The organism is Ruegeria sp. CDSB114, from assembly GCF_059611025.1.
The window spans coordinates 286,873-344,543 of sequence record NZ_JBXWOT010000003.1; the positions used below are offsets into that span (position 1 = coordinate 286,873).

Consider the following 57,671-nt stretch of genomic DNA (forward strand, 5'->3'; position numbering starts at 1 on the left):
GCTATGATCTGTTGAAAGAGCTTGCTGAACGCGCAGACGTACTTGCTTGCGCACCGGAAAATGATGCGACGACCGAAGCAGCCCTTGCCGAGATTGGCGTAACATTTCGGCAAATCCCCATGGCGCGCGCGGGGTTAAATCCATTTCAGGATCTGTCCACCCTGTTCACGCTGATCGGGATCTGCCGGGAAATACGGCCCGATATCGTCTTTGCCTATACGATGAAGCCGATCATCTTCAGCGGCCTTGCGGCGCGGTTGACCGGCGTTCGGCGGCGGTTCGCGATGTGTACCGGGTTAGGTTATGTATTTGCGGATGCCGAACTGACCCTGCGCCGAAAAGTGCTGAGAGCGGTGGCGACAGGCCTTTACCGGATCGGATTGAAAGGTGCCGACGAGGTGCTGGTTTACAACTCGGTCGACGCCGAAGAGTTTCGCAGCAGACGGTTGATGGCGAAAAAGGCCGCGCTGTCGATTGTGCCCGGTTCTGGCGTCAACCTCGCCAGATACGCAAAATCCAACCCGCCCACAGATCCGCCTGTTTTCCTGATGATCGCGCGCCTGCTGCGTGACAAGGGCGTGTTCGAATATGCCGAGGCCGCCCGGCAACTTAGGGAACAATTCCCTGATGTTCGTTGTCAGCTTTTGGGTCCGCTGGATGACAATCCGGACTCGGTCAATGCACTGCAGCTCGAAGAATGGGGTCAGCAGGGGCATATCGAGTATCTGGGCGAAACCAAGGATGTTCGGCCATTTCTCAAGGAATGTTCGGTCTTCGTATTGCCCACCGTCTATCGTGAGGGCATCCCCCGCGCCATTCTTGAGGCGATGTCGACAGGGCGCGCCGTCATTACGACCGATGCCCCGGGATGCGCCGATGCGGTCAGCGACGGGGAAAACGGGTTTATCGTCCCCAAACGCAATCCAGAGGGGCTGGCGGATGCGATGAGAAAATTCGTTGAAGACCGCAGCCTGATCGAATCCATGGGTCAGGCCGCGCGGGCGCGTGCCGAGCAAGAGTTCGACGTCGCCCGGATCAACACGATCCTGCTGCGGAAAATGGGGCTGATCGACAGCGATACCACCCTGCCCTCGACTGCCACCGACTGATCCGCGCCCATTCTAAGCCGACGTCTGATCCGAGAAACTGCGCCATCCACGGCTGAGACCCGGATCAATCGCATCAAGCTCGGCAACGTCAGGCCTATAGAAATCGGCCATTTTCTGCGCCAAAGCATCGGGCAATTCAGGGTATTCCACCTGCCGCGCCACCGCTTTGCGAATGGCCTTTAACGGCCCCGTATGCCGGATCGGGTCAAGCAACGGTCGAAGCGGCGCCAGAACCCGCCTCAGAGGCAAGGGCACGATTGGCGTATTTTTGTTTTTGACCCGCTCTTCTAGTGGCGGCTCCACGACGCCGGAATAACCGATGTGTTCGGCGACACGGCGTAAGGTTTCAACCGGTTGTGAGATCGTGTTTTCGTAGGCCAGCAACAGAATCTGATCGGTCGGAAACAGATCGTAGAAACGGCGCAGGTGATAGGCATATCTACCATTGTGCAGGAACCTTTCATCACCAGCCTTGTCAGGGTCCAGATACCGATGAATGTCGTCCCCAACAGTGCCTCTGCGAAACAGCATGCAGTAGTCGGAATAGGCCCTTCGAACCGGATCGCGCATCTGCAGGATCAACCTGACATCAGGATAGTCACGGGCAATCCTTTTGGCCGCCTCTGGATGTGTCAGATAGGTATTGCATTTTTCGCCTACGATACTCTGGTCTGAATAACCCTCGTATTGATCGCGATACCAGACCGCCCCCCGGTCATAATGATCCGAGAAATAGTGCAGCTCGGGATCCGGCATGAAAATTTGCGGTGTAGCCGTCAATGAATTCTGCAACCAAGTGGTCGCACATTTCGCAGCACCGAAAATCAGGAAATCTATTTTTCGTTCGTTCGGCAAACCCATTTTACCCCCAAAACCTTACATTTCGCATCCGGATTACGAAACCAATTCTCGGTACACGTCAGACACTTCGGCCACGTGTTTATCCAACCCAAAATTATCCTGCACATATTGGTATGCAGCCTGTGTTACCTGCTGCCTCAGGCTCGGGTCCCCAATCAGAGAGATGACCGGCTCAACAAAGGCCTCGGGGTCCTGCGGGTCTACCAGAAAACCGGTTTTGCCATGATCGATAGCCTCGACATTGCCGCCGTGCCGTGTGGCCACAACAGGCAGCTCAAGGTGCATTGCCTCGATCAAGGTGCGTCCAAATGGCTCGTTCAAGGCCGGCACAAGGGTGGCATCCATTGCGACCATACACTTTTCAACATCCTGCCGAAAACCCATCATATGAATCTGCGCGCCCATCCCCTGTTCTCGGGCCACGTCCATGGAGCCTGAGTCCAACCCGTCATCGGGATTGAGTACTTTGCCAAACAGCAGGCCATGTACCGGCCTGTCCGCAAGCTGTTTCTGAATGGCCACAAGGCTTTGGACAAAATGAACCGGCCGTTTTCGCGGTTCCAAATGGCCAAAATATCCCAGAAGAACTGCATTTTCCGGCGCACCGATTTCGTTCAGGATCATCCGACGCGCCGCGTCTGGATCCGGGCGCTGAATGCTCAGGTCGAAGGGGCTGCGGATGACCTGAAACTTTTTGTCAACCGAGCGTATCGGACGCGAGGGTTTCGAAAAATACGACACGCTTAGGATACGGTTCGAAAACACCGGCGCGACATAGTTAACGCCTACCGCGCGCGGATCCTGCCTGTGGTGCCAGATATGCTTGATCCCCAACCGTCTGGCCGGAAACACCCAATTCACATGCAATCGACCCTCATTTGTGTGGACGATATCTGGCTTTTTGCCCCGCAAAAACCGGACGAGCTGGCCGTAGGTCCGGGTCCAGTATTCCGGAAAGCCAACATCCGCATCCGTTTTATTGTTTGGAGGGCCCATAAGCCTGGGGCCCTGCAATACTTCGATATTCAGACCCAGCGATTGAGCATACTGCCCGACCGACCCGGCTTCGTTGTGGCAAAGGACCAATGGTTCAAACTGATCCCGGTCCAGACAGGACGCAAGTTTGAGCGCGGAAACATGACTGCCGCCCAGATCTGCCCAACCTGCAAAGGGAAATAAAACGCGTATCTTTTTCATTCTGGCCTGCCGCCTTTTTGGCTCAGCGCCGGACATCAGAACCGCGCGCTGAACCATAAATCATTGAACTGAAATCTATTGTGTTTGCGTGACGAAGGTTCGAGAAACCGAAAGCGTATCCCCGGGGGACAAGACAGTGTCACCCGAAATCGCCGTTGCGGCTCCTCCGGCCGCGCGGGTGACCGAGTATACGATCACGATCTCTTCGACCGCATCAACCTCTTCAACAACGCCAAGCGCTGCCAGCTCGGCCTGCAGGATTTTCGCGGTGCCCAGCCGGGTCTGCAAATCCTCGAGTTCGATCTGCACCAGATTCAGCCGCACCAGCGCATTCGAGCGCGCGGTATCAAGCAACTCCAGCTCATCGCGTTGCGCGCGGTTCAGCTGTTGCCGGGCCAAGCCCAGAGCGATCTCGATATCCACGCTTTTGCTTTCCAGGTCGTTCAGCGAGTTGGACAGAGATGACACGCGGGAACTGACCGTAAGGCCCTTTTTCTGTAGTGCCAGAGCATCATCCAGATCTTTGCGCGTGATCCCGATCTGATTTGCGCGCAATTCCAGCTGCCGTTCGAGGCTATCGATCTGATCTTTGAGGGTTTCCTGTAGTTGGATGATGCGTTCACCCTGCCCTTCCCGGGCCTGTTGATCCGCTTGCAGAATCTCCCCCTGCAGACCTTGCGGGGGTTCAATTTTGGCATCACCACCGTCCGGGGTTAGTGTTGACAGATCAGCCAGCAGTCGGCGTTGTTCGGCTTGCAGAGCTTCGATCTGTTCATTGTACAGCTGAACCTCACCCTGAACCCGCAGCCCGGTAAAGTTCGTTCCTACGTCATTTTGCAACGGCAACCGGTATTCCCCGCCCGCAAGCGCCATCGCCTGCTGCGCAGTCAGTTGGGGCCGATAGGGGTACGAGCCTGGAATCTGGACATCCCCCAGAATGTATACGGGCAGATGGCCGATGACTTCGATCGCCAGATGAGGCGGTTCTGCCATCCCCACGCGAGTGCGCATCTGAGTTTCCAGCAGCAGTACCAATTCTTCGGTCGTTCGCCCTTCAGCATGAACCTGACCGGCCAGAGGCACCATCAGCATTCCTCCCGAAGAAAGCGCATATTCACCGGAAACGCCTTGCCAGTTCACAAAAGACGCGCCCACCGGATCCCAGCGCATCGCACGCAAATTGATCTTGTCCTGCGGTGCCAGAACATATTCCTCGGCCTGAAGCGCACCGATAAAACAAGCCGAAGCCGCGATCACAGAAAGCATCAGTTTTTGCAATAATTTCACGACATTCTCCTAAGTGTATTCGTTGGTCCAAACACCGGCAGGCGCGACACGCTAAGCGCAATGGCTAGGACAAAGGGTACGTTCCAGAACCGGGCATAAAAGGTCGTCGCTCCGGCAAGCAGCACGACATACATCAGCATGGCAACGATGGTCAGTGCCCCGACCGATGGCGAGCGGCCGACAGAAATGGCCATCCAGGCCAAGTATATGCTGGCCAAAATAAAGCCGACCATACCGAGCAGAGAAATCAAGCCACCTTCGGACAGAGTCAGCAAATAGGCCGAATGAACCACGATTCCCTGTTCGCTGGCCAGGCTGTACTGGTTTGCACCCAGCCCGATCAACAAAGTGCCACGTGATACCTCGAAGGCCTCTTGCAGCAGGAATAGCCGGTCAGAGAACGTGCCCGCCTGGCTAATGTCACCTGCAAGAACGGCATTCAGCACTCGTTCGCGAAAGACCTCGGGCAAGAAAAGCTCACCAAAGTTCAGGACTACCAAAACCGCAATCAACGTGCCGACGATCAGGGTCACAACATGACGCGGGGACCCGCTGCTGAGGATAATGGCGACAGTCCCCACTATGGTCACGATCAGACCAGAATTCGAACCGGTCAGGATGACGCCGTAAAACAGGATTGGCAGCCCGATCAGCCCCCAGATGCGGCTGCTTTGCTTCTGCAGGATCAGGCTAAGCAGGAAAACGATGGCCATCGCCAGCATAAGCGCGCATTCATTTGCCCGCTCGACCAGCGAAAGCATGCGACCATTGGCGGATACAAACCGGTGTAGCGGGTCTTCCATGAAGTTGATTGCATAGATGCCAAACAGCACAACAATGCCCATACCAATAATAAATGCCTTCATCAGAAGGACGATCTGATCAAAGCTTCGATTGCCGATCAGAACTGGCAGCACGATCAACGAAAAGAAGTACTGAACAAACACAGTCAGCAGCTCGGTCGGGTCACCGTTGATCAACGAACCTATGGTCAGGCCCCCTGTGAAAAACAGGAACGAACTGTACCAGAACCCGCTTGCTGGCCCGAATATCTTAACCGGCAGCTGGCCGGTTGCCAGCATGACAAACCCAGCCAGCACAAAGAAGAAATCCGAGAGGGTGAAATAGACGAAATCCACTCTGAGATAGTTCATCGGCGCCAGGGCTACAGCCGCCATCAGGAAATAGAGAGCTGCCATGTCTACGCTTGGCAAATAGCCGATTCCATTGGTCGGCTTGCCAAAGGAAACAGATTGGGCCGATGCAGGTCTCATGGGCGCACCTGCTCCTTTCCGTGTAATGCAGGGTTCAGCAATGTACGCCGCAAGTGTAACACACACAGCCCTAGCCAGACGGAATTACACAGCACATGCGCCACAGCGGCACCGACCACACCCAAAACAGAAACCATCGGTGCGATGAGGATCAGAAACAAAATGGTGTTCAACAAACCGATCCGAACCAAGGCCCGGTCTTGCCCCAGGCTCAGCAGTGCAGGGTTCAGCAGTATCCCACCAAGATAAATACCTACCGCGATTGCCTGCACGCGCACGACCGGTACTGCGGGGGCATAATCCACGCCAAAAATCGCAGTAACGATCGGTTCCAGCATCAAGATCACTGGAATCAAGACAAGGGCAATTACCCCCCAGAACCCGGCGCTGAGACCCGTTAGCATTTTTTGCAAACGGTCAAATTCATTTCGGGAGGCAAACCGGGTGAACTCGGGATAGATCGCCTGGCTTAGCGGTCGTCCAAGACGCAGTGCAGCTTCGCCGCACCGTTTCGCGATATGGTAATATCCCACCATCGTCGGTGAAATCAGAACACCCAATATGATCACGTCCAGGCGCTGCGTGGTCTGACGCAAGATGACAGAGAGATTGCTGTTCCAAACAAAGCGCAGAAACCCGGAATTTTCACCCAGAGTTTGCTTTATTCCAAGCATCGGACGGCCATAGCCATTCCGCGACATTTCTCGCAGCCCCGCGGCAAAGGCCAGAACGCCGTCTAAAAGGCTGACAGCAACAAATATCGCGACAAAGCCAGGCAGCCCAAACCCCAGTTGCCAGGCAATCACCCCCAGCACCATCCGCACAGACGCTGCGAAAATATCCAGTTTGGCCAACAGATCGAACCGGTCGAAGGACCGCAACAAAGCCAACCCGGTTGGCCTCAGCGAAACCAGAATTCCCAGCGATGCGACCGGCAGCACCCATGCAAGATCCTGATCCAGCCCCAGCCATCCGGCAATGATCGGTGCGAATGCGATCGCCGCGCCGGCGGCCAATACGCCCCCAACCACGTCAATCAGGACCGACAGCCCGACAAGTCGGCGAAATCGTTCGCGGTCTTCTTCCTCCAGCGCAGTGCTTCCATATCTAATCACCGCCTGCCAGGGCTCAAGATGAAGGAACCGGGAAACGATCCGCGCATAGGCCTCGCCTATTGCCATTACCCCCAAGCCTGCAGCCCCAAGTGCGCGAGCGGCCACCGGCAGAAACACAAGGCCCAGCAAAGCGACTGCTATCTGAGAGGAAAAGATCCATTTCAGATTGCGCAGTAAACGCCGAAGCACAGCAGTCGGGATTGAGGTTGCGCCGGGCTGAGAGGTCATGTCTGATCCACCCGCCCGCCGCACAAACGACCGGCCAATTCCACCCCTTGGCGGCTGCCGGTCATTGGACCACGCCGCAAAAGCGTCGCGGGCGCTGTGCCCTCATATTCGCAAATAAAAACCAATACCCAATCACCAATCTAACAAATCCTACAAGGGTCTGCGAACCGTAATCAGCTGCTTTTCCCAGGCTCATCCGAGTAATGATATGTATAGGCACCATACCCATATTGCCTTTGCTTCCGCATGTTCACACCATTCATGATCGTACCGGAAATCTTGATATTGCTCATCCGCAGCTTTTCGATTGCATCCTTGAGAATTTTTTCGGTGGTCTGCCCCCAGCGCACCACCAGGAACGTACCATCGACAAGCGGCCCAAGTCGGATCGTGTCATCAATGACCAATGTCGGCGGCGTATCGACCAACACAAGATCGTACTGATTGCGCAACATGCGCCCGTATTCGCCAAGCTGCTGCATCAACTGTTTGCGGGATATTTTCGGACGCAGGTTCAGACTGATCGACGAAACCCCCGGTACCCTTTCACCATCGACATAAATCTGGCTGGGTTGCACGGCACCGCTCAGCGCGTCATCGATCTCGACCGGAGCCGCCCCGGTAAGACCCAGTGTTTTTGAGGCACGGCAACGGTGGTTGTCCATATCCAATAATAGAACGCGCATCCCATCTGTACCCGCCACTAGGGCCAGCGAAACCGCAACCACGGTCTTGCCTTCTCCAGGAACACCAGAGGTAACCATGACGATGCTGCCGTCATCATTTGTGTTAAACCACATGGTCAAAACACTGCGCAGCGCCTCGACATAAGGCGAGCGGCCCTGATCACGGATAAAGCGCAACAACTCCTGCTGACCATCCGTGTCCGAATCCATCACCGTATCCGGCAGGAAACCCAGATTGGTCAGATCGGTTTGCTGTTCGATCTGGTTTTCATTGACGATCCGCGTGTTGCTGCCCTCCATCAACAGGGCGATCACAAAGGCCAGAGAGAACCCGACAATCGCGCTGACTGCGACGGCGACTTTGGTATTCGGCCAGAATGCCGAAGTCGGCGCATGAGCAACCGAAACCTGCTGAACCGCCTGGCCAAGAAACTGTTGCTGGGTTTCGAAATCATTCAGCTTTTCAATCGTCGTCTGATACCGGATCCGAAGAAGCTCTAGCGCGCGTTCCATCCGCAGCAATGCAATTTCCGAACCGGTCCGGCTGCGCAATGCCTGTTCAACAACGGCAATCTGGTCAGCAATTTTGTTGACCTCTTCGCTGCTGGCTCCGTTGATCTCATGCACATCTTTTTGCGAGTTGAGCCGCGCAAGTTCCGACCGAAGCCTGCCCGGCACGGATTCATCCGCCAGATTTTCTTCAAGAATAAAGGCCGCCATCTGAAGTTCGTCACGGGTCAGTTCGTCACCCAGCTCATTTACGCGGTCCTTAAGAAAAGAAATGGAAGATGAAAGACCCTGCTGCCGCCGCTGCTGCAGGCGAAGGATAAAAGTTTCTGCAACTGTATTGGCAATATCGGCTGCCAGCTGCGGGTCTTCGGCTGTTGAGATGATCTCAATCGCAAGGCTCTCTCCTTGCCGAAGTACGTTATATGTCGACAGTGTATTGTCGATTACACGATTGCGGATAACGGATGTGGATTGCGGATTTGCGGGGTTTTGCGCCCCGGCAAAAGCCTCATTCTCGAACAGGTCCAGCGCCAGGGCGACCTCTGCCGCAAACTCCCGTGACCGCAGGATGTCGATTTCGGTTTCAATCAAAGTGCGGGTCAGCTCGTAGGATTCAAGTTCGACACTGTCGGCGCGGACGCGCATATCCAGAGATGTGAGAACGATTTCGGCGCGGGATTTGTATCTTGGGTCCAGTTGATTGACGACCATAAACGTGCCGACGATCACAGCTGCGGTCACTCCGAGGATCAACTTCAGATGACGGTAAATCATCCGCCATATGCCATCCAGACGCTGTTGGCCAAATTGGTTTGCGATATGGTTTTGATCCATTCTCTATCGTCCCTTGTAGCGACCAAGATCACCGTCGCCTGAAATACAAATCTTTGATGCTGCGCCCATGTTCGAACGAATTCTTATCCTAATGATTGGACAGCTTGGCCATTTTTCCGAGTTTTCTTGTCGTTATTTGCTCAATGTTTCCACACAAGAGACAATAGGCCGAAATCCTTGCTGTTGCAGAAGCTAAGAGGCGGCGTCTTTCAAAGTTTTGCAGACCTGATTCATACGACAAAGTACTTAACCTCCAAAAGTGCGGCGACACCGCAAGCGCGCCAATATTACTAGTTAAACCTGTAGAACGTGTTTCCTGCGACAAAGCCGTCCAGCTTTGCCGATCTTGCATAGTGATGCAGATCACTGGTTTTGTTTATGAACCCCGCTCCGCGAAAGTTCAGTGACGTATTGCACAATACACCCGTGCCCGAAGCCGACTTGAATGCGTTCAGCAGGTCGTAAAAGAAAGCATTCTGATCCCGGCGGACTGTTTGGACCCTTGCTGTCCCGTCTACATGCGTGATCGCGGCCAGGTTCTGATTGGTCACCTTCTGCAGATGCAACATATAAGGCGCGGAGTTTTCCCACTCAAAATGCTGGCTGACATCTTCCTCAAGGCAGGATGGGGCCACGGGGCTTGTATCCGGGCGGTTTTTAGCCCGGTTCAGGCGCACGCGGGTTTCGGCCCAGAACGGGGCCGCCAGAATCGAGCGGTTGCCCAATGCGCGCGGACCGATTTCACAGTTCCCTCTGGCCCAACCGATGAGCTCACCGGACATTAACGCATCCGCGACATCGTTCAGACGCAGCTCGCTGACCCGCATGCCGCTACTGTCGATTTTATCATCCACAAAGGACTGTCCGGAATAAACCGTCCAATCCAGCTTTGCCTGGCCCGTATAGTGGCGCATGGCATCAACCGCAGTTCCTATGGCGCAGCCGGAATCACTGCTGCAAGGTGGTACAAATACATCTCGGAACAAGCCGCAATTCTGCCACTTGGTGTTCCAATCGCAGTTCAATCCACATCCGCCGGCAATCACCAGCGGATAGCCCTCTGTCAGGTTCTGTTCGGCAAAGGCAAGGAACCGTGAAAAAATCGCATCCGAGAGTTTCTGTGCAAGATTACTGAACTGCTGGCTGTGCATTCCGACATTGAAAAACGGGGAATCGGTCAACCGATCCTTGCGCAGAATTTCGGCCAATGGCTGATCTGACAAAAGATAGTCTATCAGCGCATGTTCATCCGCGTCATGTGAACCGGGCTCTGCATAGGCACATGCCGCCATCATCCTCCCGGGGTCCTCGCGCCGTTGTTCACGCGAAAGCACGGGATAATCGGGATCAACCAGTGCGCTCAGGAATGAATATCGGGCACCTGGCCCGGTCATTACCCGACCGACATGAGACAGCTTTAGATCTTCATCAATCTTGTAGAAATCGCCAAGCGTGTCTTCCCAAACCAACACATAACAAGGTTCACCCTGACGAAACGGAGACATCCCATAAGCGCCCCAAATATGTGCCCTTTCATGGGTCGATGAGAAAAAGTCGATCTCCTTGCCAAAAAACGTTCGTTTCCCCACGGTCTGAGCATCTTCGCCAATGCCGAAATACCCTGCCCCCGAGGTCGTCACATGTTGTGTTCCGGTCGTTGACCAGCCGCTAAGGGCCAGGATATCAGGCAAGTCCCGGAACCACAGGCCAGAGTCGATAAATGTATCCGGTGTGACTGACGTATTGCGGGGAAAACTGTCTTTCTCGGATTCATAGGAAAACAGCAGGTTACCGTTTTGGGCATCAATACCCGCAACCGTACCGTCATGCCCCGACTTGAATGACAAAATCTTCATTTCACACCTCAATACCGCGCTTGTTGCGCGGTCCTGGCAAAACACACCAATTCGTTACTGTTCTATCAAATTGCGTTGACGCAGCCCCTCTGTAATTGCCCGAGCGGCCAGTTCTGCGCCTGCTTCGTTGAAATGAGAATCCGGCGCATAATACGATGCCGGATCCTCTTGCATTTCGATAACATCCGTTAAGTCTATCACGTCCAGCCCGGCCTGCGCAGCCGCATCTTTCACCAATACTCGCAGCGGGTCGTGGATAAAAGGCTGGGCGACCAGACCCATATAGCGGCTGACCGTCGGCACATACACGATGACGATCTCACCATCCCATTGTGATGTTATCTGCTTTGCCCGGATCAGAACATCCGCAAATACCGGGTTCTCATCGGTCGCTTTGGGATAGTGAATCCCAAGAATCTCGGCCGTTTTCTGCAATGCCAGAAAGTTCCTGAACACCCTTTGCGCCCGCAGGTAGTCGATCCAGGACAACGTCGTCTCAGACCACCATCCAGAAATAATTGGAGCGGATATTTCCGACTGATCCGGATGCTCGATCGGGCCAAAATCTGCAGCCGGGTCGAGTGCTTCACGCAGCCACGGCTTCTCAAGCTCTCGTTCCAGATTGCGCCAGTCATTGCCCGCAAAGAAAGAAAAGATCGTAAGATCAGGCTGGAACTCTGGCCCGTATCGGCCCAAAACCGCCAGTTGATACAGCGGGCCAATGCCTCTGTGACCGGTGTTAAGCAAGCTCGGCATATCCTGACGCAGCTTATCCGCCAGATGCTCACCCTCTCTCAGGCAGAACCCTTCGGAAAACGAGTCGCCCAGCAGCATCACATTCAAATCGTTTTCAAAGACCGAAGGTGGATTGCGAAACCCCAAACGATCAGGCGTATAGGTCACCGGCTCGCCCAGCACCGAGCACAGCAGCATCTTGTCACCCGGCATGGGCGCCAGATACGCGGATTCGAGCAGCTGTGTATCCAGCGCATCGTTCACATGCTTCATTGTCCGGCCCGGCGGCAAATTTTCCTTGTATTCTTCGACGCTGACGTCTTCGCCGACAAACCCGACCAGCCCCAGACGCCCGGGGATTATCTTGATTGTCAGATAGGCCTCGAATGCGAACAGAGCCGCCAACAGGGAAACAGCGCTCACGCCAACTGTCAGCCTGCCTTCGTCTGATAAAAAGACCGCGCATAAGGCCAGCACCAGCCCAATCGCGCCCGGGGCCAGAATGTACCGAATCAGCCGCGCGGTTCCATTGGCAAATTCCGCTGAATTCATCAGCGCGTATGCGACGACCCCAAAGAAATAGAGAGCGGCAACCAGACATAGGATTGACCCGAAACGCGAACTGCGGGTTTTTTCAGTCATTCCATCTGGTCCCTTTCGACCGATATCGACATTTGCCGTCATTAACGGCGAAACCAGGCGAATTCAGTTGAACCGATTTGCATATCATCGGCAAGCTTTTCTGCGGCGCCCGGACAGGCGCAGGAAAAAGACGCATCACATGGACCTGTGAAATAGGAAAAATGCTCAAAAACAACGGGATAAACACACACGGCACACAACACTCGAATACAAAACAAAATCAGATTTTCTTACCACCGTTGTGCTGAAAAGCAAATCACCCGCTCTTTCAACACCTTGTGGGCACATGGCACAATCACATTTCGCGCATAATTCGCCTTTTCCAAGCCTATTGTTCCCGAATTCAACACGGCGCCAAAGCCCTTTCTGCGGCGGCAGAGCAATGATTTTGGTAGGTGTATCGTCTGCGGCACAGCAGACGGATGAATATACGGGAAACCCCTAATATCCAGCCAGCAGGGTTTTGTTACAGTTAACGCAACTACACCGGAGAGGCTTCGGCCTCCCCACTCGCTCAAAAAGGGACTGACTTTGGGGGTCGGTCCCTTTTTAGTTTTTACGTCAGGTTCAGAACCCTGCCCAAATCAGGACAGGGCACCTAGATTACCCGTCAATGATACCATTGAGTGTCGCGCTTGGGCGCATGACTGCTGCAGTCTTGGTCGGGTTGGTGTGATAGTAACCACCCAGATCTGCCGCTGCCCCTTGTGCGTTGGCCAGTTCGGATAGGATCTGCTGTTCTTTCGCGGCCAACTCTGCAGCAATCGGCGCGAACTCGGCGGCCAGATCAGCATCATCGGATTGCGCGGCCAGCGCCTCAGCCCAATAGCGCGCGAACCAGTAATGGCTGTCACGGTTATCCGGCTGCCCGACTTTGCGGCTAGGCGACTTGTTGTTATCCAGAATACCCTGCGTTGCGGCCTCGGCAGCGGCGCCAAGAACTCCGGCTTTGGCGTTGCCTTTGCTGTCGGCTAGGAAATTCAAAGACTCGCCAAGCGCGCAGAACTCACCCATCGAGTCCCAGCGCAGGTGGTTTTCCTCGACCAGCTGCTGCACGTGTTTCGGGGCAGAGCCACCCGCGCCGGTTTCGAACAATCCGCCGCCCTGCATCAGCTTGACAATCGACAGCATCTTGGCCGATGTGCCCAACTCAAGGATCGGGAACAGGTCGGTCAGATAGTCACGCAGCACGTTGCCGGTGATGGCGATGCTGTCGTTCCCGGCCGTGATGGTCTCCAACGACTGGCGGGTCGCCTCACGCGGTGCCAGGATTTGGAACTTGTCCGCCACGCCAGCAGCTTCCAGTGTTGGTTGGACGAATTTGATCAGTTCGGCATCATGGGCGCGGTTTGCGTCCAGCCAGAAGATCGCCTCGGATCCGGTCAGACGCTGACGGTCCATCGCTAGTTGAATCCAGTTCTCAATCGGAGCCATCTTCACGGTGCAGGCACGCCAGATGTCGCCCTTTTCAACCGCATGCTCGTGCAACGTCTCACCATTGGCCAGCACGATGCGAATGGTCCCATTCGCAGGCGCCTGGAATGTTGTCGGGTGGCTGCCGTATTCTTCGGCTTTCTGTGCCATCAGACCCACATTGGCCACAGCCCCGACGGTGGCTGGGTTCAGCGCGCCATTGGCTTTGAAGAATTTGACGGATTCATCATAAATAGACGCATAACAACGGTCCGGGATCACGCAGTTGGTGTCACCTTTCGACCCTGCTTCGTCCCAACCCTTGCCACCAGCACGGATCACGGCAGGCATCGAGGCGTCGATGATCACATCCGACGGCACGTGCAGGTTGGTGATGCCCTTGTCGCTGTCAACCATATACATGGACGGGCGGTCGCCCTTGATCGCGTCAATGGCGGCCATGATATCGGCGTTGCCTGCAACCCGCTCCAGCAGATCGCCCAGACCCGAGTTCGGGTTCACACCCAGCGCATCCAATTCAGCGCCATAGGCCTCGAATACCGGGGCAAGCCACGCCTTGACCGCATAGCCGAAGATGATCGGGTCGCTGACCTTCATCATTGTGGCCTTCAGGTGAAGCGAGAACATGGTGCCGTCTTTTTTGGTGTCTTCGATGGCCTCGGCCAGGAAAGACGACAGCGCATTGACGGACATGAAGGTCGCATCGGCAACGGTGCCCTCGGCCAGCGGCCAGCCGTCTTTCAGAACCGTAGTACTGCCGTCTTGTCCGACAAATTCGATTTTGGCGTCACCGGCTTGCGCCGCAGTGATGGTGGCCGATTTCTCGTTCGCGTAGAAATCATTGCCGGACATGGACGAGACTTTAGTCTTGCTGTCAGCGGCCCATGTACCCATCGAATGCGGGTTCTTCTGGGCATAATTCTTGACGGCGCGCGCGGCGCGACGGTCGCTGTTACCTTCGCGCAGAACCGGGTTCACAGCCGAACCCTTGATGGCATCATACCGCGCGCGGATCGCTTTTTCTTCATCAGTCGCAGGTTCTTCGGGATAGCTCGGGATGTCATAGCCTTGTGCTTGCAGCTCTTCGACGGCGGCCACCAGCTGCGGCACCGAGGCCGAGATGTTGGGCAGCTTGATCACATTGGCATCGGGTGTCTTCACCAGCTCACCCAGTGCGGCCAGATCATCGGTGATGCGCTGCGCATCTGTCAGCTTTTCGGGGAAGGTCGAAATAATCCGCCCAGCAAGTGAAATATCCTTGGTTCCGACGCTGACACCGGCGGCGGATGCAAACTTTCGAATGATGGGCAGGAATGAGGCGCTGGCCAGCTCGGGCGCTTCGTCTACAATGGTATACAATATGTCGAAGTTCGATTTATCTGCCATATTCTTTTACCTTTTTTAAGCCTTTCGGGGCGTGCGATCCAAGAGTTGGGGCCACATCGGCGTGGCGCGTAAGGGACGTAACAAGACTGCCGTCCCGGGATGACTCTGTATTGACAGGGCCTCCCTTAAATGACGTTTGGCTTGGGATCAATCGCCAGAGACCGCGCATTTTGACACGGTTTGCGGAAAATCATCAAAACTGCTTGCCAATGGGCAAAATTCAGACGCCCCAGGTATCGCTGAGCTTATATCCGCCCGGCCAGGGATCGTCCGGGTCAAGCATGTGTTGATGTGAACCGGTAATCCATCCGCGGCCACTGATCTCGGGAATGATCGCGGCACGCCCCCCGATCGTTGTGGCCTCGACGATCTGTCCGGTGAAAGACGAGCCGATGATCGAAACCGCCTGGAAAGTTTGCCCGACTGCCATTTCTCCCTTGGCGGCCATCAGGGCCATACGGGCAGAAACTGCGGTACCGGTAGGGGACCGATCAACTTTGCCCGGCTGGATCGCCACAGCGGATTTTCCGCGCAGGCCATTTGCAACCCGCTCGGTCGGGCCACAAAAAGCGCAGAATGAAATGTGATTCCAGTCCGGGTTTTCGGGATGCGTAAACCCAATCTGTTCGTTGGCCGCATTGGTGATCGCTACACCCAGCCGCGCTATGTCGCGCGCTTCGTCTTGTACAATGTCGAACCCAAGCGCCGCTGCATCGACGACCACGAAACTGTCGCCCCCATAGGCCGTATCCACGGTCAGGGTGTCAACGCCCGCCACCTCAAGCGGAACGGCGATCTGGTCGGCAAAGCTGGGCAGGTTCTGCACAAAAATGCGCTCAGCCTTTCCATTCCGGCATTCGGCGCGCACCTCGACCAGCCCGCCCGGCGCCTCAAGCGTCAGATGTGTAACCGGTTCCTGCATCGGAATGATCCCGCTATCCAGCAGCACGGTGGCCACGCAGATCGAGTTTGAACCAGACATGGGCGGTGTGTCTTCGGGCTCCATGATAATGAACCCGGCATCTGCCTTCGGATGTTTGGGCGGCACCAACAGGTTCACATGGCGAAACACGCCTCCGCGCGGTTCGTTCAGGACAAAGTTGCGCAGGGACTGGTCGCGGGCGATGAACGACCGCTGCTCCCACAAGGTGTTGCCGGGAGGCGGAAGAACACCGCCGACGATGACGTCGCCAACCTCGCCCTCGGCATGGGCAGAGATCACATGGAGAGTTTTGTTACTGCGCACGACCCCCTCCCTCAGAACCGGCCAGCAGCAAAGGGGGCTGGCGAAATCGGGGGGGCCTGACGGTCAACCATGGCCCCAACAAGTTCGGCCGTGCCTGCGGATTGGGTCAGCCCAAGATGCCCATGGCCGAACGCATAGAACACGCCAGACGCATTTGGAGAAACACCGATGACCGGGATGCTGTCAGGCATCGACGGTCGGAACCCCATCCATTGCGCGCCTCCTTCGGTCTTGAGGCCGGGTAGAAACTCTTCGGCTTTGTGCAATAACGTGTCGGCTCGTTTGAAATTGGGGGCGAGGTTCAGACCGCCCAACTCGACCGCGCCGCCGATCCTGACGCCATTGTTGATCCGGCTGGCAACGAACCCATGCCGCGAGAAGGACAGGTGCATCCGCAGATCAAATGAACCTTCGGGCAGGGTCGTGTTGTATCCTCGCTCGGTTTCAAGCGGGAACCGGTCACCAAGTGTTCTGGCGATGTGATGAGACCATGCGCCGGCAGCCACGACCACTTTCGCTGCGTCCACCGGACCTTCCGCCGTTTCAAGGCGCATGCCGCTTTGCTGTGGCATCAACGCCTGAATATCGCGCCGCTCGATCCGGCCTTGCCGGCTTTGAAAGGTCTGGGCAAGGCGCTCGACCCATTTCTTGGGATCAACGGTATTCAACCAGTTGGGCGTAAAACCTGCATGGGTGAATCGCGGGCTGAGACCCGGTTGTTTTTCGGCAATCGCCTCGGGGCTTTCCAGCAGCTCAAAGTCTATTCCGTGCTGGCGGCGCACTTCCCAGGCCGGCAGGCTCGCGCGGAATTCGGCATCGGACTCGTAAAGCTGCATCTGCCCGTCCCGCTGCATCATCGCCTCGCCGTCAACCGCTGTAATCAACCGCTCAAGCGCCTCGCTGGAAAGTTGCATGAGGCTGGCCTGAGCGGCCAGCACCTCGGCGTAGCGACCGGGCTGACTGGCGCGCCAGAAGCGGTACATCCAGGGCGCAATCTGGACTGCGTAGGCAGGTGGGATAGACAAAGGCCCCAGCGGGTCCAGCAGCCATTTTGGTGCTTTTTTCATGATGCCGGGCGTTGCCAGAGGCTCAACCTCGGAAAAAGCAAAAGCCCCAGCGTTTCCAGCCGATGTCTGCGCGGCAACACCTTCTTTATCCAGCACCAAAACGGAGTGACCCCGGCGCTGTAATTCCAGAGCAATGGTTATGCCGATTACGCCGGCTCCGATGACGACGATCTGCTGGGTCATACCTCAATCCCCGAACGGAATGGATCAGCCGCTTCAAAAATCAACCGCGACTCCGCCATGACATAGGCCTGCCCGGTGATCGAGGGGATGACACCGCCATTCGGACCAGCCCGATAGGACAGGCGATAGGTGCTGCCAATGACACTTTGCTGGACGATTTCCTGCCCCGGGGCCAATAGACCCTCAGCGGCCAGACAGGCCAGCCGAGCAGAGCTGCCGGTGCCACAGGGCGACCGGTCGTAATTGTCATCCGGGCACAGAACAAAGTTGCGGCTGTGAATCGCGTGCTCGGGCGATGCGTCCTGAAAGATTACATGATCAATCGGTTCACCCTGCTCGCCGCCAACCCCCTGCGCGATCGAGGCTTTGCGGATAGCAACGGCCCTATCGGTCAGTTCCCGAATATTGGCCGGAATGACGGAAAGCGGGCTTGGATCGACGATAAAGAACCAGTTTCCACCATAGGCCACATCCCCTGCAACCTCACCGAAACCGGGCACATGAAGTGAAATGTCGCTGTGAACGCGGCGGCTTTCGATATTCGTGACCGTGACAGTATTGGCATCGTGCAGCTCGACCGTGACAACTCCGGCTGGCGTTTCGATCCGATGTATTCCAACATCGATCCGACCAAGATGCGCTAGTGTGACGGTCAGGCCAATGGTTCCGTGGCCGCACATTCCCAAAACAGCATCGACATCAAAATAGATCACGCCGGTGACACAGGTTGGATCAACCGGTTCCACCAACAAGGCCGCGACCATGGCCGGTTGTCCGCGCGGTTCAAGCATGACCGAACGATAGAAATCCCTGTATTCGGTGTCCAGCCGCCGGGCGCGTTCAGCCAGAGGGCCAGAGCCCAGTTCTGGTGCGCCATCGAGGATAACCCGGGTCGGTTCGCCTCCGGTGTGGCTGTCGATCACATGCATTCTGCGATCACCCCACCTTGTTTCAACCAATCGGCGAACCAAGCCCCAAACAACGCGTATTGCTGTTCGCAATAATTCCGCTGTGCATCTGTCAGGGCATCAGTTTCATTGAAATGCAGGCGGTATTCCTCTTCCCCGTTCAACACCAGAAGATGCTTGTAATACAGCACAAGATCCGGGCCCTCATCAAAACTGGACAGCACCTGAATGGCCTCGGTCAGTTCTTGCGCCCGTAACCGGGCTTCGGCATCGCCCCGCGCGGCCTTTTGAGAAAGCGCAGCCAACAGCAACGCCTCACGCGGGAGGGCCGTTCCGATCCCGGTGATCGAACCGGTTGCCCCACAGTTGACGAAACCGTGGTAAACCTCGGTGTCCACACCCACCATCAACGTCACATCATCATCCTGACTGGTGATGTTTTCCGCTGCATAGCGCAGATCGTCCTTGCCTCCGAATTCCTTGAACCCAATGAGGTTAGGGTGTTCGGCGCGCAGGGCAAAGAACAGATCAGCCTTTGTTGCGAAACCATAATATGGGCTGTTGTAGATAATTGCCGGCACGTCCGGCGCAGCGGACAGGATTGCCTTGAAATGGTTCTTTTGCGCAGTTGATGAGCTCCCTCGGGACAGAACCCGGGGAATGACCATCAACCCGACAGCGCCGACCTTTTGCGCATGTGCTGCGTGGGCCTCGGCGGATTTGGTGTTGATTGCCCCGGTTCCGACCACAACCGGCAACCCGGCATCCACCAGACGTTCCACCCCTTCCATGCGCTGCGCATCCGTCAAAAGCGGCCAGTCGCCCATGGATCCGCAATAGACAACCGCAGACATGCCTGCGTCGATCATTTGCTTGCCCTTCCGAACAAGTGCGTTGAAATCCGGCTGCCTATCCGCCGAGCAAGGGGTCATGAGCGCGGGCATCGTACCGCTAAATACATTGGTCGACATACGGTGCTATCCTCTAGTTACAGGGGTCCAGATAGGCGTCAGGCGCCCGTTTTCACGCGATAACGGATATTGGATACAAAATCCATATATATTCGACGCAAAAAGCCCGCGTTGGACCTTTCGTCTGACGCGGGTGTTTTTGACTGTCTAAACGGCGATTATCTCAACCGCAGGCCGGTTTCAGGATCAAACAGCATGGTGCGTTCCGGGCGGATCGAAATACCAATGCGTGTACCCTGCTTACTGCGCTCGTCTTCGCGCTCTTCAACGATCAGCTTGTCGCCATTCGATGTCAGCAAATAGGAATAGCTGACGCCGCCAAGCGCCTCGGTCAGATCAACAGTGCAGGTATCGCCCGACCGATCAACCTGAATATGTTCCGGGCGGATACCCAGCGTGACCCGAGACAGACCCAAAGGAACCGATGCTGGGACGGGCAGAGGCTGAGTGATCGCCGGATGAGTCACCTGACCATCAACGATGTCGCAATCCAAGAAGTTCATGGCAGGCGAGCCAATGAACCCTGCTACAAACTTGTTATCTGGATCCCGATACAGATCCATCGGCGCACCGACCTGTTCGATCCGACCATCGCGCAGCACCACGATCTTATCGGCCATGGTCATCGCCTCGACCTGATCGTGAGTCACATAGATCATGGTCGCGCCAATTTCATTGTGAAGCCGGGCAATTTCCACACGCATCTCAACGCGCAATTCGGCGTCCAGGTTGGACAGAGGTTCATCGAACAGAAACACCTCGGGGCCGCGCACAATCGCACGCCCGATGGCAACGCGTTGGCGCTGACCACCCGACAGAGCCTTGGGTTTGCGCTTCAGGTACTGGTCCAGCTTCAGGATACCCGAGGCTTCCTGAACCTTCCTGTCGATTTCGGCTTTTGCCACGCCGTTCATCCGCAGGCCAAACCCCATATTCTCGGCCACCGTCATATGCGGGTACAGGGCATAGGTCTGGAACACCATCGCCACGCCCCGTTTCGCAGGGTCCTGATGTGTCACCTCGCGCGCGCCGATGTGAATTTGGCCCTCGGTCGTTTCCTCAAGCCCTGCGATCATCCGCAACAAAGTAGATTTTCCACATCCCGATGGGCCGACAAAGACACAGAATTCACCATCCTCGATTTCGAGGTCGATCCCGTGAATCACCTGTGTCTGGCCATACCGCTTAATCGTTTGGTTCAGAGTTACTCCGGTCATGTCGCTTGTATCCTGTCCTTCTGGCCATCGGGGCGTGTTTCAGGGAACCGCCAGGCCTGAGCTTCGGCCGCGATTTGTTCGGCCACCCGGCGCACGCGGGGAATCCAAGCCTCGAGCTGGTCGAAATTCATCCGCTCGGTCGAGCCGGTCACCGATATTGCACCCAGCATCCGCCCGCCCGGCGTTCGGATCGGGCAGGCAATGCAAATGATCCCCGTCTCGTGTTCTTCATCGTCCAGGGCGTAGCCCCGGCTGTGGATCAGTTCTAGATCGGACCGCAGCGCAGCTTCCGAGGCCAAGGTCTTATCCGTAAACCGGTGAAAGCTTTGCTGTGAGATCACCTTGTTCAGCTCAGCCTCGTCCAGAAAGGCCATCATCGCCTTGCCCACACCCGTACAATAGGCCGGTCCGACCTTGCCCGCCTGTGAATACATCTCAACCGGCTGGGCAGCATTGCGCTTATCGACATACAGAACCTGACCGGAATCAAGCTGCGCCAGATGCACAGTCTCGCCCGTTTCACCGCTGAGCGTATCAAGAAACGGCCTTGCGATCGGCGCCAGTGAGCTTTGCGTCCACGCCGCATGGGCCAGCCGAACCAGCCTCAAACCCGGTGCATAGGTCTGCCTATCCGGGTCATAGGACAACATCCCCTGATTAGTAAGGGATTGCAGAAACCGATACAGCGTTGCTTTGGGAAAGCGGCTGCTTTCCAGCAGTTCCGCAAAGCGAATTGGCCGCTGAAACGCGGCCACCTGATCCAGCACGTCACATGCTTTCCCTATCGTTCCATCACCTGCCACGGGCGCTCTGTCTCCTCCGATTAACCTGCGGCCGCAGCCACGAGGGTCTTGACAAGACTAACCGAGTCGATGTGTAGTTTTCAACATATAAAACTAAGTTCCAATATATGGAACTAAAATGGAAGCTAAGGGAGGAAACCATGCATTCCATCTACAAGCGCACCACGGCCGCGCTGGCCATGAGCGTTGCACTTGCTGTTCCCGCCTCTGCCGAGCTTACCGGCGAATTGCGGATATTCCTGGACACATCGAACCCGGCACCCCGGGCCACGATGGAAGCAATGATCGACAGATTTCAGCAACAGCATCCGGATTTGGCCATCGAGACAACGGTGATCGACCGCGAGGCCTACAAAACCCAGATCCGCAACTTCTTGACTGCGGATACGCCGGATGTCGCCACGTGGTACGCGGCGAATCGGATGAAACCCTATGTCGAGGCTGGCCTGTTCGAAGACGTCTCGGACCTGTGGGCGGAACCTGCGATTGCGGACAATCTGGCCTCAACCAAAGGTGCGATGACGATCGACGGCAAACAGTGGGGCGTGCCCTATACCTACTATCAGTGGGGCGTTTATTATCGCAAAGACATCTTTGACGAGCTGGGCCTGACCGAGCCCGCAACCTGGGAAGAAGAGCTGGCGAATTGCCAGAAGATCGTCGATTCCGGTCGCGCCTGCTATACGATCGGCACCAAGTTCCTGTGGACTGCCGGTGGCTGGTTCGATTACCTGAACATGCGCACCAACGGCTATGACTTCCACAACCAGTTGGCCAATGGTGAAATCAGCTGGGAGGATGACCGGGTCAAGCAGACCTTCGCCAACTGGAAACAGCTGATCGATATGGGTGCCTTCATCGACAACCACCAGACCTATAGCTGGCAAGAAGCTCTGCCCTTTATGGTCAACGGTGATGCGGCGGCTTATCTGATGGGCAACTTCGCCGTGGCGCCACTGCGTGAGGCGGGCCTGAGTGACGACCAGCTGGACTTCTACCAGTTTGTTGCCATCAACCCCGATGTCGAACTGGCCGAAGATGCACCGACCGACACGTTCCACATCCCGTCAAACGCGGCGAACAAAGAAGCCGCCCGTGAATTCCTGCGCTTCGTTGTGTCTGCGGATGAACAGACCGAGATCAACAATGGTTCGAATCTCGGCCAGTTGCCGGTCAATGCTCAGTCCTCGGTAGATGCCGACAAGTTCCTGCAGCAGGGCTTTACCATGCTGTCGTCAAACAGCCCGGGCGGAGTCGCCCAGTTCTGGGACCGCGACGCACCGGCAGAAATGGCCAAAGCGTCGATGGAAGGCTTCCAGGAATTCATGGTCAAGCCAGACAATGCGGACAAAATCCTGGCCAAACTCGAACGGGCGCGTCAGCGCATCTACGACAACTGAACCGGTCAGGATTGGCAAAGCCCATCCTGAGCCATGACCTGCGTAAGGCGGGTATCAACCCGCCTTACTCCGCCTACCAGAACCGGGGACGCCCATGACCGCCGTCGATACCCACGAACAGGAAAGCTGGTTCCACCGAAACCAACAGCGCATCGCGCCCTGGTTATTTTTGGCCCCGGGCCTATTGTTCTTTATGGTCTATGTGATCATTCCGGTCTTTCAGTCCTTCAACCTGTCGCTTTACGAATGGGACGGCCTAGGGGCTGCCGAATATGTCGGCTTTCGCAATTATGAAGACCTGTACTGGGAATGGTCGGACCGGGATGCCTTTTACATCTCGCTCAAAAACAACCTGATCTGGCTGCTGCTCTATCTGGCGGCGATTCCGGCGGGTCTGTTCATCGCGCTGTTCCTGAACCAGACGGTCTGGGGCATCCGCCTGTATAAATCCCTGTTTTTCTTCCCCTTCGTGATTTCTCAGGTAGTTGTTGGCCTAGTGTTCACATGGTTCTATGATCCCACATTCGGCCTGCTGAACGAATTCCTCGGATTCTTTGGCATGGGCCCCGTGAACGTGTTGGGTGACGAGCGGTTCGTGACCTATGGCATCATCTTTGCCGGTCTCTGGCCGCAGACAGCTTATTGCATGATCCTGTACCTGACCGGCCTCAACGCCGTGGACCCCGAACAAATCGAAGCCGGGCGGCTGGACGGTGCCAAGAGCTGGCGGATGTTGTGGCATATCATCCTGCCGCAATTGCGCCCTGCCACCTTCATTGCCTTTGTCGTCACCATCATTGGCGCGCTTCGCAGCTTTGACCTGATCTCAATCATGACACAGGGCGGTCCGTTCGGATCATCGCGCGTGCTGGCCTATTACATGTTCGAGGTCGCCTTGTCCGAATACGGATTCCGCATGGGATATGGCGCAGCTATCGCGGTGATCCTGTTCCTGATCATGCTGTGTTTCATCGGTTATTTCCTGTGGTCAATGTACCGCGAAGAAAGGGGGCACTGAGATGTTTCCCAAGCCAATCGAAAAACAACCTCGTGCAGCGCAGATCACCTATCAGGCGTTGCTGCCGCTGGCCTTGCTTTTGTGGCTCGGGCCGTTGCTGGCCGTCGCCCTGTTCTCGGTCAAACCCGCCGCGGATTTCACCAATGCCAACTACTGGGGGATGCCGTCCAGCTTTGAGGGCGCATTCAACTATGGGCAGGTGTTTTTCAATTCGGATATGCCGCGCTATCTGATGAATTCCTTCCTGATCACCGTTCCCACGGTCATCGGGTGCGTCGCGCTCAGCAGCATGACGGGGTTTGCACTCGGCATCTACAAATTCAAATCGAACCTTTGGATCTTCTTCCTGTTCGTAGCGGGCAATTTCGTGCCTTTCCAAATCCTCATGGTGCCCGTGCGCGACCTGACGCTGGACCTGGGCCTGTACAACACCAAGACCGGGCTGGTTTTGTTTCACATCGCGTTCCAGACCGGGTTTTGCACCCTGTTCATGCGGAATTTCATCCGCGCCCTGCCCTTTGAACTGATCGAGGCGGCGCGGGTCGAAGGGATCAGTGAATGGCGTATCTTCTGGTACGTGGTGCTGCCGCTGATGAAGCCCGCCATTGCGGCGCTCAGTGTGCTGATCTTTACCTTCATCTGGAACGACTATTTCTGGGCAGTAGTGCTGACGCAAGGTGCTGAGAGCCAGCCTGTAACCGCAGGGATCACCAGCTTTAACGCGCAGTTCCGCGCAGCCTATCAGCTGATGAGTGCCGGTTCCATTGTCGCGGCGCTGCCGCCGGTTGCCATGTTCTTCCTGATGCAGAAACATTTTATCGCGGGCCTGACACTCGGTGCCGTAAAATAACATCAAGCTAAAGGTTTGCCTGATGACCAAAATCACTTTTATCGGGGCCGGTTCCACGATCTTCATGCGCAATATCGTGGGCGATGCCCTTTTGACCCCCGCCCTGGCCGACAGCCATTTCGCCTTGATGGATATCGACACACAGCGCCTGGCTGAGAGCGAATCCGTGGCCCGCGCCATGGTGCGCTCGGTCGGCACAGGGGCCACCATAACCACCCATACCGATCGGCGCGCCGCATTGGAGGGGGCGGATTTCGTGATTACCGCCTTTCAGATCGGAGGGTATGACCCCTGCACAGTGACTGACTTCGAGATCCCCAAGCAATATGGCCTGCGTCAGACCATCGCCGATACGCTGGGCGTGGGCGGGATCATGCGCGCGTTACGCACGGTTCCGGTTCTGTGGGACGTGGCGCAGGACATGATGCAGCTCTGCCCAAACGCGACGCTGTTGCAATATGTGAACCCGATGGCGATCAACACCTGGGCTTTGGCCGAACGGTTTCCGACATTGAAACATGTCGGACTGTGCCATTCGGTGCAAAACACGGTCGAGGAACTGGCCCATGATCTGGAGCTGCCCAAGCAGGAGTTTCGCTATAAGGTCGCAGGCGTCAACCATGTGGCTTTCTTCCTCAAGCTCGAGCATCAGGGCCGCGATCTCTATCCTGCGCTCCGACAGGGATATGCAGGTGGACAACTGCCGAAACCGCCCCTTTTGATGCCACGCTGCCCCAACAAGGTCCGATACGAAGTGATGGATCATCTGGGCTATTTCTGCACCGAAAGCTCGGAGCATCTGGCCGAATATGTGCCCTGGTTCATCAAGGATGGGCGCGACGATCTGATCGAGCAGTTCTCGATCCCGCTGGATGAATACCCCACCCGCTGCGTCGAGCAGGTCGAGGACTGGAAGGAACAGGCAAAAACCCTAACCGACGGGCGGGCGGTAGAGGTATGTCGCAGCCACGAATTCGCGGCGGATCTGATGAACGCCATCGTGACCAATATGCCCTACACCGCCTATGGCAACCTGCCCAATACCGGCCAGATCCCGCAACTGCCCTTGGGGGCTGCTGTGGAAACGCCGTGCCTGGTGGACAGCAACGGGGTGCAACCCTCGGTCGTGACCGACATCCCACCGCAGCTGATTGCGCTGATGCGCACCCAGATCAACGTGCAGGAACTGACTGTGCGGGCGCTGACCGACCAGAACCCCGAATACATATACCACGCCGCCATGATGGACCCACACACAGCCGCCGAGCTCGACCTGCAACAGATCCGCAATCTGGTCAGCGATCTTTTGATCGCGCATTCGGATTGGTTGCCAGGCTGGTGCAAACCGGCCAAAGCGGCATGACCAAATATTAAAGGGCTGACAATAATGACAAAAAAACGCCGCTCGCAGCATTGGTATGGCAAGCTGGACAAGGATGGTTTCATCCATCGGTCCTGGATGAAGAACCAGGGCTTTCCCGACCATGCCTTTGACGGGCGTCCCATTATCGGCATCTGCAATACATGGTCCGAACTGACGCCGTGCAATTCCGGCCTGCGCGATCTGGCCGAAGGCGTCAAACGCGGCGTGTGGGAGGCTGGCGGCTTCCCGGTCGAATTCCCGGTCATGTCGCTGGGTGAAACCCAAATGAAGCCCACCGCCATGCTGTTTCGCAACCTACTGGCCATGGATGTCGAAGAATCCATCCGCGCCTATGGGATTGACGGCGTGGTTCTACTAGGTGGCTGTGACAAAACTACGCCGGGGCAACTTATGGGAGCCGCCTCGGTCGATCTGCCCGCCATCGTTGTCAGTTCCGGCCCGATGCTGAACGGCAAGTATCGCGGACAGGACATCGGCTCGGGCACGGATGTATGGAAGTTTTCTGAAGCCGTGCGCGCCGGGGAAATGACCCTGCAGGATTTCATGAATGCTGAATCCGGCATGTCGCGCAGCGCCGGTGTCTGCATGACCATGGGCACCGCGTCGACCATGGCATCCTTGGTCGAAGCGATGGGCATGAGCCTGCCCACCAACGCCGTGCTACCCGCCGTAGATGCTCGCCGAATGGCGCTGGCGCATCTGACTGGCAAACGGATCGTCGAGATGGTGGATGAAGACCTCAAACCCTCGGACATTCTGACCAAAGAAGCCTTTGAAAACGCCATTCTGGCCAATGCTGCCGTGGGCGGATCGACGAACGCCGTGGTGCATCTGCTGGCTTTGGCCGGTCGTGTAGGCATCGACCTGACACTGAAGGATTTTGAGATCGGGTCGGATATCCCGCTGCTTGTGAACTGTATGCCCTCGGGCCAATACCTGATGGAGGATTTCTGCTATGCAGGTGGCGTGCCTGTGGTTTTAAACGAACTCAAACCCTTCCTACGACCGGCCAAAACGGTTCTGAACAAGGATATTTCGGCCCATTACGAAGGTGCAGAATGTTTCAACCGCGATGTGATCCGCCCCTTCAACGACCCAGTAAAACCTGCCGCAGGCCTGCGTGTGCTGCGCGGCAATCTGGCACCGAACGGGGCCATTGTGAAACCTTCGGCGGCCACGGACGCACTGTTGGAGACCGAGGCTGTGGCCCATGTCTTCGAAAGCATCGAAGATATGAAGGCCAATATCGACAGAGATGACCTGCCGGTGACGCCCGAGACCATATTGGTGCTGAAAGGCTGTGGACCCAAGGGTTATCCCGGCATGCCCGAGGTTGGCAATATGCCGATCCCGGCCAAGCTGGTGAAGGACGGTGTGCGCGACATGATCCGTATCTCGGACGCACGGATGTCCGGCACGGCATTTGGCACTGTCATCCTGCATGTCAGCCCCGAAGCCCAGGCGGGCGGCACGCTGGCGCTGGTCAAGACCGGTGACCGTATCCGTGTATCCGCTAGCAAGGGCGCGCTCGAGTTGCTGGTTGACCAAGTTGAACTGGACGCCCGACGCGCCGCATGGCAACCGGACGCTCCGCATTACACCCGCGGCTATGCCAAGCTTTACATAGACCACGTCCTGCAAGCCGATCAGGGTGCGGACCTGGATTTTCTTGTCGGCAAAGACACCCGCCTTGTGACCAGAGAGAGCCACTGATGGACCAACCCGCCACTTTCCACGACCTGAACGGTGCATCCGTCTTTATCACCGGAGGTGGTTCTGGTGTCGGGGCCGCTTTAACGGACGGATTTCTGGCGCAGGGTGCGCAGGTCGCCTTTATCGGGCGCTCCGACGCCAGTGCCTTTGTTGATGAGATGCGCGCCAAGCACGGGCGCGGGCCGCTGTTTCTGCAAGGCGACATGACAGATACCGACCTGCTGCGCGCCACAATGGCCAAAGCCGCCGAGGCCCATGGCCCCCTTGATGTGCTGATCAACAATGCCGCCAACGACAAACGCCATTCGCTTGACGAAACCACGCCCAATTTCTGGGACTGGATGATCGAGGTGAATCTGAAGGCGTATTTCTTTGCCTGCCAAGAAGCAGCACGTCAAATGCAGGACAAAGGCGGATCAATCATCAATTTCAGCTCGATCAGCTATATGATGGGTAATTCCGGTTATCCGATCTATACGACATCAAATGCCGGGATCACCGGGATGACCCGGTCGTTGGCGCGCGAGCTTGGCCCGCAGAAAATCCGCGTTAATGCGCTGGCCCCCGGATGGGTTCTGACACAGAAACAGCTGGACATGTGGGCCACGCCAGAAGATCTGGCCGCACATCTGGAACGCCAATGCCTAAAGGACCACCTGACGCCCGAGGATATGATCGCACCGACCCTGTTTCTTGCGTCGGAAGCCAGTCGCGCCATGACCGGGCAATGCATGGCCGTTGATGGCGGTGTTGTAGTAACAGGATGAGAACATGACAATCGAATGGATCGCTGTTGATTGGGGAACAACTCATCTGCGGGCATGGGCAATGCAAGGTGACACCATTCTGGACCAGGCTCAGTCCGCAAGCGGCATGGACCAAATTCCCCGGGATGGGTTTCAAAAAGCACTGCTGGACCTGATCGAGGGCTGGCTTGGCGATACGGTCATGGATGTGGTCGCCTGCGGTATGGTGGGTGCGCGCCAAGGCTGGGTCGAGGCACCATATTCCGCTGTACCTTCGGTTCCTGTTCCCGATGCACCTGTCCGCGTTCCGGCAACAGATCCCCGTATCCGCGCCTTTGTCGTACCCGGGCTAAAGCAAACAAGCCCCCCCGATGTCATGCGCGGAGAAGAGACACAGATCGCCGGTTTTCTGGCCCACCGGCCAAACTGGGACGGCATCATTTGCCTGCCCGGAACGCATACCAAATGGGTACAGGTCAGCGCGGATGAAGTCGTCAGCTTCCGCACATTCATGACAGGCGAAATCTTCGGATTGCTCAGCAATCAATCCGTCCTGAAACATACGGTCAGCGAAGGCTGGGACGACGCAGCTTTTGCCGAGGCTGTGGCGGATGCCCTGTCCCGACCGGAACAACTTGCCGCGCGCCTTTTCGGCCTGCGGGCCACTGATCTGCTGCAGGGTCAGGACTCCGGTGTCGCACGTGCGCGTCTGTCGGGATACCTGATCGGAGCGGAACTGGCCGCGTCCCGTCCCTATTGGTTGGGCCAGCAGATTGCCATTATCGGGGACCAAAGCCTCTCGGAAATCTATGCCATCGCGCTGAAACAGCAGGGTGCATTTGTTGAAATAGCCGACAGCACGCAATCTACATTGGCAGGTCTTTTGCAGGCCCGAAATCTGACGAGGCAAACCGCATGAGCCGTCCTATCATTGCAATTCTGCGCGGTCTGCAACCCACCGAGGCCGCCGAAGTCGGGCATGCCCTGATCGACGCGGGCATAGACCGGATCGAGGTGCCCCTGAACTCACCCGATCCGTTGACCAGCATCGGCATTCTGGCGGAACGTTTCGGCGATCGCGCCTTGATCGGCGCCGGAACCGTCCTGACTATCGAACAGGTCGATGCGGTGGCCGGGGTCGGCGGCAAGCTGATCGTCTCGCCAAATTTCGACGCTGAGGTGATACAGCAGACGATCAAACTGGGCATACAAAGCTGGCCAGGCGTCTATACCCCGACCGAGACCTTTGGCGCGCTCAGGGCAGGGGCAACCGGGCTCAAACTGTTTCCGGGCGTGATGGCGGGGCCCTCGGGCCTGGCCGCAATACGCCCGATCCTGCCCAAAGACGCGCTGGTCTTTGCCGTCGGTGGTGCAGGCCCCGAAAACTTTGCCGATTGGCTCAAGGCCGGGGCGGACGGGTTCGGGATCGGCTCGGCCCTTTATAAACCGGGAATGGCCGTTGCCGACATTGCAGAGCGCGCGCAAAAGATCGTCTTGGCCTATGACAAGGCCGCCCAATGAGTGTCGTGTTTGACGACCGTCCCTGCGATCTGGGCGAAGGGCCTTTGTGGCACCCGGAACGGGCGCAGCTATTCTGGTTCGACATCACCGGCAACCGCCTGATGACCCAGAAGGACGGGCAGCAGCAAAGCTGGCAGTTCCTGGAAAATGTTTCAGCAGCGGGCTGGGTGGACAGGGACACGCTGTTGATGGCTTCCGAGACCGGGCTGTGGCGCTTTGAACTGAAAACCGGTGAGCGTAGCTTGGTCACCCATCTAGAAGCGGACAATACGGTCACCCGTTCCAACGATGGCCGCGCTGATCCCTGGGGCGGTTTCTGGATCGGCACCATGGGCAAGAACGCCGAACCCGGCGCTGGGTCCATCTATCGGTTCTGGCGCGGAGAGCTGCGGCGGCTGGTGCCGGATGTCACAATCTCGAACGCCATCTGCTTTGCGCCCGATCGCTCTTGCGCCTATTTCGCCGACACGGTCACCAAACAGGTCATGCGCTGGGAATTGGACCCCAAAACCGGTTGGCCCGAAGGCCAAAGCACCGTGTTCCTCAACCTCACCAAAGACCAGTTGAACCCTGATGGAGCAGTGGTCGATACGAGCGGAAATATCTGGATCGCCCAATGGGGCGCCAACCGCGTGGCTGCTTACTCGCCTGATGGTCGGTTCCTGAAGGCGGTCGGTTTTGACGCGGCCCATGCCTCGTGCCCGGCTTTTGGCGGGCCAGACCTGACAACGCTGTTCTGCACCACCGCTCGCCAAGGGCTGGATGCGGCACAGATTGAAACCCAACCTACCAACGGAATGACCTTTGCCGCGCCCGACGCAGGCAAAGGTCAGGCAGAGCACAGAGTCATCCTATGAACCCCGAACTTGGCGTTTGCTATTACCCCGAACATTGGCCAGAGGCGATGTGGGCGGACGATGCAGCACGTATGGTCGAAACCGGCCTGACATGGGTACGGATAGGCGAGTTCGGATGGAGCCGGATGGAGCCCACGTCGGACGATCTGCACTTCGACTGGCTGGATCGCGCAATCGAAACCTTAGGTGCTGCCGGGTTGAAAGTGGTGCTGGGCACGCCAACAGCGACGCCGCCACGCTGGATGCTGGACAAATACCCGGACATGCTTGCCGTGGATGCGCAGGGTCAGCTGCGCAAGTTCGGCTCTCGCAGACACTATTGCTTTAACCACACCGGGTATATCGAAGAATGCGTTCGGATCGCACGTGTCATGGGCGAACGCTATGGGCGCAACCCGCATGTCGCAGCATGGCAGATCGACAATGAATATGGCTGCCACGACACCACTGTCAGCTATAGCCAACCCGCCCTACACGCCTTTCAAATCTGGCTGGAAGGTCAATACAGCACGATTGGAACCCTGAATGCAGCGTGGGGAAATGTGTTCTGGTCAATGGAATATGACAGGTTTGATCAGATCGACCTGCCGAACCTGACAGTAACAGAACCCAACCCGGCCCATGTTCTGGCCTTCCGGCGGTTCAGTTCAGATCAGGTGGTGGCCTTCAACAGAGCACAGGTCGAAGTGCTGCGGCCCCTGACCGATGCGCCTTTGCTGCACAATTACATGGGGCGTGTGCTGGATTTCGACCACTTCGCAGTGGGTGCCGATTTGGATATCGCCACATGGGACAGCTATCCGATCGGGTTTCTATCTGACCGGCTTGAGGCGGATAAGGCACATAAGTCGGCCTTTCTGCAGCAAGGCGATCCCGACATGCAGGCCTTTCATCACGATCTGTATCGCGCTGTGGGGCGCGGGCGTTGGTGGGTGATGGAACAGCAACCCGGCCCGGTGAACTGGGCCCCTTACAACCCTGCGCCTCTGCCCGGTATGGTGCGCCTGTGGTCGCTTGAGGCCGTGGCGCATGGGGCCGAGGTGGTCAGCTATTTCCGCTGGCGGCAGGCGCCCTTTGCGCAAGAACAGATGCATGCAGGGCTGCTGACGCCGGACAACCGCTCTGCCCCGGCTTTGGCCGAGGCACGCCAAACCGCCGATGATCTGGCCGGGCTGGGAGCAATCACACAGGCCAGAGCGGATGTCGCGATCCTGTTCGACTATGCCTCGGATTGGGCCTGGGCGACGCAACCTCAAGGGGCTGGGTTCGACTATTTCAAACTGGTCTTTTCAACCTACCAAGCCCTGCGCCGGGCTGGATTGTCAGTGGATTTCCTGCCTGCGGATAACATCCCAAAGGCAGGATATAAGGTGATCCTTGCACCGGGTCTGGCGACCATCGGACCCGATCTGGAACAACGCCTGACCAATGGTTGTGATCTGGCTGTTCTGGGCCCGCGCTCTGGCGCCATCACGCAGGACTTTCAGATACCCGCAACTGGTCGCCCCGGGCTGACTGCACTGGATTGCACTGTCGATCTTGTGGAAACCCTGCCCCCTCAGGTGACCCGGGAAGTTGATGGTGGCGGCGCAGCCCGTCACTGGGTCGACCGCCTGTCAGGAAAGGCCCCGGGCCTTTTGACATTTCAAGACGGAACACCTGCCCTGAAAGGGACCGACCACATGTGGTATCTGGCCGGGTTCCCGGATGACACGTTATGGGATCGCGTGATCAGCATGGCCGCTGCTCTGACAGGCATTGCCTTGCATCCGATGCCTCAGGGTTTGCGGCGGCGCCAGACCGCCGGGCATACATTCCTGATCAACTACAATTCGGCGCCGGTTGAATGGAACGGCCGGATGATCGAAGCCTGTGATGTGTTCATTCAGGAAAATGACACGCCCGCCGAGGGGTAACCCCGGCGGGCGCAAACTGCGAGGCGCTTAGTTCGCCTGCAAACTGTTGGGATCAAAGGCACCGCCATTGCCCGAAGGCGTTTCAGTACCAGAATCCTCTTCTTCGTCACCCAGAGTATTCGGCGCAAACACATTGCCGAAACCGCTGTTATTTGAGGGTTTCGGGGCCGATTCCTGCGCACCCTCTCCCTCTTGCTCAGCCGCTTCCGCCTCGCGCTTTTTGCGCTGTTCTTCGCGCTGCTTGCGCAGCTCTTGAATACGCAGATCAGCTTCAAGGCGCTTTTGCTCTTTGACATCTGCGACACACTGAGCCGGATTGTAGGCGGTTGCGGTTCCGACCACAGTGATCGTGGCAACCGCAAAGACAACCAGCAGAACCGCAGCAAGGTTCCCGGCAAAGAAGCTGGGAAGCTTGATCTTGCCCGCCAGTTCCTCGACCGTGGCGTTCTTGCGTGCAGCAGCCACCAGTTCCTGTCGCTTCAGCTTGGCCTCGTTCAGCAGGGCAAAGAACACCGTCAGCGCCACGATGATGAAGGCCAGCGCCGAGATCGAGGGCGTGATGCCATAGCGCACCTTCTGCGCCAGTTCGATGGTCAGCGTCGGGTATTCACCAAAGGTGAAGGTGGTGGTGTTGTAGTTCTCGAACGAGGCCAAGAACGCCAGCACTGCCGCGCTGGCAATCGCCGGACGCATGAACGGAAGCATGATCTTGCGGAACGCCTGAGCATGGGTAGCACCCAGATCCAGCGCGGCCTCGGTCAGCGCCATATCATAGCGCTGCAACCGTGCCACCAGCACCAGCATGCAATAGCTGGCGATAAAGGTGGATTGGCCGATCACCGTCAGGAATATCCCGTTTGACAGGAAACTGTCGGCACCCAAGCCCAACATCCGGTTGATCCGGTCCCAGAACACCAGTGTCGAGATACCCAGAACAACGCCCGGGATCAGGATCGGCGCGATGATGACCGTATAGTAGGTCGCACGCAGTTTCGGCCAGATCTGCGTCAGCATCAGCGCGCCCGCTAGACCCATCGCCACCGATAGAACCACCGTTCCGGCGCCGATGATCAGTGAGTTCTTGATGCCGTTCAGGATGCGTTGGTCCTGAAACAATTCGCCGAACCACTGGAAGGTCAGACACTCCCACGGTGTCATCCTTGGGAATTCGGACGAGTTGAAGGCCGTGACCGACATGATCACCAGCGGACCCAGAAGGTACAGGAAGAACAGCACCAGGTAGACCCAGATGCTTACACGGAGGAAGGACAATTTCATTTCCCGATATCCCCCATATTCACCTTGAACAGGCGCATTACGGCCAGCACGAACAAGATACAGGTCACCAGCAGAACGATGGCGTAGGCGGCACCCTGCGGCCAGTCATTGTTGTCGTTGAACTGCTGATAGATCAGCTGCGTGAACCACAGGGAGGACGGCCCGCCCAGAATTTGCGGCGCGGCCAGCGCACCCGCGGACAGCATGAACACCATAGTACAGCCCGAACTGATCCCTGGCTTGGCATAGGGAATGACCACGCGCCAATGGATACGCCACCAGGGGGCTCCCAAATCTCGCGCCGCCTCGATCTGGTTTTTATCCAGACTTTCTATGACGTTATACATCGGGAAGATCATCAGCAGGATATAGGCATAGCCCAGCCCGGCATAGAGCGCGATGTCATTGCGGATGAAATCAAACGGCATATCCCAGACCCCCAGCCCAGTGAACAGCGTGTTCAGTACACCGGTTTCGCCAAAGATGATCCGCAGGGCAAAGGCGCGCAGGATCTCATTGATCCAGTAGGGGATGATCAGCATGATCGCAAAGATGCGGATGTGACTGCCCTTGGACTGACCCAGATAATAGGCGATCGGATAGCACAGGATCAGGTTGAAAATCGTAACGCATACCGCGGCCAGAAGGGTGCGGAAAAACACCCTCAGATCGACGGCGTTATAGTCCTGGCTGCCGCCTTCCGGGCCATAGATCAGGTATTTGTAGTTCTCCAGCGTATAGACATCTTTTGGCCCCCCGATCTCGGGCGGGGGCAGGTTTGGCCGGAATGAGAAATCCAGCATCGACAGCTGCGGCAGGATGATCAGGCCGATGGTCCAGAACAGGACCAAACCGAGTATCATCAATCCCATGCCGGTGCCGTTGCGGTTGAAGAATTCTTTCAGAAAATGGGGCATATTTTTATCCCCTTATTCCGCAGCCAGCTCACCCGCTGGAACCAGAACCGCATTATGGGTCTGATATTCCAACGTGATGGTCTGCCCGGTATGGTCATCGAAAGATTGGCCTAGATTGGGCAGCGATACCTTAATTTCCTTGCCGCCATCGCCTTCGGTGAAAATATTGAAGGCGTTACCTTCGAATTCTTCATGGTTCACGCGGGCGGTTACAAAATGGTCGCCCACTGCACCGTCCGGGGCAATCGCCAGCGCCTCGGGGCGAATGAACATCATCGCGTCATCGCCTTCTTTCAGCTTACCCTGATTTACAGTGGAAATCCGTGCAACCAGATCGCCGGATCGGTTGGTTGCAATCAGCGCCTCATCTCCCATGACTTGTTTGATCTTGCCGCGGAAAACGTTGTTTTCGCCCACGAACGAGGCCGCAAAAGCCGTGTTGGGGTCATTGTAAATTGTCTTGCCATCGGCAATCTGGTCGATCACTCCTGCACGCATTACGGCGATATTGTCCGACATGGTCAGCGCTTCGCCCTGGTCGTGGGTGATGTAGATGAAGGTGATACCAACACGCTTTTGAATCTCGCGCAGCTCGGTGCGCATATGCTGGCGCAGCTTCAGGTCCAGCGCCGAAAGAGGTTCATCCAGCAGCAGTACATCGGGTTCGGCACACAGCGCGCGGGCAATCGCCACACGCTGACGCTGACCGCCCGAAAGTTCGCTGGGCAGTTTGTCGCCCTGGCCCGGCAGCGCGATCATGTCCAATAGCTCATCGGCCCGCTTGCGGCGCTCGGCCGCGCTGGCGCCTTTGATCTCCATCGAGAAAGTGATGTTTTCCCAGACTTTCATCAGGGGAAACAGCGCGAGGTTCTGAAAGATCAGGGCAGTCGGGCGCTTGTTAGGCCCGATGCCGCGCATGTCATTACCACCGATCAGAACCTTGCCCTCGCTGGGGTCCAGAAACCCCGAAACAGCGCGCAAAATCGTTGTCTTGCCGCAACCGGATGGCCCCAGGAACGAAAAGAAATCGCCCCCGTTTATGTTCACATTTGCGTCCCGCACCGCGACAAAATCGCCGAAACGGATCCACAGGTTTTCAAGATCTACACCGACCCCTGCACTCATTTTTGGTATCTCCGATTGATGCGCTTGGTGGTGCGCACCCAAATGGGTTCCGTCACGCAGTGGCGTGCGGGTTGGGAGCCCCCCGCGTTTGGCGGAGGGCACTTTTTTGAAAAGCTATCAGGCGCTTTTGAACTTGTTGACGAACTCGGTCCGGGTTTCCGCATACCAGGGCGCTTCGGCCGGCCACGGATTGAGGTTGGCCAGCGAGTCGCCCGGATAGGCTTCGGCGAAGTTCTTCTTGTAGGTGTCGCCCGAATATTGGTCGGCACCCAGAACGGGCGAGTTGTACCCGTGGCTGTCGATCGCAACACCGGCCGGTTTGGCCTGGTAGGCAAAGTCGATGAAGGCATAGATCTGGTCGATATTGGCAGCACCTGTTGGAATTGCCATACCATCAACCCAGGCCATCGCCCCTTCAACCGGAGCCTGATAATGCACAGGCTCACCTGCAGATTTAAGTGCCAGCGGCGGGCCATCCCATGTCTGACCAACAATCACGCCTTCGTTCAACAGACCGTTCTTCTGTGTGTCGGCGTCGTTCCAGATCAGCTTGATGCGGTTTTTACGTTCGATGCACCAATCTGCGATCTGACCCCAAACCTTGCGCATGGTATCTTCGTCGCCATAAGCGGCCCAGACGGAACCGGGCTCCATCTCGCCTGCGCGCTCCATATACAGGCCTGCGCCCAGCATCATCGAGTGCGCGCGGCCCATGGTTTTACCTGCGTTTGCCTCGGACCAGACATCGCCATAGGACGGTGCATCACCTTCAGGCAGCCACAGGTCAGTCCGATATGCGATGCCTTCGGTGCCCCAGATATGCGGCAACCAGTGCACGCCCGAGTCGGCAAAGTTCCAGGCATCTGTACCAATCGCGGCCATCGCCGGGTTCACCAGATCAATCGGAACCTTGTTCATGTCAAAAGGCTGCAATAGCTCAAGCGGTTCCCACTGCAAAGATCGGTTATTGGTCGGCGACACGATGTCGAAACCCTGACCCTTGGTGGCCTTCATCTTGTTGATGATTTCTTCGTTCGACCCGATACCGGTATAGTTCACCTTAATTCCGGTCAGTGTCTCGAATTCCTGCAAGAATGCTGGCGGCAGGTAATCGGACCACATCAGAATGTTGATCTCACCCGAGGACGCCAGCGCGCTTTTGCTGTACAGCGGTGCAGCAAGTGCTGCCGCCCCTGCGCTCTTCAAGATAGTACGTCTGGAAAGGTTTTTCCGTTCGGCCATATTCGATTCTCCCATAGTTGGACTTTCAGTCCTATTGTTATGCAATCACAGGCTAGAGGGTTGCTGCAAAGCTGTCAGTCCAAAAGTGACAGTTTGCAGAATTCATAGGTCCAGTTTGCAATCATGTCCGCAAGCTCTGGTTTACTTCCACTTCCAGACTGAGACACCATAGGATGGGATTTCTGAAGTACCAACAATATATTGCCGATTTTTGTCATCCGGCAGAACCTGTGCGGCAGCCCCGAAGTTGAACGCAAAGCCGAGGTCACCCCGCTGTGTAACACGAAGGTCCGGGTCACATTCCCGTATCGGAAGGCCCGTCCATGTCAGCGCTTCAATCAGGGTCGCCCGTAGCAACGGTCCGTTTGGGATCATCGCCAGGTACATAGCCCGGTCCGATTGCACAATCGCCGGACTGCCAGCCCTGTAAGCACTTACGAAATGCGCGATTACCTGATTTTCGGTCTCGATGACTTCCCGCCAGCCCTTAAAATCAAAGGTTCCGGCGTTCTCGAGGCTTACGGATTCACCCGCCAGATCCGGCAGGGATTCGACCCGTATGACTTTTATCCCTGCAAGATCGGCCAACTCTCCGGGAGCGAGATTTTCAGGGGTCCACATGTCCACAGTCTTGCTGCCCGCACGGGCACCGATCAGCAATTTGGCCAGGCTGTGGCGCAGTCTCTTTGCCAGATCGGGCGAGATGATCATGTTTTGCGGCAATACGATCAATGAATACCCTGTCAGATCATCATCGGGTCCAACGAAATCCAGATCGACCCCCAATGCACGCAGGCCAGCATACCAAACCCGGAAAATCCCGGCATTCGGGAATGCGTCATCATGCGGCAGGATATCTGCAGCCCAAATGGATTCGTAATCCAACAGAATTGCCACAGCTGCCTTCTGCCGGGTGACTTCCGGCAGGGCAGCACGCTCTTGTGCAACCTGCGCCAGTTCCAGCGCGGCCTGATCCGGGCTGCCATCCGATCGCAGAAGCGCCGTGTGGAATTGTTCCTGCGCGAACTTCGCCTGGCGCCATCGGAAGAACATAACTGCCTGTGCACCGTGGGCAAAAGCGGCCCACGTCCAAAGCCTGACCATCCCATCCGCAGGCGAGGGGTTCTTTTCGGCCCAGTCCACCGGACCGGGCTGTTGTTCCAGAACCCACATTCGGCCCCTGCCCTGGCTGCGATACAAATCGCAGTGAAACCCCTGATAGTCCGGCGCGCCTGTTCGCAAGTATCGACGTTTGTCTTCATCAGACAGTGACGATCCCAACAGGTTGCCCAGCGGATAGCTGTCAAAACCGACCACATCCAGATCCGCCGCAACAGCGTGATGGTCGAACTCAAAGCTGCCTGCCATGAAATTATGGGTAATATCGCGCCCCGGCGCAAACCTGCGCAGAATATCCGCCTGAGCACGATTGAAATCCCGCACCCGATCCGAAGAATAGCGGGCAAAATCCAGAGCATGGGTCGGGTTCGGGCTGGCCACCAAACTTATGGGCAGTTCGATCTGATCAAAATCGGAATAGAGCGACCCCCAAAACACTGTCCCCCATGTTCGGTTAAGCGCCTCAATCGTACCGTAGCGGTCTTGCAACCATCTGCGAAAACCGGTGCGAGCGGCATTGGAATAGCTCAGAACCGTATCGTGATCGTTATATTCATTGTCGATCTGCCAAGCACAAACAAATGGATTTTCGCCATATCGACGGGCATATTCCGTGGTGATCCGACGGGCCTCGGTCAGGTAGATATCGCTGGAAAAACAATAGTGTCGGCGCGACCCGAACCCACGCACCCGGCCATCCGGCCCCACTGGCAGGATCTCAGGGCAGTCATCCACTAGCCATTTCGGAGGTGCAGCCGTAGGCGTCGACATCATCACGCGCAAACCGGCATCGCCCAGAATTCCAATTACCTCGTCCAGCCAGCCCCATTCAAACCGGCCTCTTTCCGGCTCGATCAGGCCCCAGGTGAATTCAGCAATCCGAACCCAATCCAATCCCATATCGACCATGCGCTTAGCATCGTCGCGCCACAGCGATTTGTCCCATTGCTCGGGGTAATAGCAAACGCCCAGCTCAAGCCTGCTCATCGGTTTACCCGTGCGCTGCGGCGTTCGATCCATTTGAGGAAACTAGCGCAACCAAGCGTCACCACGACATAGAGGATCGCCGCTGTGTTGAATGGCGCGAAGGGCAGAAAACTTGAGGCCTGAAACTCGCGCATGCGTTGGGTCATGTCGCGAACCGACAGGATAGACAGCAATGAGGTATCTTTGATCATCGCGATAAACTCATTGCCCAAAGGCGGCGTCACGATGCGCAACGCCTGCGGCAGGATGATCAGCCGGGCAGTTTGCCAGCGGGACAGCCCAAGCGAGCCGCCTGCTTCGATCTGACCTCGTGGGATGGCCTCAATCCCTGATCGGAAAATCTCGGCCATATAGGCCGAATACCCTATGGAAATGGCGATGATGCCGCGAGTCATGTTGGTCATGTCGATGCCGCCACCTGTCGCATCCTTGACCGCACCGGCAAGCGGCAAGCCGATATAAAGGATGATGACCAGCATTGGAATGCCGCGAATGGTATCGACAAAAAACTCGGCCCCTACAGCCAGCGGATGCAGCTTGTGCTGTGCGCCTCCGACCGTCAGTGTCAGAAGCAAAAACCCAAAAACCGCAAAAGTCAGCGCCGGGTTACGAAACTTGTCTGGCAGAAAACTGGATTGCCAGATCACCGGATAGCCCTGCGTATGAACGCCAGCCGGAACAAAAGCACCAGATACGCTGTCGACGGTTGTGATCTGATCCAGTGCAGAGACGGCATCGGGGGCGCTGCGAATGCGATACTGTTGGCCTTCACCTCCGTCGAACTCTCCGAAGCGGATCAAATCCGCCTGGGCCTGCGGCGTACCCCGAACAATGGCAATTCTTGCTTCAGTACTGCCAACCAGAACAAAGCTCACCTTTGGTTGCATAAAAAAGAACGCCGACACGGCCAATAGTGTCAGGCTGATGGACCCATAGACAACGGTTGTCCGAGCTTTGGGCTTGAAGGACTGCAAACCGACCCAGACCAGACCCATAATGGCCGCAAAGATATAGGCAAAGATCGCTGCACGGAACGTTATCGCGACCCCGGTCGCAAATTGCCAATGCGCCAGAAACATCAGGTAAAACAAAACCAGCCCGGTCAGCAGTTCGAGTCCAATCTGAACATAGACTTTCATGGATTGTGGGAAACGGGCCGTAAGAGGGATCACCGCAACCACCATCGCAAACCCTACCAGCAGGGCCTGTAATCTCATTTGCACCTTTGCGACGATCTCGGGGAACAAGACCCAAGGTTGCGAAGATCGGTCAATGAACTCAGACGTGTTTTCGCTGAGCGCATTAAAGAAGACGGATTCCGCAAAGGGCATCAGCACCTGAGGCTGGACAAGTCCAAGGATCGCCAACCCGACCGAGGCCGGGATTGCCAAAACCGCCGCAACCCTCAACCAGTTCGGCGCTATGGTTTGAAACCGGATGCGGCGCGCCGAGAGATAGGCCAATATGGCCACAGCCAGTATCAGAAGAAACCCAACAAAAATGGGCCCCGCATTTTCACCAATCCCCAAAATGGCAACCAATGACCTCAGATATTTCGAGGATGAGGCAAACAGGTAGATGATGAACGGGGCAGCGGCGAGCAAAACAAGATTACTCGGCCGGATCGAGCTTAGGCGGATCATGGCGTCCCTCGGGTTATGCTTGACCCGGCAGGTTTTCCCGCCGGGTCAGAAAGGGTTTCAACGGCTCATTCAGTGCCCCAGTATTTGGCAACCAATGCGTCCATCGTACCGTCTGCCTGAATGGCGGCCAGCCCTTCGTTTATGGCGTCAACGGTTGCGTCACCTTCCTGAAACACAATACCCAGTGGATCAGACTGAAGGCCTGTGATGCCTACAGCCAATTCCCCGGCAAATTCCTGTTCATATGCCGATGCCGAGGTTCCATCAATGATCACCCCCTGTACGTCAGCATTCTGCAAAGCCAGGATCGCTGCAGAGAAATTGTCATACAGGCTGACATTCTCGCGTCCGACCAGCTCTTCGGCCAGCTGGGCATTGGTGGTGCCGGTCTGCGCGGCCAGTTTCTGACCGCCTGCTTTGAAGTCATCCAACGTCATGTCGGCATTATCGACCTGCAGCAGGATGGCCTGGCTAACAATGATATAAGGCTCGGAAAAATCCATGTTTTCTTCGCGTTCAGGCGTGATCGAGACGCCCGAGATCACGAGGTCGAACTCTCCTTGCTGAAGCGCGGCGAAAATTCCGTCCCAGGCTGTATTCACGAAATTCGGAACGCAGTTCACCTTTTCGCAGATCGCATTCATCACATCGACGTCAAATCCCACAATCTGACCCGTGGACTCATCGACCGTTTCCATGGGCGGATAGGTGGCATCTGTTCCTATCTTAAGTACGCGCCCTTCAAGATCCGCTGCAAACACAGCAGGCGCGGCAAGCGCGGTCAGGGCGGCGGCGGCAAATAGGTTTCTTAACATCTCCGGTTACTCCTTTGTTGGTTCAGGTGTTTAGCGCCGCTTCTGGCGCGACTGTGTCAGGTTGCCGCTCGATCAAAATGGCCCTGATCTTTTTTTGTGTTTCGGACGGGTCAACCCCGTCCAAAGCCTTGAGCATATACTCACCCAGCAATCGACTGGTTTCCTCAATAGGGACGTAATAAGTGCTGGGCGGAGGGACAAAATAACGGCTAAGTTGCAGATCATCGGTCGAGATCACGGTCAGTTCGCGGCCGACCTCAACACCCGCCGCATGGGCAGCAGAAAGCACACCCAGGGTCATGGCTTCGTTCGCGCAGATGATCGCGGTTGGCCTGTCGGATAGCCGCATCAAAGCTTCAAAGGCATTATACCCCGTTCGCGCGGTCGTAGGCCCGCTGAAGATCAGGGCCGGGTCAACGGCCAGACCGGACGCTCTGAACGCCTGGGCATAGCCCGTTCGACGTTGCGTCGCATAAACCAGGTCATCCGGCGGGTTCACCAGGGCAATCCGGCGATGCCCCAAGGCTAGCAGTCGTCGCGTTGCATCGTGACCTGCTGCCTGACTGTCGATATCGACATAGGCATGTGATCTGCCGCTGTCGCTCATACCCATGGTGACAAAGGGGAAACCATTCTGTTGCAGATAGGCAATGCGCGGATCGGCGTGGCGCGTACCCGAGAATATCACCCCGTCTGCCAATCCGTTCTGAACGATTTCCTTCAGCGTCGCCATCGTTCCCTGCTGGCCCGCCACGCTGTGAACGCCAAGCTCATAACGCGACCCTTTCAAAGCCCGCGAAATACCCGCGACAATGCGTGTGAATTCGACGCCTTCCCATTCTTCATCTGAATCAGGTGACACGCTGACCAGAACACCGATGCGATAGGACTTTTTTGTCCGCAGCTTCAGCCCGTCCAGATTGACCCGGTATCCAAGCTGTTCGGCGGCGGACTGAATCATCTGCCGCGTTTCTTTCTTGACGGTTTCCGCACCACGCAGCGCGTTCGAGACGGTTCCGACAGAAAACCCCGTCTGCTTTGCAATCGACTTGATCGTCGCGCGCGCCACTATGTCACCTCAACGCTGCGCATTCGCATCAACAGGTCATGCCCCGTCTGCAATGTTTGCGCGTGATCGGCAGTTTTATCATGTTCCACAAAAAGGTCAGCGCAGGGACTGTCAGCCAGAACACGCAGGACCAGAGGCCAGTCCACAACCCCCTGCCCCAGATTTCGCCAGCACTCGTCGCCTTGTCCGGCCAATGGATCGACGTCTTTAGCATGCACGGAGACGATCCGGTCGGAATAACGGCTCAGCAGTGCAGCGGGGTCAGAAAGCGCCGAATATAGCCAACCGATATCCGGCTGCCATCCAATGGCCTCATGCGACAGGACCATATCCAATGGCGAGCCCTGCCCAAGATCGGCAAGGTCAAAATCGTGGTTATGATAGGCAAGGCGCACACCGTTTGTCGACAAGGCATCAGCCCATTCCGACAACCGGCCCGACACTGCCTTCCATCCCTCAGCTGTGTCGGGCCGAGCCTTGGGCGACAGCCAAGGCATGACCGCCACAGGGCATTCCAAAGCTTCAAGCATTCTAAGAATGTCATCAAACCGTGTTTCAAATTCTTTCCAGTCAAAATGGGCCGATCGAACAGTGAAACCAGCCTGTCTAACCACATTGGTAACCTGCCTGGGGGTAAGATCGTGGAACCCGACCGTTTCAATATCGGTGAACCCGCAGGTGCGCACCAAGTCAAGCTGGGCCGCCAAATCCCCAACCTGCCGGACTGTGTATAACTGCGCTGAAACTCGCATTTTCACGGTTCTACCACAAAATGAAACGTTTCAATCAAGTTGAAACAGCATCAGGGGTCTTGTCAAGAACCGTGTTGGAAAGGGTTATTTCCGCATGGAAACCCCCTGATGGAACAAATGAACCTTGTCAGGATTCGCAGAGACCATCACAGTCTTGCCCCGCATATTCTTCTGAACGCCCGGAAGCTTGGCAATAAGGGCATCCGTCCCATCCTCGACCGCGAAGTATAACAGCGTCACCTCGCCCAAAGCCTCGGTAAAGTCTACGACTCCTTCGAGAATTGGATCGCTGTCAACGGACACAAAATCTTCAGGGCGCACGCCAATCTTCACCTGCTTGCCTTCGTCATCGGCCTCGGTTGCAATCGCCGAAACGGCCTTTCCGCCACCGTCCAGTTTTACGACAGTCTGCGCACCAGTTTGAGTGATCACTCCGGGCAGCAGGTTCATTGCTGGTGAACCGATGAATTGCGCGACAAACTCATTGTCGGGCGTCTCATACAGCTCCAGCGGCGTGCCAACTTGGGCGATCCCTTTGTTGGCTAGCACAACGATACGGCTGGCCAGGGTCATCGCTTCGACCTGATCATGGGTGACATAGATCATCGTGCTGTCCGGCATCGCCTCTTTCAGACGGGCGATTTCGATCCGGGTGGCGACACGCAGCGCCGCGTCCAGGTTCGAAAGCGGTTCGTCGAACAGGTAAACCTTGGGGTCACGCACAATGGCGCGCCCGATTGCGACACGCTGACGCTGACCGCCGGATAGCGCTTTGGGCAACCGGTCCAGATAAGGTTCAAGCTGTAGGATGCGGGCCGCCCGATCGACCGCGGCGCCAACTTCAGCCGCCGGCATTTTGGCTATCTTCAGCGCAAAGGCCATGTTTTCGCGAACGGTCATATGCGGGTACAGCGCATAGCTTTGGAAAACCATCGCGATGCCTCGCTGTGCTGGCGGCACATCGTTCATCACCTGCCCTTCAATCTCGAGCGTTCCGCCCGAGATCTTTTCCAACCCGGCGACCATGCGCAGCAAGGTGGATTTGCCACAGCCCGAAGGCCCGACAAAAACGATCAACTCGCCCCGCTCAATCTCAAGATTGATGTTCTGAAGAACATCCACATTGCCATAGGTTTTGGCGACATCTGTGAGGTTTAGCTCTGACATGGTTTATTCCTTCTCCCTCAACAGCAGGCAGAATTGTGCAGCACCCAGAGACACTGTCCCCGTTCCTGCGACGCCGCCCAACTCTTCCCCGATCACGCGCCAGTTCCCGTCTGGCAAAATTACTTCGGAACGTTCGGTACCGAGGTTAAATGCGCAGAACACCTCTTCTGCATGATCTTCACGTGTGAAGGTCAGAACGGTCCCGATCTGCGTCATGTTCTTTTGCGGCCCCAACATCAAAGCCGAATGGGCATGGCGGAATGCAATCGCACGACGATAATGGTGAAGCATAGATTCGGGCTCGGCCTCTGATCGATCCACGGCACGCTCGGCCTGAGGGTCACTGACAGGCAACCAAGGCTTGCCGGTGCTAAAGCCCGATTGTTCATCCTGCGCAGCCCAAACCATCGGCGTCCGGCATCCGTCGCGGCCCTTGAACTCGGGCCAGAATTCGACGCCATACGGGTCTTGCAGATCGTCAAAGGCCACGTCCGCCTCGGGCAGGCCCAACTCTTCGCCTTGATACAAGCAGGCCGAGCCGCGCATGCACATCATCAAAACTGCATGCTGTCTGGCGGCTGCATCGTCCAGACGCCAACGCGACGCGTGACGTTCCACGTCATGGTTCGAAAATGCCCAGCAAGGCCAGGCATCACCTGCTTTGTCCTCGAGCTGATCAAATACCTGCTGTGCATAGCTGGCAGTCAAAGCGCGCTTTTCAAGGAACTCGAATGCATAGCACATGTGCATGCGCTTACTACCGCTGGTGTATTCGCCCATTATCTCAAGCCCACGCTGTGCGTCGCCCACCTCGCCCAGACAGGCGCGATCTTCATATTGATCGGTCAGGGCCCGCAGGCGTTCCAGAAAAGCAATGTTCTCGGGCTGGCTTTTGGAGAACAGGTGGTCCTGATGGTTATACGGATTCACCATCGGCGCGATTGAGGCATTGCGCTGATCCACGGGCAAGGCGGGATTGTCGCGCAACTGTTTGTCGTGGAAGTAGAAGTTGATTGTATCCAGACGAAATCCATCGACACCCAGATCAAGCCAGAATCTTGCGACGTCCAGCAATGCGTCCTGCACATCCGGACAGTGAAAGTTCAGATCCGGCTGCGAGGTGAGGAAGTTGTGCAAATAATACTGCAAACGTCGCGAGTCCCACTGCCAGGCCGAGCCCCCGAAAATCGACAACCAGTTGTTCGGCGGTGTACCGTCCGGTTTTGGATCGGCCCAGACATACCAGTCGGACTTGGCGTTTTCACGGCTGGCGCGGCTTTCGCTGAACCAGGGGTGCTGATCTGACGTATGCGACAGAACCAGATCAATCATCACCTTCAACCCCTGGGCATGGGCGTGATCCAGCAGGTCCCGGAAATCCTCCATCGTGCCGAACATCGGATCAACATTGCGATAGTCGCTGACGTCATATCCGAAATCCTTCATCGGAGATTTGAAGAAAGGCGAAATCCAGATCGCATCAACGCCCAGAGAGGCAATGTAGCCCAATCGCTGGGTGATGCCTTTCAGGTCTCCGATCCCGTCGCCATTGCTGTCCTGAAAGCTGCGCGGATAGATCTGATAGATGACGCCACCACGCCACCAGTCGGCGGCCACTTTAGTTGCTTTGGAAAGTTCTGCTGCATTCTGCACGTTCATCAGGCGCCTCTATTTTACGGACCCGGCCAGCAGGCCTCGGACCAGGTATTTTTGCATTGCGAAAAAGACTGCCAGCGGCACAGCGATCGAGACGAAGGCCGCCGTGGCAAGGATTTCCCAGTTCCCACCGCGCGTGCCCAACAGCTCGACAATCCGGTTTGTCATCACCGTGGTCTGGCCGGAGGCGTCGATCAGGAACACCTTGGCGACCAGCAGATCGTTCCATGTCCAGAGAAACTGGAAGATCGCAAATGACGCCAGCGCCGGAAAGCTGAGCGGCAGGATCAGTTTGGTAAAGATCTGGAACTCGGTCGCGCCATCAACGCGTGCGTTTTCGATCAGATCGCGCGGCAGCCCAGCCATGTAGTTGCGCAACAGGTAGATGGCCAATGGCATCCCGAACCCGGTATGGGCCATCCAGACTCCCAGATAACCTTTGCCTATCCCGATACTCAGGTGAAATTTCAGCAAGGGGATCAGTGCCAGTTGCAGCGGCACCACCAACAGGCCAACAACCGCAGCGATCAACAGCGCCCGACCGGGGAAATCCATCCAAGCCAAGGCATAGGCGGCAAAGGCGGCCACTAGGATCGGAATGATCGTCGCTGGAACTGTGACCGTCAGCGTGTTGAAAAACGCCCGTCCCATACTGTCCGTGCTGTCTTCTGCCAACAGAACCTTGTGGTAATTGGCCAGGGTGAACTCGGGAGGGAGTTCCGCCGTCACAAAGACGCGCACGCCGCGACTGCCGGTGAACTCTTCGGTGTTTTCCATCCGGTACTTGCCGTCGGCATCCACCGTAATAGTACCACCCCTACGCAGTTCCGCGGTATCGCCCGGTACAAAATCATCGATCGCACGAGAACTGATGCCCCATTTCGAGATCGCCGCCTGCGTGCCGGTTTCAAACAGGTTGCCCTCGATCATGTAAACGCCGTTCTCCAGCACCTGAGTTTCCGGTGCTGCAGCGCGCAGGGTCAGGTTCTGCTCGGATGGGAACAGCGACCGCCACCAGCCGCTTGTGGCAATCTGGTCGGCAGTACGAAAGGATGAGATCAACAGCCCCAGCGTCGGCACCACCCAGAGCACAACCAAAAAAAGCACCGAGGCATGGACAGCCCAGCGAAGGGCGGGTTTGGTTCCTGCTATATCGCTCATGGCCTACTCCATCTCTTTACGCGCATTGCGCACATTCCAGACAAGGATCGGTGCCACCAGCAGCATGATCACCATGGCCGAGGCCGAGCCCACGCCCCAGTCATTGGCGCGAAACAGCTTGTCATACATGTAATTGGCCAGAACCTGCGTTTCCCACTGGCCGTTGGTCATGGCAAACACGATGTCAAAGACCTTGAGCACGGTGATGGTGATCGTGGTCCAGACCACCAGGATGGTGGTCTTGATCTGCGGCACTTTGATACGGAAGAAAATCTGGAACGAATTGGCCCCATCCAGAATGGCAGCTTCGATGGTTTCCTCGGGAATACCGCGCAGGGCGGCCGACAGGATAACCATGGCAAAACCGGTCTGAATCCAGACCAGCACGACCATAAGAAAAAAGCTGTTCCAGAAGGGAATGGTCAACCATGTCTGCGGCTCGGCTCCTCCGAAAAAGATGTAAAGCGCGTTCAGCATCCCGATCTGGTCCTGCTCAACCGGACGGGTGTCATAGACCAGCTTCCAAATCACCGAGGCCCCCACGAACGAGATGGCCATCGGCATGAAAATCAGCGATTTGGCGATATTGCCCCAGCGGATACGGTCGGTCAGCTGCGCCACCAATAGGCCAAACGCTGTCGACATTGCAGGCACCACGATCAGCCATAACATGTTGTTGCGCATGGCTTCCCAGAATTTGGGCTCTTGCGCCATCTGGACATAGTTATCCAAGCCCACCCACTCGTACCCGCCGCCAGGAATGCGCTGCGTCAACGACAGGCGCAGCGTTTCCACCACCGGGTAAGCCAGATACAGGCTTAATGCAGCCAATGCGGGAAACAGGAACAGCCATGGGCGGATCATGCTCGCTCGGTTGATGTTGCGGCCTGCATTGGGACCGCGCGCAGGGAACAGAACTTTGTCCAGAAACTGATTAGACAGGTAGAAATAGCCCACACAGGCTGACACGCCGATTGCGATGGTCAGCAGGCCCTGAAATGCCGGATGCATGACGCCTCTCCCTTGTGACGGTTAGCTTGGGCAACCCGATGGTGCGGGTTGCCCAACCCCGGACGCTTAGTTCAGCGCATCCCAGGATGACTGAATTTCATCCGCCACTTCTTGGGCAGAGGCACCGCCTGCATAATCAACCATTCCAGTCCAGAATGTTCCGGCGCCTACGCCGCCCGGCATCAGGTCAGAACCGTCAAACCGGAACGTCGTTGCACCAAGAAGAATGTCGTTCATCTTTTTCAGCGTCGGATCCGAGAAGACCGAAGTATCTACCCCCTTATGCGGGGTCAGAAATCCGGTCAGCGCCATCGAGGTCTCATGCGCTTCAGGCGTTTGCAGATACTCGATCAGCGCATGTGCACCGGGACTGTCATTGGTGATTGCCCATAAAGTGCCCGCACCCAGAACCGGGCTGCCAAGGTCTTTGCTTTCATAGGCAGGGAAGTAGAAGAAATCCGCATCTTCCCCGACGATGGTGCCCTCTGGAAAGAATGCCGGAATGAATGAGGCCTGACGGTGCATGTAACACTGCGGAGGTGAGCTGAACATGCCTTTCGGGCTGTCGCGGAAATCCGTCGTTGCAACAGCACCGGCGCCCCCTGCGACATAGTCTTCATTGCGGGCAAAGGCCCCGAATTCCTCAATGGCCGCGACGACTTTTGGATCGTTGAACTTCAATTCATTGGCAACCCAAGCGTCGTAATCCGCGGGGGATTGTGTACGCAGCATCATATCCTCGACCCAGTCGGTCGCAGGCCAGCCAGTGGCCCCACCCGAACCCAGGCCAATACACCATGGCGTGCCGCCATCTGCCACAATCTGATCGGACAGAGCCTTCAGCTCTTCCATCGTGGTCGGCACCTCATATCCCGCATCCTCAAAATTCTCGGGCACAAACCACACAAGGGATTTCACATCGACCTTGTAGAAGAACCCATAAAGATGATCCTGACCGTCCGGCCCCGGATAGGTGCCGAGATCGACCCAGGATTGCCCGGCGGCATAGTTGTCGCGAATCCAGTCCCCTGACCCTTCTCCCAGTGGCGTCAGAAATCCGGATTTGGCCATATCCGCCGCCAACCCAGGTTGCGGGAAAACGGCAATATTCGGGGCCGATCCGGCCTCAGCATCAATACGGATTTGCGATTCAAAACTGTCCGAACCGACATAAGCGTATTCATGCCCGGTCGCCGCCGCGAACCCATCCAGTACCTTTTCGACATTCTCTTGGTCCGGCCCCAGCCACGGGCCGAATACGGTAACCTTGTCGGCCTGTGCGACACCCCCGATCAGGGTAAATGCGGCGACGCCAGCATAAAGCGAGTGTTTCATGAATTTCTCCTCCCAACGATATCTCGCGCCTTAGGTTTCAAATTTCCAAAGCGCTTTGGCTGGAGTGAGTTTATGCGCTAACAGCCTCCACCTGTCAACGATTGCTTTGCGAAGGCCCATAAATATAAATATCAAACGAGATGTTCGTAAAATCTGTTGACCACCGGAGAAAATGCCCGCAAAACAGGAATACGCAGTAATTTGTAGGCGCTTTGAACAAATATGAACCTAAAGCAGCTCTCTGAAATCCTTGGTTTGTCCCAAACAACCGTCAGCCGTGCGCTGAACGGATACCCCGAGGTCAGCGAAGCCACGCGCACAAGGGTTCAGGCCGCCGCAACAAAACACGGGTACCGCCCGAACAGCCGGGCCAAGGGTCTGGCGACAGGTCGATCACACGTGATCGGGCACGTGATTCCCAGCTCATCCCAGCATGAAATGGTGAACCCAATCTTTGGCGATTTTGTCGCCGGGGCTGCTCGTAGATATGCTGAACACGGCTATGACATGATGTTCACCAGCGCCGACGACACATCTATTGAACGCGCCTATCGCGACCTGTTTCAGCGTGGTGCCGTGGACGGTGTCGTTCTGCAGGGCCCCAAGGTGAACGAGCAGCGGATTGAAGTCCTCAATCGCATGGGCGCGCCATTCATTGTGCACGGACGATCTACTGGAATAGACGCGCCCTATGACTGGGTTGATGTGAACAACAAAAGCTCGTTCATGCGCGCCACCCGGTTTCTGATCGACCTGGGGCATCGACGGATCGCCCTTATCAATGGACTTGAAGATATGGATTTCGCCCAACGCCGCCGGGCCGGTTACCTGCAGGCCCTGAATCAAGCCGGTCTGTCACCGGACCCTGAATTGATGCGCAGCGCCGAGATGACAGAGGTATATGGCCACCACGAAGCGCGCGATATGGTGCAACTCAAGGACCCGCCGACCGCCATTCTGGTCTCGTCAATGATTTCGGCCATCGGAGTTCGGCGGGCATTGAACGAAGCAGGGCTGCAGATGGGCCGCGATGTTTCGGTGATCGCCCATGATGACGACCTGTCCTATCTGAAAAACGGGCAGGATGTACCGATCTTCACCGCCACGCGATCCTCGGTTCGGTTGGCCGGTGAAATTGCTGCCGAAATGCTGATCGAACGAATAAATGCGCCCGAAGACCCGGCCAAAACTAGATTGCTGGAGGCTGAGCTGGTAGTTGGCGGCTCGACCGGCCCCGCCCCCAACAGGTTCTGAATATGAAATACAACCGCACTGATTTCCCCAAAGATTTCCTCTTTGGCGTCGCAACCTCGGCCTATCAGATCGAAGGCCACGCACAGGGAGGGGCCGGGCAAACCCATTGGGATACCTTTGCCAGGACCCCCGGCAATGTTGTGCGAAATGAAAACGGGGATCTGGCCTGTGACCACCTGAACCGGTTCCCGCAGGATCTGGATCTGGTGCGCGATGGCGGCTTTGATTGCTACCGGTTTTCGACCAGCTGGGCGCGGGTGCTGCCCGAAGGCCGCGGTCAGGTGAATGAGGCCGGGCTGGATTACTATGATCGGCTGGCCGATGCGCTGCTGGAACGCGGTATCCGCCCCTGCGCAACGCTTTACCATTGGGAACTACCTTCGTCTTTGGCCGATCTGGGCGGCTGGCGCAATCGCGATATCGCCGGGTGGTTCGCCGATTTCACCGAGGTCATCATGGGCCGCATCGGCGATCGGATGTACAGCGTCGCCCCCATAAATGAGCCGTGGTGCGTCAGCTGGCTCAGCCATTTCGAAGGCCATCACGCCCCGGGTCTGCGCGACATCCGTGCAACCGCCCGCGCGATGCACCACGTCCTTCTGGCCCATGGCAGCGCCATCGACGCGATGCGGGGCCTTGGCATGTCCAACCTGGGCGCGGTTTTCAACCTGGAATGGGCCGAACCCGCAGATGACAGCCCCGAAGCGCGCCGCGCGGCTGATCTGTATGACGGCATCTACAACCGGTTCTTTCTGGGCGGCGTTTTCAACAAGGCCTATCCAGACAACGTTCTGGAGGGGTTAGAGCCCTACCTGCCCGCTGGCTGGCAGGATGATTTCGACATCATCGGTACGCCGGTCGATTGGTGTGGTCTGAACTACTATACCCGCAAGTTGATTGCGCCTTCGGAGACCACCTGGCCCAGTCTGCAGGAAATCGCCGGCCCGCTGCCCAAAACTCAGATGGGGTGGGAGATCGAACCCGCCGCCCTGACCCGGTTTCTGACCCGCACCAAGCAGGATTACACCGGGGACCTGCCGATTCTGGTGACGGAAAATGGCATGGCCAGCCCCGAACGGCAGCAGGATAGCGACCGGATCGACTATCTGAACCAACATCTATCGGCGGTACAGGACGCCTTGGCACAGGGCGTGCCGATCAAGGGCTACTTCATCTGGTCCCTGCTGGACAACTACGAATGGGCGCTGGGATATGAGAAGCGGTTTGGCCTTGTGGACGTGGACTTTCAGACGATGGAGCGCACACCCAAGGCGTCCTATACCGCAGTACAAAACGCCCTGACGGGAAGCACAGTGTCCTTACCGCTGGCGCAACCGGCTGGAGCCATGCACGACCATTGGAACCTCGTGGCCGATATCGGCGGCACCAATACACGGCTTGGCGTTATCACCAATGGTGAGCTGACAGATCTGCGCAAATACCCCACCGGCAAGCTGCCCGAATTGCTCGAAGCCTTTCACAGCCTGCGCGACGAGATCGGAACCGACCCAAGGGCCGTGGTCGCCGCCGGGGCAGGACCTGTCCGCAACGGTACAATCAGGCTGACCAACGCCCAACTTGATCTGTCAGAGGATGATATCGCCCGGGCAACGGGCGCCCGACATACCTTTGTGATCAACGACTTCACTGCCGCTGCGTGGTCTGTTGCCGAAATTTCCCATGACAATGTTGAAGTCTTGCAAGGGGCCAAGCATCCGCCGACCGGCACACGTCTGGTCGTCGGGCCTGGAACCGGGCTAGGTGTCGGATCGCTGCTATATTCGAATGGCCGCTATCACACGGTGTCCGGCGAAGGCGGCCATATCGGCCTCTCGCCCCGAAATCAGGACGAGGTCGAAATATTCAACGCCGCTCGGCAGGTGGCCCCCGAGTGTTTCTTTGACGACACTCTGACACTTGAGGCGGAAATGTTCCTCAGCGGCACGGGTTTGCCAATCCTCTATCAGGCCATCGAACTGGCAGGGGGTCGGGCAAAGGCCGAGCCCCGAACCGCGCGCGATATCCTTCAGGATGCACGCGACGGAACCGATGCCCATGCCGTCAAGGCCGCGCATATGTTCACCACACATCTAGGCGCGGTCATGGGCGATCTGGCGGTCGTCATGATGCCTGCCGGTGGCGTGTTCCTTGTGGGCGGCGTGGCCGAAAAGAACCGCTGGCTGTTCAAGGACGCCTTCCGAGACGCCTTTAATGCCGGAGGCCGGTTCAGCGAGTTGCGCCGATCCATGAACCTGTATGTCTCGGAACAGGATGAATTTGGCATTGTTGGCGCTAACAATTTCTGTAAAAATGCGCTAAGGCGGTAGTCTGACCGCACGTTTCAGAAACAGAAAGGTCCCGGCATGATCCTATGCTGTGGTGAAGCCCTGATCGACATGATCGAGACGCCCACGATCTCGGGCGAACTGGGGTTTGTGCCCCATTCTGGCGGCGCGATTTTCAACACGGCTATTGCCCTGGGTCGATTGGATACGCCGGTGGGTCTGCTGACCGGGCTTTCCTCTGACGTGTTCGGACAACAGCTTATGACCGCCCTCAAGGCCAGCCATGTTGACTCCGACCGGGTAATCCACTCGGACCGTCCGACAACATTGGCATTTGTACAGCTCAGGGATGGGCAGGCAGCCTACAGTTTCGTCGATGAAAACTCGGCCGGACGGATGTTGACGCCAGAGGATATGCCAACCCATCTGCCCTCGGTCTCGGCGCTGTATCTGGGCGGGATCAGTCTGGCATGCGAGCCTTGCGCAGATGCCTATGCGGCGGTGCTTGACCGCTTTGGATCAGAGCGCGCCGTCATGTTGGACCCAAACATTCGCCCGGATTTCATCCGGGATCAGACCCGGTATCGCACCCGGCTGAACCGCATGATTGCGCAAGTGGATATCGTCAAGGTCTCGGACGAAGATCTGGACTGGATCATTCCGGGCCCAGAAAGCCTTGCTGAGAAAGTTCCGCTGTTGCTGCAGGCAGGACCTTCGGTGGTGATCGTCACCCGGGGCAGCGAAGGCGCAATCGGGTATCTGGCGGACGGGTCCGACGTTTCTGTTCCCGTAAAAAAGGTCGAGGTCGTCGACACCGTTGGCGCCGGTGACACTTTCAACGCAGGCGTCTTGTCCGCCCTAGATCAATCAGGCCACTTAACAAAACCCGAATTGCGCACATTGCCAGCAAACGCCTTGCGCGCAGCCCTTTCGAAAGGGGCGGAAGTCGCCGCTGTAACTGTCGCTCGCGCCGGGGCAAACCCGCCCTGGGCCCATGAACTCTGACCCAACGAAGAAGCCGATGAAACGTTCCGAAATCAACGAAATCAAATCCGAGGCCGAGGCCTTTATCCGTTCCTTTGGCGCGGTGCTGCCGCCCTTTGCGGATTGGTCGCCCGAGGAAATGCGCAGCGAACAGGCGGCCGGTATCCGTGAACGCGGGCTTGGGTGGGACATAACCGACTATGGCCAGGGTCGGTTTGACGAACTTGGCCTGTTCCTGTTCACCCTACGCAATGGCGATGTCAGCGATCTGAACAAGGGGCAAGGCATGCTCTATGCCGAGAAACTGCTGGTGTCGCGGGACAAGCAGCTTTCGCCGATGCACCGGCACATCGTTAAAGCCGAGGATATCATCAACCGGGGCGGTGGCTATCTGGTGATGGAAATCTACGCCTCAGACCCTCAGGGCGGCATTGACCGCGATACCCCTGTGACCGTGCCTAGCGACAACTGCCCTGTGACGCTTCAACCTGGCGAACTGCTGCGGCTAAAGCCCGGTCAAAGCGTGACCTTGATGCCGGGTATCTGGCACGCGTTCTGGGCGGAAAAAGGCGATTGTTTGATTGGCGAAGTGTCTACCGTCAATGACGACCGAACCGACAACGTCTTCGAACAGCCGATCCCTCGCTTTGCGACAATCGAGGAAGACGCCATCCCGGATTTCCTGCTGGTTGCGGATTATTGACATTGGCGCATAGGCGCGCTGGCACCGGCTTTGTACCCGATAAGCCCCTTTTACTAAATCGGAAAATCAGTCTACCATGGGCGATACTGGCACGCTGATAGTGGTCCGCCGGGAAGGAGCCTGAGCAATGGTGACAAAAGCCGAGCTTGAAGCAGAGATCGCAGAGTTGCGACGGCAACTTGCCGAGCAGCCACCGGCAAAAAACGCTTCGCCAGATAAAGGGGCTGACGCCCCGCCGCACGAAACCATCGCCGACCGGCTTACAGATAACCTCGAATCTTGGTCCACACAGCTTGACGATATACTTGAGGAATTCGAAGATCTGCCGCACAGAAAATCAATTCTGTTTGCCGCTGGTATTTTTGCCCTAGGCTACATGCTTGGCCGGTCACGCTAGGAGACGCCCATGAGCCGCATATCTCGCAATGTCTCAGTCATTTTGCGCGCTGAACGCTTGATCGCACGCGCACAGCTTGCGATCTCCGTGAAACGGGCCGGGTTTTACATAGCCGCCGGAGTGGCGGTGGGCCTGGCGATCATCATGCTGAATCTCGCCGGATTTTTCTGGCTTTCCGCGACCCTGTCGAAACCCGTTGCTGCGATACTTGTTGCGGGGACCAATCTGGTACTTGCTTTGGTTCTGGTTCTGCTCGCCAATTCGATAAACCAACACGGCGATGCCTCGGCCGCAGTCGAACTTCGGGATATGGCGTTGCAAGACATTGAATCCGAAATCAGGGATTCTCTGGCCGAGGTCCAAAACACCGTAGCCGGAATTCGCCGCGACCCGGTTGGCGTACTGGCGCCCGAAGCCATCACGGCCTTGCTGAGCATGCTGCTGAAATACGCCCGGCGCCGGAAAGAAACGCCGAACGAATAAGACCTACTCCAGAAAATTCACCGCAGCCTGCGCGATCACCATCTCCTCATTTGTGGGGATCGTCAGAATCCGGACACGGCTGAAATCCGTGGACAGGACTGTTCCACCATCGGCATTCCTGGCGTGATCCATTTCGATCCCGATCCATCGCATTCCATCACACACCATCTGCCGGATCTGGGCAGCGTTCTCACCAACGCCACCGGTGAAGACAAGCGCATCAATCCCTTCAAGTGCAGCGGACAGGGCGCCAAGCTCTCGCCGAATACGGAAGACGTAATAGTCGATTGCCTTTCGGGCTTCGGGCGTATCAGCGGCCAGCAACGTGCGCATATCCGATGATATCCCCGACAGGCCCAGCAGGCCGGATTTTCTGTACAACATTTCGGCAATCTCTTCTGCGGTCATTCCGTCTTGCTGCAGCATATACAGCACGACACCTGGATCCAGTTGACCGCAGCGCGTGCCCATCGGCAACCCGTCAAGCGCCGAGAACCCCATGGTCGAAGCCACAGCGCGCCCACCTGAAACCGCACACATGGATGCCCCGTTTCCAAGATGGGCGATAACCACACGGCCATCATACAGACCCGGTGCCGTTTCTTTCAGCTTGTTCGAAATGTAGTCATAGCTCAGCCCATGGAACCCATAGCGGCGAACGCCTTTGTCATAGTAGCTTTTCGGCAAGGCAAAGGTGTCGTTTACCCACGGATGGGTGCGATGAAACGCCGTGTCAAAACAGGCAACCTGAGTTGTTCCGGGGAAGGCAGCGCTGGCTGCGCGAATACCCGAAAGACTGTAGGGCTGATGCAAAGGAGCAAAGGGAATAAACCCTTCTAAAGTGTTGATGACGGTGTCATCCACGCGCACAGGCTCGGAATAGACCGTGCCCCCATGCACTACGCGATGACCTATCGCGCACACATGAATGTCAGGAAGATATTCCCGCGCCATTTCAAGAAATGCGTGGATTGCTTCATCATGGCTTTTGGTGCTCGACAGGGGACGATCTACTGATCTGCCGCCTGCCGACTGGGCCAATAGGCGTGGTGCATCACCTAAACGTTCTATTTGTCCGCGCCACCGCATGCTGGGACGGTTGTCATCAACCAGTTCGTACAGCGCGAATTTCAGTGATGAGGACCCGGCGTTCAGTGCCAGAACATGGTCAGCCATGGAGTTTGCCTTTACTTGCATATGCATGAAGCGCCGCCACCGCGCAGGACGCCAGACGCGAGTCGTCATCATCCGAACGCGAGGTCAGGATAATCGGAGCAGCAGCCCCGACCACGATCCCTGCCGCCTCGGCATGAGAGATGAATGTCAGCTGTTTC

The 57,671-nt window shown here is 56.8% G+C and carries 48 protein-coding genes and 1 pseudogene (2 of these 49 only partly in view); 18 read left to right on the forward strand and 31 right to left on the reverse strand.

Annotation, left to right across the window (positions count from 1 at the left end; translation table 11 throughout):
- Window positions 1-1,109 carry the 3' portion of a glycosyltransferase family 4 protein gene (locus AC2FIP_RS10790; RefSeq protein WP_496786356.1) on the forward strand. Its footprint begins 124 nt before the window's first position, so the window shows 1,109 of its 1,233 coding nt (coding positions 125-1,233); the start codon falls outside the window, past its left edge; its stop codon occupies window positions 1,107-1,109.
- Between the two features lie 12 nt (window positions 1,110-1,121).
- On the opposite strand, the gene AC2FIP_RS10795 is transcribed toward AC2FIP_RS10790, so the two are convergent.
- From AC2FIP_RS10795 to AC2FIP_RS10865, 15 genes are all read right to left on the reverse strand, one after another.
- A complete protein-coding gene (locus tag AC2FIP_RS10795) occupies window positions 1,122-1,970 on the reverse strand; it encodes a sulfotransferase family protein (RefSeq protein WP_496697070.1) in 849 nt (282 codons plus the stop codon).
- A 33-nt stretch (window positions 1,971-2,003) separates the two neighbouring features.
- Entirely contained in the window at window positions 2,004-3,167 is a 1,164-nt protein-coding gene (locus tag AC2FIP_RS10800; protein ID WP_496786357.1) for a glycosyltransferase family 4 protein, read from the reverse strand.
- A gap of 75 nt (window positions 3,168-3,242) precedes the next feature.
- Window positions 3,243-4,454 carry a polysaccharide biosynthesis/export family protein gene (locus AC2FIP_RS10805; RefSeq protein ID WP_496697074.1) on the reverse strand — a complete coding sequence of 404 codons (1,212 nt, stop codon included), beginning with the start codon at window positions 4,452-4,454 and terminating at the stop codon, window positions 3,243-3,245.
- The gene (locus AC2FIP_RS10810) at window positions 4,451-5,728 is read right to left on the reverse strand and encodes an O-antigen ligase family protein (RefSeq protein WP_496786359.1); all 1,278 of its coding nucleotides are present in this window, start codon (window positions 5,726-5,728) and stop codon (window positions 4,451-4,453) included. The genes AC2FIP_RS10805 and AC2FIP_RS10810 overlap by 4 nt, the downstream gene beginning before the upstream one ends.
- Window positions 5,725-7,071 (reverse strand): lipopolysaccharide biosynthesis protein, encoded by a 1,347-nt coding sequence (locus tag AC2FIP_RS10815; protein WP_496786360.1) that lies wholly within the window; start codon window positions 7,069-7,071, stop codon window positions 5,725-5,727. The genes AC2FIP_RS10810 and AC2FIP_RS10815 overlap by 4 nt, the downstream gene beginning before the upstream one ends.
- A gap of 173 nt (window positions 7,072-7,244) precedes the next feature.
- Window positions 7,245-9,101, reverse strand: a complete 1,857-nt coding sequence (locus AC2FIP_RS10820) for a GumC family protein (protein ID WP_496786362.1) — start codon at window positions 9,099-9,101, stop codon at window positions 7,245-7,247.
- Window positions 9,102-9,391: 290 nt separating this feature from the next.
- Window positions 9,392-10,957, reverse strand: a complete 1,566-nt coding sequence (locus AC2FIP_RS10825; RefSeq protein WP_496677171.1) for a carbamoyltransferase C-terminal domain-containing protein — start codon at window positions 10,955-10,957, stop codon at window positions 9,392-9,394.
- Window positions 10,958-11,011: 54 nt separating this feature from the next.
- On the reverse strand, window positions 11,012-12,334 hold the full coding sequence (locus tag AC2FIP_RS10830) for an alginate O-acetyltransferase AlgX-related protein (RefSeq protein ID WP_496786363.1): 1,323 nt from the start codon (window positions 12,332-12,334) through the stop codon (window positions 11,012-11,014).
- A gap of 603 nt (window positions 12,335-12,937) precedes the next feature.
- A complete protein-coding gene (locus tag AC2FIP_RS10835) occupies window positions 12,938-15,154 on the reverse strand; it encodes an NADP-dependent isocitrate dehydrogenase (RefSeq protein WP_496786365.1) in 2,217 nt (738 codons plus the stop codon).
- Between the two features lie 220 nt (window positions 15,155-15,374).
- Window positions 15,375-16,400: a trans-3-hydroxy-L-proline dehydratase gene (locus AC2FIP_RS10840; RefSeq protein WP_496786366.1), complete on the reverse strand. Its 1,026-nt coding sequence runs from the start codon at window positions 16,398-16,400 to the stop codon at window positions 15,375-15,377.
- An 11-nt stretch (window positions 16,401-16,411) separates the two neighbouring features.
- A complete protein-coding gene (locus tag AC2FIP_RS10845) occupies window positions 16,412-17,650 on the reverse strand; it encodes an NAD(P)/FAD-dependent oxidoreductase (protein ID WP_496786367.1) in 1,239 nt (412 codons plus the stop codon).
- Complete coding sequence (locus tag AC2FIP_RS10850) at window positions 17,647-18,579, reverse strand: 4-hydroxyproline epimerase (RefSeq protein WP_496786368.1); 933 nt, start codon at window positions 18,577-18,579, stop codon at window positions 17,647-17,649. The genes AC2FIP_RS10845 and AC2FIP_RS10850 overlap by 4 nt, the downstream gene beginning before the upstream one ends.
- Entirely contained in the window at window positions 18,570-19,529 is a 960-nt protein-coding gene (locus AC2FIP_RS10855; RefSeq protein WP_281995060.1) for a dihydrodipicolinate synthase family protein, read from the reverse strand. The genes AC2FIP_RS10850 and AC2FIP_RS10855 overlap by 10 nt, the downstream gene beginning before the upstream one ends.
- A gap of 158 nt (window positions 19,530-19,687) precedes the next feature.
- A complete protein-coding gene (locus tag AC2FIP_RS10860) occupies window positions 19,688-20,746 on the reverse strand; it encodes an ABC transporter ATP-binding protein (protein WP_271948765.1) in 1,059 nt (352 codons plus the stop codon).
- Window positions 20,743-21,549, reverse strand: a complete 807-nt coding sequence (locus AC2FIP_RS10865) for an IclR family transcriptional regulator (protein ID WP_496786369.1) — start codon at window positions 21,547-21,549, stop codon at window positions 20,743-20,745. The genes AC2FIP_RS10860 and AC2FIP_RS10865 overlap by 4 nt, the downstream gene beginning before the upstream one ends.
- Window positions 21,550-21,689: 140 nt before the next feature.
- On the opposite strand from AC2FIP_RS10865, the gene AC2FIP_RS10870 reads away from it, so the two are divergent.
- From AC2FIP_RS10870 to AC2FIP_RS10915, 10 genes are all read left to right on the forward strand, one after another.
- Window positions 21,690-22,949, forward strand: a complete 1,260-nt coding sequence (locus AC2FIP_RS10870) for an ABC transporter substrate-binding protein (RefSeq protein ID WP_142636170.1) — start codon at window positions 21,690-21,692, stop codon at window positions 22,947-22,949.
- 94 nt (window positions 22,950-23,043) lie between these two features.
- On the forward strand, window positions 23,044-23,967 hold the full coding sequence (locus tag AC2FIP_RS10875; protein ID WP_142636168.1) for a carbohydrate ABC transporter permease: 924 nt from the start codon (window positions 23,044-23,046) through the stop codon (window positions 23,965-23,967).
- 1 nt (window position 23,968) lies between these two features.
- Window positions 23,969-24,817: a carbohydrate ABC transporter permease gene (locus AC2FIP_RS10880; protein WP_142636166.1), complete on the forward strand. Its 849-nt coding sequence runs from the start codon at window positions 23,969-23,971 to the stop codon at window positions 24,815-24,817.
- A gap of 22 nt (window positions 24,818-24,839) precedes the next feature.
- Entirely contained in the window at window positions 24,840-26,180 is a 1,341-nt protein-coding gene (locus AC2FIP_RS10885) for an alpha-glucosidase/alpha-galactosidase (protein ID WP_496786371.1), read from the forward strand.
- Between the two features lie 24 nt (window positions 26,181-26,204).
- Window positions 26,205-27,914, forward strand: coding sequence for an IlvD/Edd family dehydratase (locus tag AC2FIP_RS10890; protein WP_496786372.1), 1,710 nt, complete (start codon window positions 26,205-26,207; stop codon window positions 27,912-27,914).
- On the forward strand, window positions 27,914-28,681 hold the full coding sequence (locus AC2FIP_RS10895; RefSeq protein WP_496786374.1) for an SDR family NAD(P)-dependent oxidoreductase: 768 nt from the start codon (window positions 27,914-27,916) through the stop codon (window positions 28,679-28,681). The genes AC2FIP_RS10890 and AC2FIP_RS10895 overlap by 1 nt, the downstream gene beginning before the upstream one ends.
- A 4-nt stretch (window positions 28,682-28,685) precedes the next feature.
- Window positions 28,686-29,579 carry a 2-dehydro-3-deoxygalactonokinase gene (locus tag AC2FIP_RS10900; protein WP_142636158.1) on the forward strand — a complete coding sequence of 298 codons (894 nt, stop codon included), beginning with the start codon at window positions 28,686-28,688 and terminating at the stop codon, window positions 29,577-29,579.
- Complete coding sequence (locus AC2FIP_RS10905) at window positions 29,576-30,181, forward strand: 2-dehydro-3-deoxy-6-phosphogalactonate aldolase (RefSeq protein WP_496786375.1); 606 nt, start codon at window positions 29,576-29,578, stop codon at window positions 30,179-30,181. Before AC2FIP_RS10900 ends, AC2FIP_RS10905 begins: the two co-directional genes overlap by 4 nt.
- Window positions 30,178-31,038 carry an SMP-30/gluconolactonase/LRE family protein gene (locus AC2FIP_RS10910; protein WP_496786376.1) on the forward strand — a complete coding sequence of 287 codons (861 nt, stop codon included), beginning with the start codon at window positions 30,178-30,180 and terminating at the stop codon, window positions 31,036-31,038. The genes AC2FIP_RS10905 and AC2FIP_RS10910 overlap by 4 nt, the downstream gene beginning before the upstream one ends.
- Complete coding sequence (locus AC2FIP_RS10915; RefSeq protein ID WP_496786378.1) at window positions 31,035-32,954, forward strand: beta-galactosidase; 1,920 nt, start codon at window positions 31,035-31,037, stop codon at window positions 32,952-32,954. The genes AC2FIP_RS10910 and AC2FIP_RS10915 overlap by 4 nt, the downstream gene beginning before the upstream one ends.
- A gap of 27 nt (window positions 32,955-32,981) precedes the next feature.
- Here AC2FIP_RS10915 and AC2FIP_RS10920 read toward each other — a convergent pair whose 3' ends face one another.
- The 14 genes from AC2FIP_RS10920 to AC2FIP_RS10985 form a co-directional block, all read right to left on the reverse strand.
- Window positions 32,982-34,232, reverse strand: coding sequence for an ABC transporter permease (locus AC2FIP_RS10920; protein ID WP_496786379.1), 1,251 nt, complete (start codon window positions 34,230-34,232; stop codon window positions 32,982-32,984).
- The gene (locus AC2FIP_RS10925) at window positions 34,229-35,149 is read right to left on the reverse strand and encodes an ABC transporter permease (RefSeq protein ID WP_142636148.1); all 921 of its coding nucleotides are present in this window, start codon (window positions 35,147-35,149) and stop codon (window positions 34,229-34,231) included. Before AC2FIP_RS10925 ends, AC2FIP_RS10920 begins: the two co-directional genes overlap by 4 nt.
- A gap of 12 nt (window positions 35,150-35,161) precedes the next feature.
- Window positions 35,162-36,274, reverse strand: coding sequence for an ABC transporter ATP-binding protein (locus AC2FIP_RS10930; protein WP_142636146.1), 1,113 nt, complete (start codon window positions 36,272-36,274; stop codon window positions 35,162-35,164).
- Between the two features lie 117 nt (window positions 36,275-36,391).
- Complete coding sequence (locus AC2FIP_RS10935) at window positions 36,392-37,516, reverse strand: extracellular solute-binding protein (RefSeq protein WP_142636144.1); 1,125 nt, start codon at window positions 37,514-37,516, stop codon at window positions 36,392-36,394.
- 141 nt (window positions 37,517-37,657) lie between these two features.
- The gene (locus tag AC2FIP_RS10940; RefSeq protein WP_496786381.1) at window positions 37,658-39,622 is read right to left on the reverse strand and encodes a beta-galactosidase; all 1,965 of its coding nucleotides are present in this window, start codon (window positions 39,620-39,622) and stop codon (window positions 37,658-37,660) included.
- The gene (locus AC2FIP_RS10945) at window positions 39,619-41,265 is read right to left on the reverse strand and encodes an amino acid ABC transporter permease (protein ID WP_496786383.1); all 1,647 of its coding nucleotides are present in this window, start codon (window positions 41,263-41,265) and stop codon (window positions 39,619-39,621) included. Before AC2FIP_RS10945 ends, AC2FIP_RS10940 begins: the two co-directional genes overlap by 4 nt.
- A 65-nt stretch (window positions 41,266-41,330) precedes the next feature.
- Window positions 41,331-42,080, reverse strand: a complete 750-nt coding sequence (locus tag AC2FIP_RS10950) for a basic amino acid ABC transporter substrate-binding protein (protein WP_282027178.1) — start codon at window positions 42,078-42,080, stop codon at window positions 41,331-41,333.
- Window positions 42,081-42,102: 22 nt separating this feature from the next.
- Complete coding sequence (locus tag AC2FIP_RS10955; protein WP_496786384.1) at window positions 42,103-43,149, reverse strand: LacI family DNA-binding transcriptional regulator; 1,047 nt, start codon at window positions 43,147-43,149, stop codon at window positions 42,103-42,105.
- Window positions 43,149-43,901: a sugar phosphate isomerase/epimerase family protein gene (locus AC2FIP_RS10960; protein WP_496786385.1), complete on the reverse strand. Its 753-nt coding sequence runs from the start codon at window positions 43,899-43,901 to the stop codon at window positions 43,149-43,151. The genes AC2FIP_RS10955 and AC2FIP_RS10960 overlap by 1 nt, the downstream gene beginning before the upstream one ends.
- 84 nt (window positions 43,902-43,985) lie before the next feature.
- A complete protein-coding gene (locus AC2FIP_RS10965) occupies window positions 43,986-45,068 on the reverse strand; it encodes an ABC transporter ATP-binding protein (protein ID WP_496786386.1) in 1,083 nt (360 codons plus the stop codon).
- Between the two features lie 3 nt (window positions 45,069-45,071).
- Window positions 45,072-46,727: an alpha-amylase family glycosyl hydrolase gene (locus AC2FIP_RS10970; protein ID WP_496786388.1), complete on the reverse strand. Its 1,656-nt coding sequence runs from the start codon at window positions 46,725-46,727 to the stop codon at window positions 45,072-45,074.
- A 9-nt stretch (window positions 46,728-46,736) separates the two neighbouring features.
- Window positions 46,737-47,885: a carbohydrate ABC transporter permease gene (locus AC2FIP_RS10975; RefSeq protein WP_496786389.1), complete on the reverse strand. Its 1,149-nt coding sequence runs from the start codon at window positions 47,883-47,885 to the stop codon at window positions 46,737-46,739.
- Window positions 47,886-47,888: 3 nt separating this feature from the next.
- Entirely contained in the window at window positions 47,889-48,896 is a 1,008-nt protein-coding gene (locus AC2FIP_RS10980; protein ID WP_496786390.1) for a carbohydrate ABC transporter permease, read from the reverse strand.
- Between the two features lie 66 nt (window positions 48,897-48,962).
- On the reverse strand, window positions 48,963-50,231 hold the full coding sequence (locus AC2FIP_RS10985) for an ABC transporter substrate-binding protein (protein WP_496786391.1): 1,269 nt from the start codon (window positions 50,229-50,231) through the stop codon (window positions 48,963-48,965).
- Window positions 50,232-50,453: 222 nt separating this feature from the next.
- On the opposite strand from AC2FIP_RS10985, the gene AC2FIP_RS10990 reads away from it, so the two are divergent.
- From AC2FIP_RS10990 to AC2FIP_RS11020, 7 genes and pseudogenes are all read left to right on the forward strand, one after another.
- Entirely contained in the window at window positions 50,454-51,485 is a 1,032-nt protein-coding gene (locus AC2FIP_RS10990) for a LacI family DNA-binding transcriptional regulator (RefSeq protein ID WP_496786393.1), read from the forward strand.
- 2 nt (window positions 51,486-51,487) lie between these two features.
- A pseudogene (locus AC2FIP_RS10995) lies at window positions 51,488-52,792 on the forward strand (GH1 family beta-glucosidase); the annotation flags it as partial.
- Between the two features lie 39 nt (window positions 52,793-52,831).
- Window positions 52,832-53,812, forward strand: a complete 981-nt coding sequence (locus AC2FIP_RS11000) for a glucokinase (RefSeq protein ID WP_496697250.1) — start codon at window positions 52,832-52,834, stop codon at window positions 53,810-53,812.
- A 36-nt stretch (window positions 53,813-53,848) separates the two neighbouring features.
- Window positions 53,849-54,775 (forward strand): carbohydrate kinase family protein, encoded by a 927-nt coding sequence (locus AC2FIP_RS11005; protein ID WP_496786394.1) that lies wholly within the window; start codon window positions 53,849-53,851, stop codon window positions 54,773-54,775.
- A gap of 16 nt (window positions 54,776-54,791) precedes the next feature.
- Window positions 54,792-55,457, forward strand: a complete 666-nt coding sequence (locus AC2FIP_RS11010) for a D-lyxose/D-mannose family sugar isomerase (protein WP_496786395.1) — start codon at window positions 54,792-54,794, stop codon at window positions 55,455-55,457.
- Between the two features lie 127 nt (window positions 55,458-55,584).
- Window positions 55,585-55,854 (forward strand): hypothetical protein, encoded by a 270-nt coding sequence (locus AC2FIP_RS11015; protein ID WP_496786396.1) that lies wholly within the window; start codon window positions 55,585-55,587, stop codon window positions 55,852-55,854.
- A gap of 9 nt (window positions 55,855-55,863) precedes the next feature.
- Window positions 55,864-56,337 (forward strand): hypothetical protein, encoded by a 474-nt coding sequence (locus AC2FIP_RS11020; protein WP_496786397.1) that lies wholly within the window; start codon window positions 55,864-55,866, stop codon window positions 56,335-56,337.
- A gap of 3 nt (window positions 56,338-56,340) precedes the next feature.
- On the opposite strand, the gene AC2FIP_RS11025 is transcribed toward AC2FIP_RS11020, so the two are convergent.
- Window positions 56,341-57,513 (reverse strand): acetate/propionate family kinase, encoded by a 1,173-nt coding sequence (locus AC2FIP_RS11025; RefSeq protein WP_496701960.1) that lies wholly within the window; start codon window positions 57,511-57,513, stop codon window positions 56,341-56,343.
- A protein-coding gene (locus AC2FIP_RS11030; RefSeq protein WP_496786399.1) for a bifunctional enoyl-CoA hydratase/phosphate acetyltransferase crosses the window boundary here: on the reverse strand, window positions 57,506-57,671 show its end. The gene runs 1,229 nt beyond the window's last position; 166 of the gene's 1,395 nt are visible here — the last part of the coding sequence; the start codon falls outside the window, past its right edge; its stop codon occupies window positions 57,506-57,508. Before AC2FIP_RS11030 ends, AC2FIP_RS11025 begins: the two co-directional genes overlap by 8 nt.

Bases quoted from the DNA above. Each gene is read 5' to 3' on its own strand.
- AC2FIP_RS10855 (WP_281995060.1), bottom strand. From the start codon at position 19,529: ATGTCGACCAATGTATTTAGCGGTACGATGCCCGCGCTCATGACCCCT.
- AC2FIP_RS10900 (WP_142636158.1), top strand. From the start codon at position 28,686: ATGACAATCGAATGGATCGCTGTTGATTGGGGAACAACTCATCTGCGG.
- AC2FIP_RS10870 (WP_142636170.1), top strand. From the start codon at position 21,690: ATGCATTCCATCTACAAGCGCACCACGGCCGCGCTGGCCATGAGCGTT.
- AC2FIP_RS11000 (WP_496697250.1), top strand. From the start codon at position 52,832: ATGCACGACCATTGGAACCTCGTGGCCGATATCGGCGGCACCAATACA.
- AC2FIP_RS10880 (WP_142636166.1), top strand. From the start codon at position 23,969: ATGTTTCCCAAGCCAATCGAAAAACAACCTCGTGCAGCGCAGATCACC.
- AC2FIP_RS10810 (WP_496786359.1), bottom strand. From the start codon at position 5,728: ATGAGACCTGCATCGGCCCAATCTGTTTCCTTTGGCAAGCCGACCAAT.
- AC2FIP_RS10890 (WP_496786372.1), top strand. From the start codon at position 26,205: ATGACAAAAAAACGCCGCTCGCAGCATTGGTATGGCAAGCTGGACAAG.
- AC2FIP_RS11025 (WP_496701960.1), bottom strand. From the start codon at position 57,513: ATGGCTGACCATGTTCTGGCACTGAACGCCGGGTCCTCATCACTGAAA.
- AC2FIP_RS10985 (WP_496786391.1), bottom strand. From the start codon at position 50,231: ATGAAACACTCGCTTTATGCTGGCGTCGCCGCATTTACCCTGATCGGG.
- AC2FIP_RS10825 (WP_496677171.1), bottom strand. From the start codon at position 10,957: ATGAAGATTTTGTCATTCAAGTCGGGGCATGACGGTACGGTTGCGGGT.
- AC2FIP_RS10940 (WP_496786381.1), bottom strand. From the start codon at position 39,622: ATGAGCAGGCTTGAGCTGGGCGTTTGCTATTACCCCGAGCAATGGGAC.
- AC2FIP_RS10950 (WP_282027178.1), bottom strand. From the start codon at position 42,080: ATGTTAAGAAACCTATTTGCCGCCGCCGCCCTGACCGCGCTTGCCGCG.
- AC2FIP_RS10990 (WP_496786393.1), top strand. From the start codon at position 50,454: ATGAACCTAAAGCAGCTCTCTGAAATCCTTGGTTTGTCCCAAACAACC.
- AC2FIP_RS10920 (WP_496786379.1), bottom strand. From the start codon at position 34,232: ATGAAATTGTCCTTCCTCCGTGTAAGCATCTGGGTCTACCTGGTGCTG.
- AC2FIP_RS10845 (WP_496786367.1), bottom strand. From the start codon at position 17,650: ATGACCCAGCAGATCGTCGTCATCGGAGCCGGCGTAATCGGCATAACC.
- AC2FIP_RS10875 (WP_142636168.1), top strand. From the start codon at position 23,044: ATGACCGCCGTCGATACCCACGAACAGGAAAGCTGGTTCCACCGAAAC.
- AC2FIP_RS11010 (WP_496786395.1), top strand. From the start codon at position 54,792: ATGAAACGTTCCGAAATCAACGAAATCAAATCCGAGGCCGAGGCCTTT.
- AC2FIP_RS10980 (WP_496786390.1), bottom strand. From the start codon at position 48,896: ATGCATCCGGCATTTCAGGGCCTGCTGACCATCGCAATCGGCGTGTCA.
- AC2FIP_RS10960 (WP_496786385.1), bottom strand. From the start codon at position 43,901: ATGCGAGTTTCAGCGCAGTTATACACAGTCCGGCAGGTTGGGGATTTG.
- AC2FIP_RS11005 (WP_496786394.1), top strand. From the start codon at position 53,849: ATGATCCTATGCTGTGGTGAAGCCCTGATCGACATGATCGAGACGCCC.
- AC2FIP_RS10885 (WP_496786371.1), top strand. From the start codon at position 24,840: ATGACCAAAATCACTTTTATCGGGGCCGGTTCCACGATCTTCATGCGC.
- AC2FIP_RS10895 (WP_496786374.1), top strand. From the start codon at position 27,914: ATGGACCAACCCGCCACTTTCCACGACCTGAACGGTGCATCCGTCTTT.
- AC2FIP_RS10930 (WP_142636146.1), bottom strand. From the start codon at position 36,274: ATGAGTGCAGGGGTCGGTGTAGATCTTGAAAACCTGTGGATCCGTTTC.
- AC2FIP_RS10820 (WP_496786362.1), bottom strand. From the start codon at position 9,101: ATGGATCAAAACCATATCGCAAACCAATTTGGCCAACAGCGTCTGGAT.
- AC2FIP_RS10915 (WP_496786378.1), top strand. From the start codon at position 31,035: ATGAACCCCGAACTTGGCGTTTGCTATTACCCCGAACATTGGCCAGAG.
- AC2FIP_RS11020 (WP_496786397.1), top strand. From the start codon at position 55,864: ATGAGCCGCATATCTCGCAATGTCTCAGTCATTTTGCGCGCTGAACGC.
- AC2FIP_RS10905 (WP_496786375.1), top strand. From the start codon at position 29,576: ATGAGCCGTCCTATCATTGCAATTCTGCGCGGTCTGCAACCCACCGAG.
- AC2FIP_RS10925 (WP_142636148.1), bottom strand. From the start codon at position 35,149: ATGCCCCATTTTCTGAAAGAATTCTTCAACCGCAACGGCACCGGCATG.
- AC2FIP_RS10945 (WP_496786383.1), bottom strand. From the start codon at position 41,265: ATGATCCGCCTAAGCTCGATCCGGCCGAGTAATCTTGTTTTGCTCGCC.
- AC2FIP_RS10830 (WP_496786363.1), bottom strand. From the start codon at position 12,334: ATGACTGAAAAAACCCGCAGTTCGCGTTTCGGGTCAATCCTATGTCTG.
- AC2FIP_RS10860 (WP_271948765.1), bottom strand. From the start codon at position 20,746: ATGACCGGAGTAACTCTGAACCAAACGATTAAGCGGTATGGCCAGACA.
- AC2FIP_RS10800 (WP_496786357.1), bottom strand. From the start codon at position 3,167: ATGAAAAAGATACGCGTTTTATTTCCCTTTGCAGGTTGGGCAGATCTG.
- AC2FIP_RS10815 (WP_496786360.1), bottom strand. From the start codon at position 7,071: ATGACCTCTCAGCCCGGCGCAACCTCAATCCCGACTGCTGTGCTTCGG.
- AC2FIP_RS10970 (WP_496786388.1), bottom strand. From the start codon at position 46,727: ATGAACGTGCAGAATGCAGCAGAACTTTCCAAAGCAACTAAAGTGGCC.
- AC2FIP_RS10910 (WP_496786376.1), top strand. From the start codon at position 30,178: ATGAGTGTCGTGTTTGACGACCGTCCCTGCGATCTGGGCGAAGGGCCT.
- AC2FIP_RS10835 (WP_496786365.1), bottom strand. From the start codon at position 15,154: ATGGCAGATAAATCGAACTTCGACATATTGTATACCATTGTAGACGAA.
- AC2FIP_RS10935 (WP_142636144.1), bottom strand. From the start codon at position 37,516: ATGGCCGAACGGAAAAACCTTTCCAGACGTACTATCTTGAAGAGCGCA.
- AC2FIP_RS10795 (WP_496697070.1), bottom strand. From the start codon at position 1,970: ATGGGTTTGCCGAACGAACGAAAAATAGATTTCCTGATTTTCGGTGCT.
- AC2FIP_RS10850 (WP_496786368.1), bottom strand. From the start codon at position 18,579: ATGCATGTGATCGACAGCCACACCGGAGGCGAACCGACCCGGGTTATC.
- AC2FIP_RS11015 (WP_496786396.1), top strand. From the start codon at position 55,585: ATGGTGACAAAAGCCGAGCTTGAAGCAGAGATCGCAGAGTTGCGACGG.
- AC2FIP_RS10975 (WP_496786389.1), bottom strand. From the start codon at position 47,885: ATGAGCGATATAGCAGGAACCAAACCCGCCCTTCGCTGGGCTGTCCAT.
- AC2FIP_RS10965 (WP_496786386.1), bottom strand. From the start codon at position 45,068: ATGTCAGAGCTAAACCTCACAGATGTCGCCAAAACCTATGGCAATGTG.